A 57,671-nucleotide genomic window follows, 5' to 3' on the forward strand; every position below is an offset into this window, starting at 1 on the left:
TCTGCTGCATTAATTTGCGGTAGGTTAAGCCGTTCTCATCCAACTCTTTATCTGCCAGCGCCGGGAAAGAAGGCTTAAGTTGCGACAAGGTTTCAAATGTTGTGCCTGGACGTGGGAACTCTTCCTTGTCCAAAGCCAAAGTGCCATCTTCGTGATATACCGGCACAACACTTTTCTTGAAATAACCATTTTCAATTGCGTGGGCCGCGCGCTGCTGACTCAAGGCTGCCAGCTTATCCAGTGCTTCGCGGTCAATGCCCTCTAAGGTTGCAATGGTATCTGCACACACACCCTGATGGCTTTGCGGGTGACTCGCACGCAAACGCAAATTGCCACTGTCCATAATTTCCGGCAGGCCATTGTCATGGCCGTAACTAGACATCATCTCGGCACCGCCAGCGATTACCACATCTTCCATACCCGACATGATCGACGCCGCGGCAATGTTCACACTGGTAATACCTGAACCACAGAAGCGGTCTAAGGTGACGCCGCTAGAGCGAATATCAAACCCGGCATCTAATGCCGACATACGGCCCATATCACCTGCGTGACGACCACGCTGACAGCTCGTACCCCATACAACGTCATCAACTTCTGCGGTATTAATTTTATTGCGCTCAACTAACGCCTTTAGCACACAGGCGCCCAATTGCTGCGGATGAATTTCTGCCAGCGCACCCTTGCCTAATTTACCTATGCCACGGGGTGTACGGCAGGCATCAATAATCCATGCTTCACTCATTTTAAAATCCTCTGTTTTAGCGGCCTAGTATTTACATCAGCCAGTATTTTCGATTTACGGTAAAACACCTTGCTCGGCAAGTTGTGCTATTTGCTCATTGCTGTATCCCAAACCGCTTAGTACATCGCGAGTATTGCTTCCCGCAGCTGGCGGTGACGCCGGCACCGATGGCGCGGTGCGGCTGAACTTTGGCGCAGGCGCCGCCTGCAACACTCCATCGGTACGAAGATAGCTTTCACGGAATTTATTGTGGGGATGTTCCGGCGCTTCATTCATCGACAGGATGGGGGCAAAGCACACATCGCTCCCTTCCATAACGTCGCACCACTCATCACGGGTTTTACGCTTCATTACCGCAGTGAGTTTTGCCTTAAGCTCAGGCCACTTTGACTCATCGCTTTGGGTTGAAAACTCCGCAGGATCAAGCTCCGCTTTTTCTAATAATAATTCAAAAAATTGCGGCTCAAGGGAACCGATAGAAACATATTTGCCGTCGGCGGTTTCGTAGCTGTCATAAAAATATGAGGCGCCATCCAGCAGATTCACGCCGCGCTCATCACGCCAGCGATTACTAGCCATCCACGCATACATCATGTGCATTAAGGCGGCGGAACCCTCCACCATAGACACATCAATCACTTGCCCGTGACCCGAGCGCGACGATTCAAAAATCGCGCACATCAAACCAAAGGCTAAGAACATACCACCACCGCCGAAGTCACCCACTAAATTCAACGGAGGCACGGGGCGCGCTCCTTTACGACCAATGCCGTGCAGAGCGCCCGACAGCGAAATATAATTGATGTCGTGGCCTGCAGCTTGCGACAGAGGCCCAGTTTGACCCCAGCCGGTCATGCGCCCGTACACAAGCTTTGGGTTTCGCGCCATGCAGTCTTCTGGGCCAATACCCAAACGCTCGGCAACACCTGGGCGAAACCCTTCAATAAGCGCATCTGCTGTCGCACAGAGCTTTAACACAATCTCCACGCCCTCAGCCGACTTCAAGTTGACCGCGATGGATTTCTTACCGCGCTCACTGACCTCGGCAGGCCGCGCTTTAGAGGAGGATTTGCGGGTAATAGAAATCACTTCCGCGCCCATATCCGCCAGCATCATGCCGCAAAATGGCGCGGGGCCGAGGCCTTCAATTTCTATTACACGCAAGCCAGTCAAGGGGCCCATATTTACTCTCCTGCTAATCCATCAATTCGACAAGCAAAGACTTATTTAGGCTGCATACGCAGACCAGCGTCCATACGAATGCACTCGCCATTGATGTAATCGTTCTCGATGATACTGGTGACCATATGCGCAATTTCAGCCGCGCGGCCAAGACGCTTAGGAAATAATGGCGTGCTGCTAAGGGCTTGATAAACAGGCGCTGGCAATGACTCAAACATCGGGGTGTTGATCAGACCCGGGGCAATGGTGTTCACCCGAATACCCACGGTTGATAAGTCCCGTGCGATGGGCAGAGTCATACCCACAATACCGCCTTTACTAGCGCTGTATGCAGCTTGGCCAACCTGGCCTTCGAATGCGGCAACAGAGGCCGTATTCACGATGGCGCCACGAACACCATCTTCATTGTCTGGGATATTTTTGGCCATTTGCTCGGCACACAAACGCAGCACATTGAAGGTACCCGTCAAATTTACTGCCAAGGTTTTCTGCCACAAATCCAAGGGGAATGGGCCGTCTTTACCCAAAGTCTTGCTGCCTGTTGCGATACCCGCGCAGTTCACACAAATATGAATGGCGCCAAATGCGGCCATAGTGGCGTTCACACCGGCTTGAACCGACTCTTCGCTGGTCACGTTCACGTCGGCAAACATGACTGAGTCACCAAGCTCAGCAACAACCGCCTCGCCTGCCGCGGCATTCATATCAAATATGGCCGCTTTCGCGCCAAGGCTAACTAGACGCTTCACGATCTCTAAACCCATACCGGAAGCACCACCACTGACGACTGCGACCTTACCTTTGATATCCATGATGTTTCTCCTAGCCAATAAATGATGTGACTTGAGCACGCGGAATCCGCGCAATAAATCAAATTGGCGCAATGATCACGCCACAGCACAAACAAAACAATGATGGAAATAGAGATAAAAATAGACATTTTGTTATAATCTATTTTCGGTACCTTTCGAGGCTAGGACAGTGCGCACGCCAACTATATCTATTTATTTTATTCGGGCCTGCCTCAAGAACCTTAGTGAACAGCCTGAAAAGCAGCTTGATTTACTAGCAAAAAATCATATTTCGCCAATGATTCTGCGATCCACTACCGCCCGTGTACCCGCTGAGAATTACGCCAACCTCCTACGCGACACAATGCAAGAAATGGACGATGAGTTAATGGGCTATGGCAGTCTTCCGCAAAAATTAGGTTGCTGGAGCACCATGGTCGAGCTAGCCACCAACTCAATTAATTTGGGGGAGGCACTAAAAAAGCTAACTCGCTTTTACCGACTAGTGTCCTGGGGCTTAGAAACACGGTTGAGTAGCGACAGCGAAGGAAATGCCTATATATCGCTAAATCATAGCGATATACGGAGTCAGTTTGATCCCTACCTCTACGAGTCGTTTTTATTCTATATTCACCGAACCGCGAATTGGTTAATCGGCCGCCAAATACCCCTGCACTCCGTCGATTTCTGCTTCGCAAAAACAGCTCACCGCGAAGTCTACTGGGATATGTATTTCTGCAAAGATATTCATTTTGATCAGCCGGTTTCACAACTTCGATTTTCCGCAGCCATGCTTGATCATCCCGTTGCAAAATCTGAGCAAGCCATCACCTCCTTCTTAGATCACGTCAATCAAGCCATGATTACTCAGGTTTACGCGCAAAAAAGCTGGCACTACAGAGTTAGTACCCAGCTGGAAGCTCAGCTTACTCAAAATCCCTCATTCAACGACTTTTCTAAAGGCTTTAATATTCACCCACACACGCTGCGCAGCTATCTGCGGGACGAAGGTTTCCAGTATCAAGACATTAAAGATCGAGTGCGTCGTGACAGCGCCATTTTCTATTTGAGCTCAAGGGGTAAAAGCGTCGAAGACACGGCTGCGTTAACAGGTTTTTCGGAGGCCAGCGCGTTTATCCGCGCCTTTAAAAAATGGACGGGGAACACTCCCATTCACTACAAACGCAAGCCTTAAGCGACACTCTCGGGATTCCTGAGCTTGTCCTAAACGTGATCTCGACGAGAACATCTAATGACTGAATTTCTGCCGATAAGCACGCGGCGTCAATCCTGTTTTGCGCTGAAATAGTCGATTAAAGGAACTGATATCAACGTATCCGATACGCTGCATGACCATCTCAGCAGACAGCCCCGTACTCTCTAATAATTTTTTCGCCGCTTCGATACGCAGATTTTGCAGGTAGCTATTTGGCGTGTCACCGACCGCCTCTTTAAAACGCCGCATCAACGTTCTTGAACTAACATGATGTTCCTTTGCTAGCTTATCTAAGGAAAATGGCGCGCATAGGTTTTTTTCAAGACTGTCCTGAACGGACAGTACCAACGAGTCGTTATGTGTCTGCTGTCTAGGCAAAATCAAATAGGGCGCCTGCTGGGTTAAATTTGTATCTACCAATAAGGTCTTAGCACACAGCGACGCCACCGCCTTGCCCATATAACGCTCAACCAACAGCAGTGCGGTGAGCATTTCCGCTCCGTTGGCGCCGCCAGTTATCAGGCGCGGCTCCTCAACAACGAGCTTGCCAGCATTCAAACGAATATCGGGGTAGCGCTGCTGAAACTGCTCCGCCAACCACCAACTTGTGGTGGCACTTAGTCCCGCTAACAAGCCGGTTTCTGCCAGCACAAAGCTGCTGGTGCATTGCGTGCAAATAATACATCCGTTGTGATATTGCCGACCAAGCCAATCAATAATGCCGCGCATGGCGTCCAGCTTGTGGGTAAACGCTCTGCCACCGGGATAATTCATCGCCGGTACCACCACGATGCTGTCTGTCGGTAGCTCTGTCAGCGGTCCATCGACGGCAATGCGCAAGCCAGATGCGGTTGTAACCGCGCCGCCATCCTCAGACAGCACCTGCCACTCAAACATACCCTCCTGCCGCTTATATTGCTCGCGCCAATGGGAGTTTGCGACTAAATACAAATCCTGCGGATTTACCAAGCTGCCTGCATAGCAGCCTTCATAGGCAACGATATAAACCTTCGGCACAGTAGCTCTCCTAATATGAAGTGCAACAGTGTCTCTATCCGCATATTTAATGTCAATAAAGACACTGTAAGAGTTGGCGACAACACTCTACAGTAAGGCCTCCACACAGACCTTAATAAACAGAGTGTTTCGACTATGGCATTACCTGAGCTACTTAAAAATCGACTGCAACTGCCCGCCGTTGCCGCGCCTATGTTTTTGGCATCGGGACCAGAACTCGTTATTGAAACCTGTAAAGCGGGCATGATCGGTTCGTTTCCAGCATTGAATCAGCGCAGCAGTGAAGGCTTCGAAGAATGGCTCAACACCATCAATGCATCTCTAAATCAATTTGAAAAAGACACCGGCACCAAAGCCGCGCCATTTGCAGTAAATTTAATCGTTCACAAAACCAATCCGCGCCTAGAAGCCGATCTGGCGCTATGCGTAAAACATCAAGTTCCTATTATTATCACTTCGCTGGGCGCGGCTAAACCCGTCATTGATGCTATTCACAGCTACGGCGGCTTGGTATTTCACGACGTTATTAACGCGCGGCATGCACGAAAAGCAGCTGACGCCGGTGTAGACGGCATCATTGCGGTTAGCGCCGGAGCCGGTGGACACGCGGGCAATATCAATCCCTTTGCGCTGGTTGCCGAGATTCGCGAATTTTTCGACAAGACATTACTACTCGCAGGCGCTATATCAAAAGGCAGCGACATTGCCGCCGCGCAAATGATGGGAGCGGATCTAGCGTATTTGGGAACACGCTTCATTAATACGCAAGAAAGCCTAGTCCAAAAAGAATATAAACAGATGATTGTAGAGTCCAAAGCTACTGATATCGTCTACACACCGAATATCTCTGGTGTATTCGCCAACTTCCTTAAGCCAAGTATTGTGAATGCAGGGCTAGACCCAAGCAATTTGGAACCTAAAACAAACATCGATTTTGGCGAAGAATTAGAAGTTGATGCAGACCACAAGGACGGCGATAAAGCAGGCGGAGCGTGGAAACAAATCTGGTCCGCGGGTCAGGGCGTCGGCGCAATCCATGACATCCCAACTACGGCAGAACTTGTAGCAACACTGATAGCAGAACACAAAAGCGCCACCGCCATATTTAGCAAGTAAGACGACGCTATAAACGCTTATATGTTTTGCCAACAAGTGGCGCGCATACCTTAGGGGCCGCGCCACTTGTTTATCAAGATTCCAGGCGTCAGTTCAAACACTGCCGTCCAGAGAGTGCAGCTCCCTATGCCCGCGTTGCTATTTGAATCTCAAGTTTTTTTACAGCTGTTAAAGAATTACTGACAATACAGATCTTCTCCGCCTTCTCTAGCAAAGTCGTCGCCTTTGCTCTCGCGCTCTCGTCGGCAATGGTTAAGGAGACTCGTGTCAGAATTTCGGTGAACTGCATATTGCGGTCGACTTTATCCAAAGTGCCTTCAGTCGTACACTGAATCGCATCCCATTCTAAACGCGCAATCCCAGCTACCGTGCGAAACGACAATACATAGCAATTAGCCGCAGCCGCTAGCAGCAACTCTTCAGGTGACCACCTATCGCCAGGTCCATCAAATTGCGTCGGGGCTGCAATTTCCATGGCTGGCAAATGAGCCGCAGAGACCTGCAAATTATTATCCGGATTTGCATCGACCGTAACCGAATAGTGGTGAGGCAAGACGTCCATCGAAAACTCCTTATATTAATATTTAATATACCTGCAGATAACATCAGCTTATTAACAATTAAGCAAATTAAATAAATATCCAAAACCTGCCCCGGAATACCGAAATGACGGCTGAAAAGCAGACTCATAGTGTTGATTTTTATCATGAAGCTCGCGCAAACTGTTTATTGTTTTATGGTCTTTTTATTCCCCCTAGACAATGACATCTATACCACGGAATGACAGCAAATATATTAGCGCTCACCAATAAGATTTGAACTACCACAAGATAGACATAGCTGAACTACAACATTGAGTATTGACAAGGAATTCGTGCATGAAGCAATTATCCCAATTTGATTCCATTTTCGTTTACAACGAAACCACATCAACACCACTGCACATTAGCCCTATACTTATATACGACCCCAGCACTGCGCCCGACGGTATTGTTAGGTTTAAAGATATTATCGCCAAGTTTAAGGAACGCATTCACAAGTCTCCGGTATTTCGCAGAAAGCTTGTCCGCGTCCCATTTAATCTCGATAGTCCCTACTGGATTGAAGATAAAAGCTTCGATTTAGAGTTTCACATACGTCATATCGCCCTTCCCCAGCCCGGCGACTGGCGACAGTTTTGTATACTGCTTGCACGCTTACACAGTCGCCCACTAGATTTGAATCGGCCACCTTGGGAAGCGTACATCATTGAGGGCTTAGACAACATAAACGGCATGCCCTCAGGCTGCTTTGCCATGTATTTAAAAATTCACCACAGCGCAATTGATGGCGCTACAGGCAACCAAATTATAGAAGCACTTCACGACCTAGACCCAAATTCAGTAATCATTACTGCCCCAGACAATTGGGAAGGCGAAGACGAACCCAGCTCTTACACACTGCTTAAAAATGCGTATCTAGGCATGTTCAAGTCGCCCAAAAAAGTGACCCGCTTAGTAAAACAATTAATTAACTCACGTCGTGAGGAAAACAAGGGCTATGACGGAAAAGCGTTTGAAAACCATGACATTAAAGATCGTATACGATTCAACAATCCTGTAACGCCGCACCGAGTGTTTGGCGGTCTGCGCATGGAATTACAAGATTTAAAACACATTAAAAACACCGTTGGGGACTGCACATTAAATGACGTGCTATTAAGCATTGTTGGTGGAGCCATGCGTAATTACCTGCTAGCGAAAAATGAGTTACCCGAAAACTCACTGGTAGCGGGCGTACCCATCAGCACCCGATCCAAAGAAAACAGCAATGCAGACGGCGGCAATGAAGTTGCGGGAATGCGCCTGCACTTAAGAACTGATATTGAAGATCCCATAGAACGACTCAGGCTCATCCACGGTGACGCAACCACCACCAAAGCTTATGCCAACGCCGTTGGTGTCGAACTACTATCAACAATTGTAAATTCAATCCCTTCCGGCCTGGCATCGCTCGGCATGCGTGTGGCGGCGAACACTGGCTTGACTAGTAAAACACCGGCATTTCACACCATCGTCACCAACGTACCAGGCCCACAGTTTCCCATGTATATGTGTGGCGCTAAAGCCATGACATGGTTAGGTGCTGGTGCCCCACTAGACGGCACGGGACTATTTCATACGGTAAATAGCTATTTTGGCAGCGTATTTCTAACGTTTATTTGTTGTCGCGAAATGATTCCTGATCCTGACTTCTACCATCAGTGCATTAACAGTGCCTACCGCGACTTGTTCAATGCCGCCGAAAAATTGCGTCAAGCTATACCGGAAAACGCAACGTCAGCAAAGAAGATAACACCAAGAAAGAAACCGCAAGCCAAAAAAGTGACAACCACAACGGCAATCAGCTCAAGATAATTGCGCCACACGCTTCAATACAAGGATTAATAGCACCATGAACTACTTCAATTTAGACGGGAAAGTCAGCCTGATTACTGGCGCCTCAAGTGGATTAGGTGTGCACTTTGCCAATGTACTTGCCAATGAGGGAGCAACTGTTATTCTCGCCGCACGCCGTGCCGACAAACTAGCCTCGGCGGTGGAGACTATTCGTAATAACGGTGGCAAAGCCTTTGCTATCACCATGGACGTATCAAACGCAGAGAGTGTAGAGAAAGCATTCGCGGTCATCCAAAACGAACACGGCGGTGTGGATGTACTGGTGAATAACGCAGGTGTTGCCGATGACCCTAAGAAGTTTTTAGATACCACAGAAGACGATTGGAACTGGGTAATGGAAACTAACCTCACTGGCGCATGGCGGGTTGCGCGAGCAGCAGCCCTACAAATGAGTAATAACAATACTGCCGGCAGCATTATCAACATCGGCTCAATTTACGGACTACACACCGGCGTCATGAAAGTGGCTTACAACGTCTCCAAAGTTGCCGTGGTTCAACTTACCAAGTCTATGGCAATGGAGCTGTGCCGCAAAAATATTCGCGTCAACGCACTCTGCCCCGGCTGGTTTGTTACCGAAATCAATGACAGCTACTTTTCATCTGAGGGCGGTCAACGTTACATACAGGGCTTTCCATCAAAACGCCTAGGTAAAATGGAAGACTTAAGCGTGCCACTACTACTATTAGCCAGTAATTCTGCCGGTGCGTATATGAACGCTACGACACTGACCGTAGACGGTGGTTTGATTGAATCCCCCATCTAACTAGTAAACATCCACCCATCACACGCGACGAGCCCCCAATGACAAACGTTAGCCCAGTACGCAGTTTTAATGAACTTATTGCTAAGCACGCAGCGACTCAACCAAACAATAATGCGACCATATTTAATGGCCGCAAAACCAGCTATGGTGAGCTAGATAAAGTCAGTAACCGTTTCGCCAACGCCTTGCTCGGCGCAAATATTAGCAAGGGTTCACGGGTTGGCATACTGGCGAAAAATTCAGACACCTACCTACAACTTCTGTTCGCCTGTGCCAAGGTCGGCGCAGTGGCAGTTGGGCTGAATTGGCGACTCTCGCCCGCCGAGCTAAGCTACATAGCTAATGACAGCGACATGGAGTTGTTATTTGTTGGTACTGAGTTTTTTGACGGCGCGCAAACAGTAAGCACCGCTGCACCAAAACTAAAGCACATCATTAGCCTAAATAACTCGCATCCACATTGGCCGACCATACATGACTGGGCTAGCGACGTTGACACGCCACCAAGCATTTCTGTTTCTCCTGACGACGCTGCATTGCAGCTGTACACCAGCGGCACCACCGGCCACCCCAAAGGCGTGGTTCTGCCCCATAGAGCATTTTTTGATCCTTGGATTTACGATCCTGATCCGCTGATGGCGTGGAATGAAGTGAGCCAAGATGAAGTGTGCCTATTGGCAATGCCCTTCTTTCATGTCGGCGGCATCGGGCTCTGCTTTATGTCCCTTCGCGCAGGTTGCAGTGCTGTAATTGTGCCCGAATTCTCGCCCATGGAATTTCTCCGCCTAGTGCCAGAGCATAAGGTTACACGAACCTTTCTCGTTCCCGCTGCGATACGCTCTATATTGCTGCTACCCGAAGCATCCAGTGCTGACTGGTCATCATTAAAGCTCGTTATTTATGGCGCGGCCCCGATGCCAGAAGCCTTGTTACTTGACGCATTCAAGATACTAAAATGTGATTTCACCCAGTTATACGGTATGACCGAAGTGTGTGGCGCAGTTGTACATTTACCACCACAAGATCATATTGAAGGCAGCACCCGCTTACGGGCTGCAGGAATACCAATACCATCAACAGACATCAAAATTATCGACGGCGCGGGTCAGTTAGTAAAACAAGGGGCGGTAGGCGAAATACTACTGAGCAGCCCCGCAGTAATGCAAGGCTATTGGAAAAATGAAGACGCTACCGCTAAAACACTAGTTGATGGCTATATACATACCGGCGATGCAGGCTATCAAGATGAAGATGGTTATCTGTATATCTTCGACCGCGTCAAAGACATGATTATTAGCGGTGGCGAAAACATTTACCCCATTGAAGTCGAAAATGTGCTTTACAGCCACCCTGATATTAGCGATGTAGCGGTTATTGGTATTCCCGACGACAAATGGGGTGAACTAGTTGCCGCCGTTGTAGTGCTTAATAATGGCCGCTCACCTACAGAGAGCGAGCTTATAGATTATGTGAAAACACACATCGCGAGCTACAAATGTCCAAAGAAAATTATTTTCACAGATGAACTCCCCCGCAACGCGTCGGGAAAAATACTTAAACGCGAACTAAGAAAGCCCTATTGGGAATCACTAGAACGTAAAATTTAACTACGACAGCCACCTATACGACTTGCGCCACCATTACGATTCACGTAACAAGCTCAAAGGCAAAAAATTATCATTTTTTTGCCTTTGAGCTGACTTTCCCGTCCACATTCAGTCTATAGTTAGTATTAACTAGGCACACCATTCTTCGTGACTGGAACGCCCCAGCAGTAACATTATCTACAGATAATAAGCAGAAGTAACACATGCCAGTATTTTCAAAAAACCTAATGGCCGCAGCAATATTTAGTGCCTTGGTAGCTTGTAGCGGCATTGACGCACAAGATACCGAAAAGCTAAATATTCAAGCGCCAAGTGCATCGCAGGTAGCTGCCCTTTTAAATCCTGAGGACAGCGACAAAGTACTGGACGTTAGCATATTTCCGGAAGACAACATTCTGGCGATGAATGCCGAAATGCGCTATTTCGTAGAAGAGAATGTTCCCGCCGCATTATCACCCCGGGCACGGTTAACCTATCTGCTTGACAGCATGGTTAGGCCATCTCAGCTTGGCTTAAAATACGATCCAGGGATTACCCTAAACGCCACCGAAACATTTGAGCAGCGCACTGGGAACTGCCTTTCTCTCACGTCACTCTTCATCGCTCTCGCAAGAGAAGCCAAGCTCAATGTGTATTACAACGAAGTGACGATCCCGCCCAGCTGGGACATGGTCAGCGACAATAGTATGGTGTTTTATAAACACATCAATGCCATTGTCGATTTCGGAAAAGACGGCAAAGAAGTTGTCGATCTCAGCGTTGATAATTACGAATATCATTACCCACAACACCGGGTAACTGAACAAGAGGCTGCCGCACAGCACTACAATAATCGGGGCGCTGAATTTCTTAATCTAGGCGACAATGACAAGGCGCAACTGTATTTTAGACGCGCGCTTTACCTGGACCCCCAAGCAGGGCATATCTGGGGAAACCTAGGCACCCTACTACGCCGCCAACAACGAAATACGGACGCAGAGATCGCCTATCGCTACGCACTATCGCTTAACCCAAACGACCAAGTGGCCATTAGTAATCTAGGCCGCTTGTATCGGGAGCTAGGCAATAAAGAAGAGGCGCGTAAGCTTGAGAAAATAGCAGAGAACTTCCGCAAGAAAAATCCCTTTTGGCATTACAGTCGTGCGAAGGCTGAGTATGAGAAAGGTAATTTTGATGAGGCGCTAACATCTATTCAACAGGCAATACGTCTTCAGAAAAATGAATACCGTTTCTATCGATTTGCCTCACTAATCTATTTCCGTCAGGGAAAGCTAGTACTTGCACAGCAATTTTCTGACAAGGCGAGCAGACTTAAGCTTTCCGCCGAAAAGTAAATTAGCACCCACAAAAAAGGCGCCTTCCGGCGCCCAATTCAGCAGATCCTTTGCCTTTAACTATTCAAAACAGAATACTAGTATTTCCAGCTCAGGCTGAGGCCTACACTTGTACCAACATCTTGCTCAAGAATTTTAACGTTTTGGCCACTACTGTTCTTTTGCTCAAATTCTCGACTAGAGTCTAATAGATTAGAAACTTTAACTTTTAGCGACAGAGTTTCAGTCGGGTAGTAGTTGTAAATCAAATCCAAAGAACCGAATGGCTGTTCAAACGCGTCGTCATTGCCAGAGGTACCCGCAAAGAAAATACGCTCTCCAGAAATATTATATAGAAGCGAAGCACTGTGACGCTCATCTGGCGAGTCATAACCAAGCGAGGCATTTACCACGTAGGCAGAGTGGCCAGTCAAACGACGATTCGTGTTAGTCACTTCGTTATTACTGGTAATAGTAATTTCAGAATCACTTAACGTCACGTTACCCGACAGAAACAAACCAGCCGGTAAGGTTTTCAAACCTTCAAATTCAACGCCGTATACTTCGCCGGAATCACCATTGATATAACGCAGTACAGTATCGTCGTCAGATCCTGCGCCTTGCACTTGCTCTATTGGCAATGTTAGATCTTTGTAGAATAGTGACACTGTGAAATTATCTCCACCATCATAGTAAAACTCACCGCGCAAATCGTAATTGCGAACATCGGTCGACTTCAAGTTCGGATTACCAAAGACGCGCACACTCAACTCGGGATCGATATAAGCAACGTCTGCAAGCTCACGCAAGTCTGGTCGAACTACGGTATCGCTGACGCTAAAGCGAACTTGAAACTCATTCGCGCCGATCAAACTCATACCTGAGTATGTGAGTGCGAAACTTGAATAAATGTCGTCGTTCTGAATAGCAAACGTTTGATTCGGATCCTGCAATTGATTAATCAACTGCTGGTTGAATACACCGGTAAAGTCGAGCAAGTTAACCGGTAATACCGCCTGCTGGTACTCTTCGTAACGAGCGCCGACAGTTGCGCGCCACTCTTCGGTCATCCGGAAATCTAAGCCACCATATGCTGCGTTTACCTTCTGCGCAGCAACATAGCTTTCATTTCCGAAGCCCGACCCCATGGCGATGTCAAAGGCATTATTTAAATCGTTAATACGCGCATCAGTAAATACCGTTTGTGGCGTACCCACAGTTGCCGTTGTGCCTACGTTAGCGGTGTAGCCGTAGTATTCACGCGATTTTTCAGAATTCCACCAGCCCCCAGATACCGTAAGCTCACGACCATCAATATCGATGGGTAATTCTAGGCGTCCACCCCAGCTCTCAACATTATCTTCCAAAGACAGAAACTCAAACTGCCCTGCGGTCGATGACTGTGAAATGAATGGTGTTGCGGGCGACGTATTTCTGTCAATCGAGCCAGAAAAAGTCGTCGCATTGGGGACGTCTGTCGTGGCTTTCGCGTCGGAGTAAAACCAATCAAAACTCAACATTTCCAGTTCTGCTAGCGGCGCAAATTCACCGAAGCGATGACTACCCGACAACTGCGTTAATTCCAGCTCGCGCTCTTCTAAGCGTGTTGCATACTTCAAATTAGGGATATTATCGGCAGCCGGATTATTATTGCTAAAGCCCGTTGTTATACGTGCTTCATCTGCATTATTTTGAATAAGATAGTGGCTAAGCTGCAAAGTATTATCTTTCGCATACTCTGCTCCCAAAACAACCGCCAAGGTTGTGCGCTCTTCGTAGACACTTCTTTCCACATCGGAGAAGTTAACATTGGGATTACCGATACTGCGCTTGGTCTGATTTTTATTGCGATATTCTTCGTCGTAAGCACCGCTTATAGATGCACCTAAAACGAGGTCATCAGTCACATCCCACGCGTTGCCAAGATCCACTTTAATATCACGATCTGGATCAAGACTACCGCGTTTAATAGCAACATTGCGATTTAAAGAGGTAATTAAATCTCGCTGGATTTGCTCAGCGTCATCCCGCGTCATGGTGTTTCCCGCAGCATTTTCAATATCGAAAATATTGCTTTGCGACAAATCCCCTTTGTAACGACTAATCGCGTTGCTTAACGCCTGTGGCATAGAGCCAGATCCGCCCGGGTAGGTAAGACCTTTATCACTTTCAGTGTTCATTCCTGTACCGATACTAACCGCAGCAACTGGGCCAGAAGGCACGCTGCGAGTTCGGATATCGATAGCACCGCCGCCAAAGTTAGCAGGTAGCTCAGGACCCCAGGATTTCTGAACCTTTAATGATTCAACGATACTTGCCGGAAACAAATCCAAAGGGATAACACTTCGCGCTAAATCAGGCGATGGCACTGCAGCGCCGTTTACCGTCACGTTGCTGTAACGTTCACCCAAACCGCGAATATAAATAAATTTATTATCTACTAGCGTTACACCCGTCACTCGGCGCAACGCTGCACCGATGGTGCTATCACCCGCGCGAGCAATGGCTTCAAAACCAAGGAAATCTGCAGAGTAAGGTAATTCAAGACGTTCATCTGTAAGTGAGGCGGCTGCGCTTTGTAAGCGCCCAACCACAACCACTTCTTCTAGCGACGCTGGCGAAAATTGTTCGCTATCGTCTGCCGCGATATCTTGAGCTATCGCCGAGCTCATTAGCCCGCCGGTTGCCAGCGCTATGGCTATAGATAGCTGCTTTCGCGCAAATCGTTTAGTTAACATAATCAGAATCCTAAGTGCTCAGGAAAATGCCCTCTCGAGCGGAGGGCGTTCTAGCTTTGTACTAGCGGGCCGCTAGCCCGCCTTTCCTGTGTAACAGGGTATTGCCAATTACTTAGGGATTAAGAGGAGCGCTTAAACCTACCGTCCAGCCTGCCAACCAGTCGTCGCCCGCATTTGCGCCACCAAGGTACGTTGGCGCGTCAAAGAAGGGATTAATTGCAGATACATCCGTTAACTGAGTGGCTTGATCAAACGCTACGGTGCCGTCTGCTTTAGTTAACGCTGCTGCAGTTTTGTAGCCACGCGTACCTACACCACCAACAATCAAGCTTTGAGCGGGAATTTCACCAGCGGCAAGAACTTCGTTATTGATGTTGTCATTTTTGGGGGTGTCTGCGGATCCGTCAGTCCCTCCTTTCAACCAAACAGCTAGATCAAAGTTACCTTTAGTGGCACCGCTTACTTTCAGAGGCTCACTACAAGCAATCAAGTTACTGCTTGCTTTACTGACACCTGACTTAGCAGCAGCAATAGTTTGCGGACCTTCACTATCATCAAGCTCCAAACACTCTTGACTCGCCATGCCTACCGCGTTAGACGTTACGATAGAGTTGTACATTTGAAAGTAAACACCTTCACGGAATAGCGGACCTTCTGAATCACCTTTAGACGTCGCATTAATACCTGCATTTTGTTTAACGCCTGACGTAACACAGGTCATGTTAGAAATGATCATATTGGTGGTTGGGGTGATATCGTCTGCGCGATTTTCACCGGTGTTATCGCCTTCTACGCAGCGGTTAGAACCAGAAGTATGAACGACCACGGCGTACTGAATCATGCCGTTATAACCTTCCGAGTAGTCGATTGAATCGTCGCCCACGTTAACCGCAACTAAATGATCGGCATTGACTGCACCGCCAAAAAACTCGAAACCATCATCCTGTGAGGTGTAAGCTTGCAGGTGGCTTAAAGTAGTGCCACTACCAACGCCGTTGAAGGTAAATGCGTTAAGCTCGTTACCATCAACGACTTCAAAACCCGCGTGTTTAACAACAACATATTTCATTACACCAGAGCTCTCAGCGTTGTTGTTACCGCCGTATGTTGCTGGCTGGCCCTCTGCTTCTTGGTTACAGTTATGCGGGTTATTTGCAGTAGGAGCAAAGTCACTCACTGAGCCCGTGCCTGAACCAGTCGCCGTACCGTCATGACATTTATTAGTCATGCCGTTACCGTTAATTTGTAAACCGCCCCACAGACCGCGATCATCTTCAGTGGCAACGCCATCAATATCTTCGTCAGCCGTGAAGATGATTGGCGCAGTCGCTGTGCCTTCAGCAAAAATTTGTGAGCCACGGGTAATACGAACATAGCTAGTTGGCTGCTTGAACACCATAGTCACACCAGCTTCGATATTCAGCTTAGTGCCCTGACCTTCTTGTAAAATAGGCGTACCGGTTGCAGCCGCTTGTCCGTCCACGTCTTCACCAATAAACAAGCTATCGGCAAATTCATGCACACCGGCTATAGCAGAAAAGGTAACTTGATCTGCTGTAATAGGATTGTTGGAGCTAACAAATGCCGCTGGATAGAAGCAGTCGCCCGATGAAAATTGACCTTGGAAGGTGTTGCCGTTCTTAACGTAGGAAGCGCATGGGTTATTGCTAGTACTGCCACCGGTGTTAGTGCTGTTGTCTTGGCTATTATCGACAGTCGTCGGGCTTAAATTAATATCGCCACCACCACAAGCTGCTAGTAGCAAAGCGGATGACATTGCTGTCAGTGCAAAAAACTTTTTCATATTTACTATCTCCGAAACCAACTCTAAGGATTTTTTAGGTTTGAATTTATGTAGCGTATGGTAGGGAGACTTAGTGACAGATATGTGAATACTATGTTTCAGTTATGTGACACGTAGAAAAAAGTTCCTTGGAAATGCGGATAAGAAGCGGCTTAGCAAAATAGCTATTTAAGGCAACAAGAGACTTATAGATGAAACTGGGGTGGCAGAAACAAAAATGCCGCTGAATTCAGCGGCATTTTTATGTTTCAAATAAAAATTAATTATCCGAAGGGATGGCGCAACACAATCGTTTCGACACGATCTGGGCCGGTAGAAATAATATCAATGGGCACACCGACAATTTCCTCAATACGGCGTATATAAGCGCGTGCATTTTCAGGCAATTCACCCAGCGATTTTGCACCGACGGTAGACTCAGACCAGCCGGCCATATCTTCGTAGATGGGTGTGATAGTGTTGTAGTCTTCACAATCGAACGGCGCAGCAATAGATTCGCCAGCGGGATTCTTATAATCAACACAGATACGCACTGTTTCTAAACCATCAAGCACATCGAGCTTGGTTAGGCACAGACCGGTCACGCTATTGATTCTAACTGCTTGGCGCAAGCCAACGCCGTCAAACCAACCACAGCGACGCGGACGACCTGTTGTGGCGCCGAATTCGTGGCCTTTCTTAGCTAGGTAAGCGCCAACATCGTCAAAAAGCTCTGTTGGGAACGGGCCGCTGCCAACACGGGTGGTATAGGCTTTGGTAATACCTAGTACATAATCTAAGTAAAGTGGGCCGAAACCACTGCCGGTAGCTGTGCCGCCCGCCGTGGTATTAGATGAGGTAACAAAGGGATAGGTACCGTGATCGATATCTAATAGAGAACCCTGCGCACCTTCGAAAAGGATATTGGCACCCTCTTCACGGTATTTATGCAGCGCGCTAGTCACATCCGTCACCATCGAGCGCATTTCCTCGGCCATACGCAGTGCGTCGTCAAGGGTTTTTTGGTAATCAACCGCGTCAACTTTGTAGTATTCGGTCAGCATAAAGTTGTGATATTCCATCACTTCTTTGAGCTTACCAGCAAAACGTTCGGCATTATAAAGATCGCCCAAACGTAGCCCGCGACGCGCGACTTTGTCTTCATAGGCTGGCCCAATACCACGACCGGTCGTGCCGATCTTTGCCTCACCACGCGCAAGTTCGCGCGCTTGATCGAGTGCCACATGGTAGGGAAGAATTAGGGGACACGCTGGGCTCAAACGCAAACGCTCGCGAACAGGAACGCCTTTGGCTTCAAGTTGACCCATTTCTTTCAGCAAAGCATCCGGTGCCAACACCACACCGTTGCCAATCAAGCAGGTCACCCCTTCGCGCAAAATACCCGATGGAATAAGGTGCAATACGGTTTTTTCGCCGCCGATAACCAAGGTATGACCAGCATTGTGGCCACCTTGAAAGCGGGCAACTGCCGTCGCTTGATCGGTAAGTAAATCGACTATCTTACCTTTGCCTTCATCGCCCCACTGGGTGCCCAGCACTACTACATTCTTGCTCATATCCGCTTCTCTGGATAAAGGTTAATACACTGACCCGTAACTACCGAGCCCAATTAATTCAGCGGTTTAACACACCACTGCTCTTCCACTTTACTAATTACCCGGTCACATGCCGCATCGGTCTCCTGACCAGGTAAACCGCAAATCACTTTCTCTCCAGACTCACGCAAAGATTGTACAAACTGCCATTGCGAAGGGCTTGGATCATAAGGAGCAAATATTGCCGCCACGTCTGTTACTGGCGGCAACAGGCCCAGCAGGGCCTTTAAATCTATACTAAAACCGGTGGCGGGACGGGCACGGCCAAATAACACGCCGATATCGTCGTAGCGACCGCCTAAAGCGAGGGCTTGCCCGTGCTCGCGCACCAGCGCCGAAAACACCACCCCCGTGTGATAGTGCAAACCGCGTAATTCAGCCAAATCAAAATAGAACTGAATATCTGGAATACGCAGTGCCAAGGACTCAGTTAACTCTTCTAAACTAGCTATTGCTGCTACTGCGTCGGGAATATCGGCAAATAGTTCTCGTCCGCGTTGCAACACATCTTCACCACCGTGTAACTCGTTCAATTCCAATAATTGCTTGGCAACATTGGCGGCAACTGGCAGTCCGGCAACGAATAACTTTAATTCTGTTTTTGCTTTGCGCTGCAAGATATCGAAATAGCTCGCTTCTTGTTCCGCATTTAATGCTGCCGCCTTAACGACTGCACGGTAGATACCCACATGACCGGTATCTAGGGTAATGCCATTTAAACCAGCTACTCGCAGCGTTTCCAGCATCAAGCATATGATTTCTAAATCACTGGCTGGACTATTATCACCGTATAGTTCGGCGCCCAATTGTAAAGGTGAACGTGAAGCCAATGGCTGCTTCGGCTTGCTGTGCAATACACTACCGGCATAACACAAACGCACAGGACCTTCGCGCCCCAAGCTATGGGCGTCTATTCGCGCAGCTTGCGGGGTAATATCCGCCCGCAAACCCATCATTCTACCGGTGAGTTGATCTGTCACTCGAAAGGTCAGCAAATCAATATCACTACCCAAACCGACGAGTAAGGATTCTGTGTATTCCAGCATAGGCGGAATAATCAACTCGTAGCCCCAACGTTTATAGAGGTCTAAAAGTTGCCGACGCAATGCTTCAACCTGAGCCGCTTGCGCGGGCAACAGTTCTTCCACACCGTCCGGAAGTAGCCAACGATCTACCGAAGTCATACGCGATTTTTGCTCTCTTGATTAGCTATCTGACTTTACCGCAGCAAACTCAATAATATGAGGCCCGATATCATACTTATTAAACCGGCGATGCGGACGTTACGACTGTCCATATCTGCCATTCGGTATGCCAATAACCGCCAGCGTTCTGGACTCAGAAACGGAAGCACACCTTCAATAATAAGCACCAGACTGATAGCCACTGACAGTTCCTGCCACATGCGCTTTGCCTGCCACAAACATAAAAAATCCGCGCTGCCCAAAGACGTTAAGGTCTCGGATCAGCCCGGATGCGTGAATCATACCACACTCCCCGCCATAGCGAGGAGTGTCAGGTAATTTAACGCTTTTCCGACCCTTGTTTTAGGTAGCGGAAAAACTCGCTTTCGCTATCAACAACCAGCAGGTCACCCTTATTGCTAAAGGACGCCCGATATGCCTCTAAGCTGCGAACAAAAGCATAAAACTCGGGGTCGGCACTATAAGCCGCTGCGTAGGTGCGAGCTGCTAATGCATCGCCCTCACCGCGCAATACTTGCGCGTCTCGGTAGGCATTTGCACCGATAACAGTGCGCTGACGATCAGCCGTCGCACGAATTTTCTCAGCCAATTCGCGGCCAGTAGAACGATGCTCACGCGCTTCGCGCTCACGCTCAGACTTCATTCGATCAAACACCGACTGGCTAACCTGTGATGGCAGATCGATACGCTTAACTCGGACATCAACTAACTGGATACCAAATTCGCTAGTAGTGATCTCGTTAAGGTCGCGAGTTAAATCGGTCATCAACAGATCGCGCTCACCCGACACCACTTCGTGGAAGGTACGCTCGCCGAACTTATTTCGCAGACCAGTATTAATACGCTGAGCTAACAAACCCTCGGCGCGAACTTCCTCACCGTTGGTCGCGGTATAGTACTTTTGGGTATCGATAACACGCCATTTAGCATAGAAATCCACGTCTAGCGGCTTTTTCTCAATGGTTAGAAAACGCTGCGTCGGCGCATCCAAGGTCAAAATACGACGCTCGAATTTACGCACCATATGCACAAACGGTGTTTTAATATGCAGACCCACTGCGATATCGGGGTCGACGATTTCACCAAACTTGAGCAGTACGGCCCGTTCAGTCTCACGCACGATATACAAAGAATTGAACGCCAGCACCAACGCGCCCAACAATAAAATGACAACGGTAAAAGAACGATTACCCATGTTAGCGACCCTCTCTGCGAGTGGTTTGCGTATCGCGGCGTAACTGCTCAACCACCTTATCTGTCAACGCACGTATATCGACTTCTTCTTGAGAACCCTTGCGAACAGTCGCAGATTTATCCATTAATTTATCGATAGGCAGATACATCATATTGTTGCCGCCATCGACGTCGACCATCACTTTAGTCGCGTCACTATATAAGGTTTCTAAGGCATCAATATACAGACGCTCGCGAGTTACCTGAGGTGCCTTGCGATACTCAGTAAATAAGTTTGCGAATCGCTGCGCCTCACCCTCTGCCCTTGCCACAACCTGCTCTTTATAGGCCTGCGCTTCTTCTAGTTGGCGCTGAGCCGCACCGCGCGCCTCAGGAATGATGCCATTTGCATACGCTTCAGCTTCGTTCTTTAAACGCTCGCGATCCTCTTTGGCTCGCGTTACGTCATCAAAGGCATCCTGCACTTGCGACGGCGCTTGGGCATCTTCAATATTAACCTTGGCCACCAAAATACCGCTTTGGTAGGTATCCAAATACGCCTGCAGGCGCTGCTGAGTATCAACCGCAATCTGTTCGCGGCCTTCCGTAATAACCTGATCCATTTTTGAACTGCCCACCACATGACGCAGCGCACTTTCCAGCGCGTGCTCCAAGCTGAGCTCAGGACTTTTTACTTTGAGAAGAAAGTTGGCTGGGTCAGCGACGGTGTATTGAACCGACAAGGCGACATCAACAATATTTTCATCTTCAGTCAACATTTGACCGCGGCTGGCCACTCCGCGCACTTTGGTCACATTTATTTTGTTCACTTCATCAATCAGCGGCGGATTCCAACGCAGACCTGGCATCACGGTTTCGTGATACACACCGAGCCGCAAGACAACAGCCCGCTCCTGCTGGTCGACCTGATAAAATCCGAATAGGCCCCACACGACAACCGCCAACACAGCAATAATTACCAGCGTGCTCGCGCCTAATTTTATATCACCACCGCCATTGCTTCCGCCGGGTTTTTTCCCCCCACCGAAAATGCTATTGAGCTTTTCTTGAAGCTTTTTAAGCGCTTCATCTAAATCCGGCGGCCCTTGGTTTTTACCACCCCAAGGATCATTATCTTTGCCACCACCCGGCTCATTCCAAGCCATAGCCTTCTCCTGTGTTATCGTATTGTTTCGCTAATTAATCTTCTCGGTCATATTGACCACCACATAAAATCTGCGACTCAACGACTTTTGCCCGGCGGGCAGTCTAGCAGAATTCTTCCTGCGTGCTAACCGGACGAGTCGACTGTAAATCCGCTTCAGACACCCCTTCACCCGACAAAAAACGCTGCCAATCGGATTCCATTAGACGCAATGTCAAACGCTGAGAACCATCATCGTTTAATTGCTCATCCATCACCGCATCCAAGCCATACAGGCGCGCACGCAAACGACCCTGTGCTGCTGTTAATGTGATGGTGGTTTCGCAAATCTCATTGCCCAGAATTTCGGTCAAAGCTTGATGAAATAACGCAAGTCCTTGTGAATCTCGCGCAGACAACCACACGCGAACCGGAATGCCCATATCATTGCGCTCAATACGGGGCTCAACGTCGATCAAATCTGTTTTGTTGTACACCTCTAGCATCGGTATGTCTGCGGCACCGATTTCAGCCAACACTTTTACTACCTGCTTAATATTGTCTTGCCGCTCAGGGTCTGCACAATCCACTACGTGAATCAGCAAGTCGGCTATCGCCGCCTCCTCGAGCGTCGCCCGAAACGCCTCCACCAACTTATGGGGAAGATGACGGATAAACCCAACGGTATCTGCCAAAATAACGGGGCCAACATCACCCACTTGAATGCGTCTTACCGTGGGATCAAGGGTCGCAAATAACTGATCGGCGGCATACACATGGGACGCGGTCAGCACATTGAATAATGTCGACTTACCGGCATTGGTATAACCCACAATCGATAGCGCGGGAATTTCGGCTCGGCGCCTCGCTCTCCTCGCCTGATCGCGCTGCTTACGAACTTTCTGCAGTCGGCCTTGAATACTGGTAATACGGGCACGCAATAAGCGCCGATCAGTTTCAAGCTGACTTTCACCTGGGCCACGCAAACCAATACCGCCCTTTTGACGCTCAAGATGCGTCCACCCCCGCACTAAGCGGGTAGACATATGCTGAAGCTGGGCGAGCTCAACCTGCAATTTACCCTCATGGGTATTCGCACGCTGAGCAAATATATCGAGTATCAAACCGGTACGATCAAGCACGCGGCATTGCAGCTCGCGCTCGATATTGCGTTCTTGGCTCGGAGAAAGGGCGTGATTAAACAGCACTATCTCACCCTCATTGGCGATCAGCGCTTCACGAATTTCTTCAAGTTTGCCAGTACCGACGAATAGGCGGGCATCCGGCCGCTTTCGCGAGCCAGTAATGAAGGCAACCGGATCCCCCCCTGCGGAGGTCACCAGTTGCACAAATTCGTCGGAATCTTCGCGCTCGTCTTCACTGTGAAAATCCAGATGGACGAGAATTGCACGTTCACCGGAGTTAGGTCTTTCAAATAGCAAGAACGAACCTCAATTCAAAGAATTGTCGTAATTAAACGTCTTCTTGCTCTTCGTCGTCTTCTGGCGGATGCGCCATCGGCAGACGAACAACACGAGACGGTACGACAGTTGAAATCGCGTGCTTATATACCATTTGGCTAACGGTATTTTTCAGCAACACCACGAATTGGTCGAATGACTCGATTTGGCCCTGCAATTTAATGCCGTTGACCAAGTAGATAGATACCGGAATACGCTCCTTGCGAAGTATATTCAGATAAGGGTCTTGTAAGCTATGCCCTTTTGACATGGTGTAGCCTCCTGTATGCCCAAACCGGGCGTCGATAAAACGTATCAAGAAAAGTAGCAATATGGATCGCAAACCTGCGAATAAGTTCGCGATCAGACTGGGTAACTTGCAGTATACCGTAAGTTATTGATATACGGCAGCGCCAGAATGCATCAAGACCTTATTTAGCTGAGATTCTGTGGTTTCGCCAGTATCTAGCCAAATTAAGTCTGGCCAGCCACGCAACCACGTTAATTGACGCTTAGCTAACTGACGTGTGGCGATTAACGCGCGTTCAAAAGCCGCTTCCACCTCGTAATCGCCGCGCAAATACTCCCAAACCTGACGATAACCCACAGCTCGAATAGAGGGCAAATCCGGATGAAGATCACCGCGCGCCATCAGCCCCGCAACCTCGTCAATAAAACCACCGGCAAACATCTGCTGCAGACGCTGCTCTATACGGGCGTGCAAAACAGATCGATCAGACGGCGCAATCGCAAACTGGTGGACATTATAGGGTAGCGACTGTGCAGACTGCCTAGCCCGCCATTCACTCATGGTAATACCACTAATGCGATACACCTCCAACGCTCGGGACAATCGCTGTGAGTGATTCGGATGGATCCGCTCTGCGGACTCAGGATCAATCGCTGCCAATTCGGCGTGAATCGCAGGCCAACCAAGCTCAGTCGCCTTGGCGTTTATATCGGCACGGACTTGAGGATCTGCGCTGGGCATATCCGCCAACCCCTCAATCAAAGCTTTGAAATACAACATTGTGCCGCCGACTAAAACAGGGATACGCCCCGCCGCAGTACTTGCCGCCATCGCCGCCAGAGCATCCCGCCGAAATTGCGCAGCTGAATAGGGCTCCGAAGGATCACAGATATCAATTAATTGATGGGGGTAGCGAACCAGCGTCGCGGCATCCGGTTTTGCACTACCGATATTTAAGCCTCGGTAAACGAGCGCAGAATCTACACTAATCAAATCGCAGGGAAGATGGTCACTCAACGCCAAGGCCAAATCCGTCTTGCCCGCCGCCGTTGGGCCCATCAAGAAAATCGCAGAAGGCAAAAAATCAATATCAGCGGCCACGCAAGAACCATTTATCAAGCTCGGCCATACCGACCTGAACCCAGGTCGGGCGACCGTGATTACACTGACCGCTGCGTTCTGTGGCCTCCATGTCGCGCAGTAAACCGTTCATTTCCGGCAGGGTCAAACGGCGGTTTGCACGCACCGAACCATGACACGCCATCGTCGACAGGATCTCGTTAATATGTGCACGAATACGATCACTACTGCCGAATTCCAGCAAGTCTGACAATACATCCCGCACCAGTTGTTCAACCGATGTATCGGCCAAAATGGAAGGTAACTCCCGAACAATCACCGATTCCGACGCCGCGCGTTCAACCCGCATCCCCAGTTCAGCAAAAACATCGCTGTGTTGCTCCGCGCAATCAGCTTCGCGCTCACTCACCGCTAAATTCATTGGCACCAACAACGGCTGACTGCGAATGCCTTCACCGTCACGCGCATTCTTCATTCGCTCATAGGTAATGCGCTCATGGGCGGCGTGCATATCTACCAGCACCAAACCCTGCTGATTTTCAGCAAGAATGTAGACACCCTTCAACTGCGCCAGCGCGTAGCCTAGCGGCGGCGCAACACTCGCATCCCCTGTACTTAGGCCTTGAGGTGTCTGTAAGCGCTGATACCCCGCTCGCTGATCGGCCACTTCCGATGAAAACGAGGCAAGCTGAGGCCGATACTGGCTTTGATACGCCCCAGAAGAATTCGACAAGACCGCGTCACCAGCGCTTGGACCCGCCGCACTTTCCGTCAAGGCCATTGCCGACTGAGTTTCTGGCATTGCCAACATCGGCTCGCCCGTCATTTGCGGAACCGACGCATTCTGCGGCACTGTATCCGGACGCACATCCGCCAAGACTTTGTGTAGGGTGCGAAAAATGAAATCGTGCACTGTGCGGCCATCACGGAAACGCACCTCATGCTTAGTCGGGTGAACGTTGACATCCACTGACGCTGGGTCCAACTCTAAATAAAGAACAAAAGCCGGATGACGACCGTGAAATAGCACGTCCCGGTACGCCTGACGAACCGCGTGCACAACCAAACGATCACGCACATAGCGACCATTCACATAGAAATGCTGCAAATCGGCCTGACTGCGGGAAAAACTTGGCAAAGCCACCCAGCCCCACAATCGCAACCCCATTGCTTCGCGGTCGATAAATAGGGTCTGCTCCATAAACGCCGGCCCGCAGACTGCCGCTAGACGACGCTCTTGCTCTAACTGGTTATTTGCTGGTTTAAGGCTATGAACAGCGCGGCCATTGTGGCGCAGAGAAAAGCCAACATCGTAGCGGCTCAAGGCCTGACGTTTAACCACCTCTTCCAAATGGTTAAATTCGGTTTTCTCAGTGCGCAGGAATTTCCGGCGGGCGGGGGTATTAAAAAATAAATCACGCACCTCAACGGTGGTGCCACGCGGGTGAGCGATTGGCGCTAGCACCGCCTCCATATCACGACCTTCACTACGAGCAGACCAGCCGGAGTCACTGTCTTCACGGGCGGTACTCAAACTCAAGCGCGATACCGAACTAATACTGGCCAAAGCCTCGCCCCGAAAGCCCAAGCTCGCTACCGACTCTAAATCTTCAAGTACCGAAATTTTACTAGTGGCGTGACGGCTCAGGGCCAAGGGCAAGTCTTCGTGGGAAATACCTTCACCGTCATCGCGGACGCGAATTAACTTAACACCGCCATCTTCTATCTCTAATTCGATACGACGAGCGCCAGCATCTAAACTGTTTTCAAGTAATTCTTTAACAACCGAGGCGGGTCGCTCAACAACTTCACCCGCCGCAATTTGGTTTGCCAAGCGCGGGTCTAGTAAATGGATTTTTGTCATTAGGATGAGGGAATCTGTATTTTCTGACCGACGCGGATATCACTACCCGACATTTGATTGTGCCGCCGCAAATCATTCAGCGGTACGTTGTAGCGATGCGCGATACCAGAAAGCGTGTCGCCACGAGCGATAACATATTCACGCTCGCCTGCCACCGGCGCGTGGCCTTTACCGGGAGCAATATCGCCACGTTTTACCGCCGCAAAATAGGTATCTGGCGGCGGGCTCTCGCGGAAATAGCGATCAATACCTTCGTAAATCGCCTGTGACATTTGGCTTTGATAGGTCGAGCTTTTTAATTTACTGGCTTCATGGGGATTAGAAATAAAGCCCGTTTCAACTAGTAAAGAAGGAATATCAGGGGATTTCAATACCGCAAAGCCCGCCTGCTCAACCCGCTTACTATGCAAACGGGAAATTTTACCCATCTCGCCCAGCAACTGCCCACCCACACTGAGACTCGCATCCAACGTGGCGGTCATGGACAAGTCAGTAAGCACGCCGGCAAGCACTTGGTCTTTATCTGACAGGCTCACGCCGCCCACCAAATCCGCCTCGTTTTCGCGCTGAGCCAAAATACGTGCCGACGCACTGGTAGCGCCACGCTTGGAAAGGGCGTAAACCGAACTGCCATTGGCCTTGGGATTTGTAAACGCATCAGCGTGTATTGAAACAAAGAAATCCGCCTGCGCCTTTCTGGCGAGATCGCGACGCTTAGCCAAGCCCACGTAATAGTCGCCATCGCGGATCATCACCACGCGATAGCCTTTCTTCTGCTCAAACCGTTCTTTCAAACGTAAGGCAATCTTATAGACCACGTCTTTCTCTTTGACTCGCCCCGGCCCAATTGCACCGGGATCTTCACCACCGTGGCCCGCGTCAATCGCGATCACCACGTCGCGGTGGGAGCTATTCTCTACACTCATCACCACCTTGGGTGCATTCGGAACAGCTACACCACCAACCGTGGCTTTTTCTTCTTTGTCCAAAAAGTCTACGACCAAGCGATCATGCAATTCACCACTGGCCGCCAACAAAAAGCTTCGCACCTGCACTTCGTTACTCAGGTCAAAGACAATGCGTAACGCGCCACCGGGCTTCTCAGCGTGACGTATTTTAGAGATAGGACTATTGGCAAAATCAAGCTTGCTGGTGTCTGAGGTCAGCTTGGCACCCTGTATGTCGATAACAAGACGACTGGGATTCTCTAGGGTGATAAGCTCATGTTCTACCGGGCCACTGAGGTCAAACACCACCCGACTATGATCTGGCGCCCGCCAAAAGCGAACGTCGCGGACTTCTGCAGCCTCCGCAATGGCTGCAAAAAATAGTAAACCACACAAAAGTGCACTGCTAATCCGATTCATATTCGCTCAATTGGGCCAGAATTTGCTGCCCGCGCTGCGTAGTGCCGCGCGCGGCAAGTAGGCGGCCCACCCCCTGCTGCTCAATGCTAACCATTATGTCGGCAGATGGCAAAAATCCGCTACCACGCTGAGGCCACTCAACCAAACACACCGACGAATCATCAAAATAATCCCGAATCCCCATATATTCCAGCTCTTCCGGATCGCCGAGACGATATAAATCAAAATGATACACACTGACAGGCTTGGCCATCGGCGGTTCCGTCGTCACCACTAATTCTTCATAAGCCTCCACCAAGGTATAGGTAGGACTTTTAACCGGTCCCAGATGACCAAAGGCGCGGAGTACACCTCGGCAAAATGTCGTTTTACCCGCGCCCAATTGGCCATCAAGATACACCACGGCGCCACCAATCATCGCTCGACCTAAAACTTCACCCGCCGCGACTGTCGCGTCTTCACCATCAAGATACTGCTGCATACCCGTTGATCACGCCTCGTAAATTATCGATTACATCACTTGCCAACATCCCGCGCTCGCCGAACTTAGCAGCACAATCTGCAGCAGCGACATGAACCGCTGCCGCTAAACATGTGGCAAACACAGGATGGTGGTCCTGCGCTAAAAATGCAGCAATAATCCCAGACAACACATCGCCCATTCCGCCGCTGGCCATACCCGGATTTCCACCGCTGTTTAGGTAAATTGGCGAAGCTTCTTGTGCATCAGCAATCACCGTACCCGCCCCTTTGAGCAACACCGTCGCCTGATATTTATCACGCAAAGCCAACACGCTGGCAAAACGGTCAGCTTGAAGCTCCGCAGTACTGCAATCCAAAAGCCTTGCTGCCTCACCTGGATGCGGCGTGAGTATACGTGCCCCGCGGTGAAAATGCAGGAGCTTCGGCTCTACGGCAATTATATTCAGCGCATCAGCATCAAGCACCACGGGCTTGTCACTCGCTAAGGCCGCTTTTAACAAGGTATGACCCCAAGCATCCTGCCCCAAGCCCGGCCCTATTACCAATACACTCGCTTTCGCCAGCAAGGGCAGAATATCTTCTATGACGTTAACACCGTGCGCCATAATTTCTGGCCGAGCAGTATTAAACGCCGCGACATGTTCAGATCTAGTCGCGCAGGAAATCAAGCCCGCTCCACTGCGCGCCGCGGCTGTCGCCGCCAACAATGCAGCTCCCGCCATCCCCAAATCGCCACCAATGACCAAGACATGACCAAACATGCCTTTATGGCTATTTCGAGGTCGCGCCCCCCACTGCGCTAACATCGACGCGCAGTTCAATTGCTCAATCTTTTCAGCGCCCTGTTGCTTTAATTGCTGATATACCCCTCGAGGCACAGATAAGGAATCAAACACTGCCTCGCCGCTGCAATCGACTCCATCGAGAGTGTATAAGCCACGCTTTCGGCCAATAAAACTAATCGTAACGGAAGCGTGAACCGCTATACCAAGTCGCCTGCCGGTATCGCTGCACAAACCAGAAGGCACATCTATTGCCAATACCGGCGCGCCACAGCCGTTGATAACCGCAATCGCCTGTGCATATTTTTCACGTACCGCCCCGCGCAAGCCTGTACCGAGCATCGCATCGACCACAAGGCCTTTGGGGGCTGGGCATTCCCCCTCCCAATCCCTTACCAACACACCGGCATCTATCGCCGCCCGCATGGCGAGTGCCGCATCACCTTTTAATGACAACGGGTCTGCCAAAGCCCAAACATTAACCGGTAAACCATGTTCTGCAGCCAATGCCGCAATAATGTATCCGTCCCCACCGTTATTGCCACCGCCGCAAAATATTTCTATGGGCGAATGATCTGGCCAGCGCTGCTGCATTTCGCGAAATGCGGCCAGCCCCGCTCTACTCATCAACTCAAAACCGCTGAGACCACTGGCGATGGCGAGCCTGTCTAGTTCGCGCACCTGCGACGCGGTATATAAGCTTTGGTCAGCAGAAATCGACTCACCCCACATGGAAAATGGCATACGGTGTTTCTCTATTATGTCGAGCTCCAATCTATCATAGCGCCCGCACGGGTGCTGACAAGATTAGGAGCTTACTGTTATTTAGCGCTAAGCTGCATATAAGTTGCCGCATGGCATCAACGGACGTCTATATTGCCATACAACTCAGTCGCCGGAGGCGCTCATAACACTATCTAGCTCATCACGGATGAGCAACTCCCGAGCGGCCACTTTCTTGAACAACCCCTCGGCGGCCTGTTTCGCCACATATTGGGCTAACTGATCTGGCTGCACTGCGTGGCGAGTGCATCGTTTTTGCAATGTATCCGCATCCATTTTGGCAACAATGTTTTTCAGAATTGGGCCCGCCACCGGAATCGCATCCTCCGCAGCGCGGTTAATCAGCGTTTCCAGCAGTGCAGCTTGTGGGTTTACACTTAAATCCCGCGCCACACCAATTACCAAACCCAAAGGCGGTGGCAATAAAATCCGCACCAGCGGATCGTCCAGAAAACCACCTTTAAGCGCCAACTGCTCAACCACCAGATCAATACCGTACTTAAGCTTCTGGGCGAAGGTTTTAGCAAACATTTGTTGGAATTTGGCTTGAGCAGCCAATGACATCTCATCGAATATCGATGCACAGCCCGACGTCAACAGCGTCATTAACACGAAGGCAATAGCACGCAATTTTTAATACCGGCGAGAGAACACTCAGAGGGAAGTGCCGAAATGGCGGCGCATTCTAGCACGGCACCTACCCAACGGAAGCGGCCTGTCGACGAACAATGACAAAAATAATTACTAGGGAGTGAGCGACTCTCAAAACACTAGACGCGATTTTATATCAATGCCATTCAGGTCACAGACTAGATGGCCTTTAAAGTGAAATTCACAGAGACATACAGACGCCACCGGACGGTGTAAAATAATAAGCCTTCATAGGGCTCACGCAGGCACCGGCAACTTGACCACCTCCAGTTCAACTGACCTCGATACTCTGGCGCAGCAAATTAAAGTCTGGGGGCAAGAACTCGGTTTTGCCCACATTGGCATTAGCCCCGCAAGCAACGAAGTTCACGCCAAGCATCTACAAAACTGGTTGGCAAAAGAGTACCACGGTGAGATGAGCTATATGGCAGAGCGCGAAGGACTTCGCGCCGCACCGAATGAACTACACTCTGGCACCATCCGTGTGATCAGCGCCCGCCTAGACTACTTGCCCGACAGCGAACGCTGTGAGACTGTCCTAAATTCACCCAACAAAGCCTATATCTCACGATATGCACTGGGCCGCGACTACCATAAATTAATTCGCAAACGCCTGAGCCAACTGGCAGAAAAAATCAGTACCGTTGCAGGTGGCAGCCACCGCGCCTTTGTCGATAGCGCGCCCGTACTCGAACGCGGCTTTGCAGAACAAGCCGGACTGGGTTGGATTGGCAAAAACTCGATGCTGATCAACAGCAAAGCAGGATCATGGTTTTTCTTAGGTGAAATTTATACCGATGTGCCACTACCCATCGACCCGCCTCAAGAAACCGGCCATTGTGGAAGTTGTCGCGCATGCTTAGACGACTGCCCAACTGGCGCTATTGTGGCGCCCTATCAGGTTGACGCCCGCCGCTGCATTTCTTATTTAACCATCGAGCTGAAAGACAGCATCCCCGAAGAGTTGCGCCCACTCATGGGTAACCGTGTATTTGGCTGCGACGACTGCCAACTGGTCTGTCCTTGGAATAAGTTTGCACAAATCACCGATGAAACTGATTTTTCTCCACGACATCAACTCGACAATAGCGAGTTAATCACTCTGTTTTTGTGGACGGAACAAGCGTTTTTAGACAACACGGCTGGGTCAGCAATTCGTCGTATAGGCTACCAGCGTTGGTTGCGAAATTTAGCCGTCGGCATCGGCAATGCGCCAGCAAGTACTGAAGCAATAAAAGCCCTAGAAACACAGCGCCCCATTGCCGACAATATGGCCCGCGAACACATTGACTGGGCACTGGCAAAACATAAGAACGCGATCAATAAATAACAAAACTAGGCGGCCACAAAAAAGCCCCGATTCACGGGGCTTTTGACTAACACCAAAATGAAGAATTAGAAGGGCAGTGAATAGTTCAGCATCACACTTTCACGACCCTCGCCTTCGTCGCTGTAATTTATATTCAGCGCTAAACGCGACTTATCGATAGCCACAGACGCACCGATGCTGGCATCAACAAAGGTATCGCCGTCGGCACGATAGCTGGGCAGACGATAGCTGGCATACCCTAGATTAGTGTTTGTGACCTCTACCGTCTCGTCTGCATCTTCAAGCTCAGAAACAGAGAACACCTCGGCATACAAACTAACACCCTCACTCACCGCCATATTGGCCATTAACCCAGCACGAATTTGACGACTCTGACGACTTTGCTCTCCCCATTTATAATTAGACACTGCACCACCAGACTCAGTGTAACCGTCAACGTCGCCACTGAGTAAACGCGCACCCAGTGCCGGCGCTATACTTAACGTTTTTGACGACGACAACTCATAGGCAAGCTGACCGTCAAAATGCCAAGCATAACCATCGCTACCACCACTTGCTGTAAGGCCACGATCACCCAAACTAAAATGACGATCCAAGTCGCTATAATCAATCACGCTCAAACCTGCACTACCCTCTGCAAGCCAACGTTCGTCGCGATAACTCAGCAAACCACTCAAACCAACACTGCTGGCAGAAAAGTTTGTCTGCTCTGTGTCAGTCTCGTATTTGGACATACTTAGCGCGGCACCCACGCTCACGGTTGGCAGTACGGCCTTATTAAAACCAACGGTTAAATTTCTACCATCTTGATCGCCGCCACTGGGGGTATCTTCAGCTGAACCACTCGCATTAATAAAAAAGTGACTGGTATTCTCATACCAGCGATTTTCGCGCATAGTCTGCGCCAAACTCTCGTGTTGAGTGCGCGCAACGCCCAAAGCAATGCCTGGAAGTTGTCCAACGAGCTGCGGCGCAACCACCACATCAATCAGGTAATCACCGGTAATTTCGCCGACCTTTGCCGTTGGATGAACACCGTCGTTAAAAAGCAATTTACTGGGATCAGGATTCGTGCCGTCTATACCGAATACGGGATGCTCAATACAGTCGGCGTTGCTATCGTCAAAACACATATAGCGCTGATCAAAGGTACCTAAAGGACCGAAGGCAACATTTGCACCATTCGCGAAACCATAGGATTCCGCATTATCAGATACATAGGTAATAACCCCCGCTAAATCGACAGGAATGATATTCGCGCCACTAAAATTAGCAAAAGTCTGTAATGCCTGATTATACCCAGCGGCACCGGCAGATACCGCTGCGGCGGACCCAGGACTACTCAAGTTTTGTGCTTGCACCGCCGGCGTTTTACCTAGATCGGGCAAATTACTCAGCATAATATAGCGACCACCCGCAGCGCTGATCGCAGAAACCCCCGCAATTAATGTTTTCGCCGAGTTAACGATAGTCGCCTGATCCACAGCTGTACCGTTAAGAAAATCATTACCGCCGCCATCTATCAAAAATAGCGCATTGGGATTAATAGTATTATTTTCGGTGAGATATGCTGGCCGGGCCTCTGCGCCACCCGCTGGCACGGCCAAGCCCGTGCCGTTAATAGAGTTCAAAATGTCTGCGGTCTCATAACCACCCACCGCATAGTTTGTGCCGCCACCTGCCGCCGGATCTGTAGCTAAACCCAAAGCCATACCCAAGTACTGCGGTGCGATATTCGCGTAGGCACCCAGACTAAAATCACCGCTACCATCGCCAACTCGGTTGGTAAATCGTCGCCCAAGATTACCGCTATCCAGCAAACTATCACCAAAAATGACAAGTTCGCTAAAATAACTTTGCGCTGATAAGGGCGTACAAAACAAAGAAGCCATACATAGCGCCGTCAATTTTTTCATATCAATCCACCTTCTTATTGTTGTCTACCAATAGTCGATCTGAAACCGGAAACCTATTCAGCGAACCTAAATCAATCAATTCACAGCGAATATGCGACAAGTTTTCATCGACAACATAAGCTGCTACAAGACTCGTTTTTGCGCTTTATCACAATAGGTGTAAATACAGATAGCTAATGAACAATAGAAGATAGATTGCACTTACGCAAAGATAGGGGTGATTAAAATCAGGTAGGCCGACAATAATAAGCTACCGCTCACGTCGCCAGTAACGAACGCGAGCAACACAAAATGAATTTAAGAGAGGCGAAGAAAATGCTCGCGGTAATAACTCAGCTCGGCAATGGAATCATAAATATCATTAAGCGCCAGGTGCGATGCAGACTTTTTCAAACCGCCGCTTAAATCCGGGCGCCAACGTTTTGCCAATTCTTTCACACTACTCACATCTAAATTGCGGTAATGGAAATAAGCCTCTAATAGCGGCATTTCGCGGGCCATAAAGCGACGATCTTGGCAGATGCTGTTGCCACACATCGGCGATGCACCCTTATTTACGTGCTTATCTAAAAATGCCAAGGTCAGCCGCTCCGCTTCTTCGGCAGTAATGCAAGTGTCTTGCACCCGCTTAATCAAACCTGATTGACCATGCTGGCGGGTATTCCACTCATCCATCCCTGCTAAAATCTCGTCCGACTGGTGAATCGCCAGCACGGGCCCTTCGGCAAGCACATTTAAGTTTGAATCGGTCACCACAGTCGCGATTTCAATTATGTGGTCATTAATAGTGTCTAAACCGGTCATTTCCAGGTCAATCCAAATTAAATTCTGTGCTTTATCCATGGGTTTGCCTTCACCGTGAAATTAAAAAGATAGCCACATAAGCCCCACAGTTTAGTGAGAAATACTGCACGCGAGCTACGCACACACTTACGCAAAGTGTCGATTGTACCAGCACATAGGGTAAGATGGCTCTCCCTAGGCGAATGAACCTTCATGACAAAACGCAAACTGAGCCGCCAGCAACGCTGGCGCATCGAAAAAGTACAGGCCGAACGCAGTGAACGGGCGACCAAGCGAGACACTCAGCTTGACCAAGCGCTAAGCGAGGGCGAACTCGGCCCTGAGCAAAACGGACTTATCGTCAGCCATTTTGGTCAGCAAGTTGAAGTTGAAGCAAGCAGCGGCCTACGGCAACGCTGCCACGTCCGCGCCCACATTGACGCCTTGGTAACCGGTGATAGCGTTACTTGGAGAGAGGGCAAGCCGACGGGGGTTGTCGTGGCATGTAACAGCAGAAGCTCATTACTTTCTCGTCCAGACAATCACGGTAAATTAAAACCCGTTGCCGCCAATATCGACCATATTGTTATTGTCATTGCCCCGGAACCACGCGCCCACGCCAATCTCATTGACCGCTATTTAGTCGCCGCCGAAGCCATTGGTATACGGCCGATATTGCTGCTCAATAAAACCGATTTAATAAACGACGAAAACCGCGAATATCTAAACAATATGCTGGCTCGCTACCAGGAAATTGGCTATGAAGTTACCCGCGCGTCTACTGAAGCAGACCACGGCTTAGATGAATTAAAACAACGCCTATGTGGGCAGATTAGCGTTTTCGTCGGGCAATCAGGCGTGGGTAAATCATCGCTAGTGAACAGCCTGCTACCTGGCACCGACACCCGTATTGGCGCTTTATCGGAAAGCACCGCAAAAGGAAAGCACACCACGACCACCGCGCGACTTTTCCATTTCCCCGACGGCGGCAGCCTAATCGATTCACCGGGTATTCGTGAATTTGCGCTATGGAATATGGACAGAGAAAAAGTCCTGGCAGGATTTATCGAATTCCGCCCCTTTCTCGGTATGTGCCGTTTTCGCGACTGCAAACACGAGCACGAACCCCGCTGCGCTCTATTAGACGCCGAAGCGGAGAACAAAATTCGCCCCGAACGCATGGCGAGCTATCGACAAATTCTACAAAGTTTAAACGACGAATAGTTATAAGCATCGCTGTGATTTGCCAACCCTTCTTATATCACGCTATCGCCGTCGAATTTTTCACCGCGCATTATTTAGAAGACCAGGCAGCGAGACCTCCACTACCGCATTGTTAACATGTTAGTAGCCATGCAAATGCATTATGGCGTCGCCTTACAGAGGCCGCTACTGATACAATCAATCTACACGCTAACATAAGTTATTTATTATGAAAGACTGGCCACTATTAATTGAGACAGCGCAACTTGCTGACGCGCTGCACGACCCAAAATTACTCATCTTGGACACCAGCAGTGCCGAGAATTACGCCGAGCATCACATTCCCGGCGCCATACATATAGCGCCATCAGAATTACAATCAGGCATAAAACCCGCCGTTGGCAAACTACCTAGCATCGACGCGCTAAATACCCTGTTTTCAAAAGTAGGGCTAACGCCAGACAAACATGTCATCGCCTATGACGACGAAGGCGGCGGCTGGGCAGGTCGCTTAATCTGGACACTCGATGTCATTGGACATCGTAACTACTCTTACCTAAACGGTGGTCTACCTGCGTGGCTTGAAGAAGGTTATTTAACCGAAAAAGTCGCTAACCATCCTGCACCTACGCCGCAAGACATTAATATCGATAGCACCGCAATTGCAGAAATTGAAGATTTCGTCAGCATGCTAGACAACACGCAGCTCGCCATCTGGGATGCGCGCTCACCAGAGGAATATCGCGGAGAAAAGGTCTTGGCGCAACGCGGTGGCCATATTCCTGGGGCGATCAACCTCGACTGGCTTGAGTTGATAGATCGAAACAACCATCTGCGGCTCAAAGATTTAAGCAGCTTGCAGGCTCGCTTAAATGAGTTAGGTATCACCGCCGATAAAACCGTGATTACCCACTGCCAAACCCACCATCGTTCTGGCTTAAGTTATTTACTGATGAAAATACTCGGCTACCCTCATATCAAGGGCTATCACGGCTCGTGGGGTGAATGGGGTAACACTGAAACAACGCCAATTGAAACCGGTGATCGCGCGCAACCCAGCGCCCACCAGCCTTAGCGTCAGATGTATATTGTTATAAAAACCTGAATCAGTGAATCTCGCTCAAGAGGACAGTGTGTGAAAATCGCGTTTATTATTATTCAGTATCTGCTACCCCAGCACCTGTTATCGAGGCTGGTAGGCAAGCTTGCAGAAACCGACATACCATGGCTAAAAGACCTGTTAATTAGTCGATTTATCAAGCAGTACCAGGTAGACATGAGCGAAGCGGCGGACTCCGATCCGCGGAGCTACGCTAATTTTAATGCTTTTTTTACCCGTGCTTTAAAAGACGACGCAAGACCAATATGCGACGACGAAAGCGGCATCGCTTGTCCTGCAGATGGCGCCATCAGCCAAATTGGTAAGATCACCGGCGGTCGAATTTTTCAAGCCAAGGGTCAAGACTACAGTCTTTTGAGCCTGCTTGGCGGTAACCGTGAGGCCGCCGCACTGTTCGATGAAGGCAGCTTCGCGACCATTTACCTGTCACCACGTGATTATCACCGCGTGCACATGCCCCTCACCGGCACGCTACAATCGATGAGCTATATTCCAGGCGCCTTATTTTCGGTGAACACTACCACTGCGGAAAACGTCCCCGGCCTGTTTGCAAGAAACGAGCGCGCCGTGTGCTTATTTGACACAGACGCAGGCCCGATGGCCGTCATTTTGGTTGGTGCGATGATTGTCGCCGGTATTGAAACTGTGTGGGATGGCCAAATTGCGCCTCCACCAAAGGGTATAAAAACCACTGACTATCGTCAGGGTGCTAGGAAAATCACTTTAGAGAAAGGCGAAGAAATGGGCCGTTTTAAACTCGGCTCAACCGCCATTGTTCTCTTTGCTAAAGGTCGCAACGAATGGCTAGATCGCTTTGAAGCGACCACCCCAACGCGACTGGGTGAAACCTTGGGACAGGTAAATAAAATTGCAGAATAAAGTGTGTCGGGCGAAAACCTCTTAGCAATGGTCACGCCCGCTCTAAAGGAAATGCTATCACCTCATCGATGCGTGCCGCTCCACACGCCAGCATAGTCAGCCGATCAAAACCCATCGCAACACCGACACACTCTGGCAGCGCCGCCATTGCTTTAAGCAGGTTGCGATCTATCGGCGGCAGCACCTGACCACTCTCGGCGCGGCGAAGATGATCATCGCGAATACGCCTCACTAACTCACCGCTGTCACGTAATTCATCATAGCCATTTGCCAACTCCATACCGGCATAAAAAGCCTCAAACCGAGACGCAAGCTGAGGGCCTTGTGCGCTCGTTCGCGTTTTGGCTAAGGCCGCCTGCGATGCGGGAAAATCGTAAACAAAACTGAGTATCGTTCCGTCTAGGGCAGGCTCAACAACGGATGACATTAGCAATTGTAGCCAGAGGTCGCGATCGTCCGAGTCAAAGCTGAGGTCTAGATGGGATCGCGCGCAGGCCTTTAATTCGGCCAAAGAAGCGCGATGGGGATTCAAATTGCAATACTGAACAAAGACCTGCTCATAACTGAAATGCGCGGACTCAATAGTCCCAACAGCCAAGGAAACGACCGCCGCCACTTCATCCATTAAATCCTGCAAGCTCAAACCGGGACGATACCACTCCAGCATCGTAAACTCTGGATTGTGTCGCCGCCCCCGCTCACCGCGACGAAAGGCCTTACAAATTTGATAGATTGCCCCACTGCCCGAGGCCAGCAAACGCTTCATTGCAAATTCGGGAGAGGTCTGCAAATACATAACGGCATCACCCTCTGGGGCGATGGTTGTAATTGCTTCAATATTAGGGTCGCTTACCGGTGCCGAGGCAAGCAACGGTGTATCCACTTCCAACACACCGCGCTCAGCAAATAGCGCGCGCACCGCAGCCAACAACTGCGCGCGACGACTCAAAGCCGAAAAATCAGCCGTGGGCCGCCAGTCAGACATTTACGCTTTAACTCGGTTTTGGTATTCGCCGGTGCGCGTATCGACTTTTATCACTTCGCCAATACTTAAAAACAAGGGGACTTTTACCACCGCGCCAGTGCTCAAGTACGCAGGTTTAGTGCCGCCCTGCGCTGTATCACCTTTAACACCCGGATCAGTTTCAACAATTTCCAGCTCAACAAAATTAGGTGGCGTCACTGACAATGGCGCGCCGTTGTATAATGTAACGGTGCAAATATCCTGTTCTTTCAGCCAATTCGAGGCATCACCTACGGCTTTAAGATCGGCCTGAAACTGCTCAAACGATTCAGGGTCCATAAAGTGATAGAATTCACCGTCGTTATACAAATATTCCATACTTTGATCGATAACATCAGCGCCTTCCAGCGACTCACCGGATTTGAAAGTACGCTCCCAAACCCGACCTGAGTTAAGATTGCGCAAACGCACACGGTTAAAGGCTTGGCCTTTGCCGGGCTTAACAAATTCATTATCTAAAATAGAACAAGGCTCGCCGTCGAGCATAACCTTTAGTCCGTTGCGAAATTCATTGGTAGAGTAATTAGCCATGATTTTCCTCAGCGACGGTGTGAAACCGTAGTTTAAAAAGGCTGCAATGATACCCTTAAAAGACACATTTTGGCAGGCTGAAAGCTGGCAGCAACAAATGAGCGGTATGATCCGCGATCCCGAGCGTCTATTAGCCCGCCTGCAATTAGATGAAGAAGCGCAACCCGAAACCGCTGCCGCATTGAAGCAATTCCCGCTTAGAGTACCTGAAGCCTTTGTCGCGAAAATGGCCATAGGCGACTGGAAAGACCCACTACTACTTCAGATTTTACCTTTGGGTGAAGAGATGGCGGAGCACGTCGACTACGTTAACGATCCACTTGAAGAGGCCGCTGCCAACCCCGTGCCAGGCTTAATTCATAAATATCACGGCCGGGTTTTACTCATCGCCAGCCCGACATGCGCTGTTCATTGCCGCTACTGTTTCCGCCGCAACTTTCCTTACGACACCAACAATCCGAGCCAACGAGACTGGCAACACGCACTTGAATACATTGCTGAGCGCCCAGAAATTAGCGAAGTCATTCTCAGTGGCGGCGATCCACTTTCCCCGCCAGACGAATATTTGCAGAAACTAATCTCCAAAATTGCTGCAATTCCTCATGTCGACACCCTGCGAATTCATACTCGCTTGCCCTTAGTCTTGCCGGCACGAATTACACAAAACTTGGTTCATGTACTTAGTCATCACCGCCTGCATACCGTAATGGTCATACATTGCAACCACGCCAATGAAATAGATTCAGCTACTGCCGAGGCTCTGGGTAGGCTTAAAAATGCGAACATCACGCTACTAAATCAAAGCGTACTGCTTAAAGATATTAACAATGAGGCCGATACATTAATCAACTTAAGTCGTCGCCTATTCGATGTAAATGTCATGCCTTATTATTTGCACCTTCTCGACAAGGTAAGAGGGGCAGCACATTTTAGGGTGAATGAAGAGGAGGCGCTGCAGCTTATGCGCGCTATAATGGCGGAGCTACCCGGATACTTGGTACCGAAATTGGTTAAAGAAGAACCCGGCGCAAGCAGCAAGTCACCACTTGCGCTATTATGAATTAACGCGTAAAAACATAGACTTAAAACACAAACTGTGGAAACTACGCATTAAGACTGTCAAATCGCAGGACTTTATGAAAAATAGCTCAAGCCTCGCTGTGGCGACGCCGGAAATAAGCCGCGAAACGCACAGCCAGTTCGCATTAAACGCAAATGCCGTCAATTCATGGCTAAGCAGCTTACCGCTAGCAAACCTAGGCGAAGCCACTCGCCTGCTGTTCCAAGCGCTATCCGAGTTAAGCCACACCGCGTGCAAGCCCAAAGATCGCTATGAAATTCTAGAAAAAATACGTCCGCAGGTTCACTACATTGTCAAAGGCTTATCACAACACTATTTGAACAAACCCGTAGTCTTACCAGAGAAAACACAAAAAATAGTCCTGCTTGCCAACACATTAAATACCCAACTTGCGACCGGCTATTGCCAAGCGTTTAAGGGACTAGAAGGTGAAAATAGGCTACTTCGCTCGAAAGATGCTATGGCGACCTGCCTTCATCGCGCGCTAACTGAGCACGCCAGAATTCTGTTACGCACCTACCAACTGTACCGATCTAGCCATAAAGACTTTTGGCTTACCGCGCATAAAATTTACCTATGTGCGAATGCGCAAAAACTCCGCAAGCCGAAAATCATTGACAGCGTCTATGGCGATGGCACCGTCCAACAAGCCTATTTGCGCATTCTGATGTTGAGCTGCAGCAATACGCATCAGCTTCCACAACGCCATATTGAAGAGATATTCAATGAACTGAATAGCTGGACGGCGTTTATCGAGCTCTGCGAAGACAAGCTCGAGCGCTGCGTCTTCTTGTTTAACCCATCAGAAGACGCGCCGCCGGCTTATCGCGAGTTGATTAAACGGGCACCATCCCCCGGCTGGCTGGGCATAGACACCAAACTGCTACTATCACAGAGTGGCGGTTTAGCGGGCGCCCTGTCGCCGCGCAAGAGCAGCAATGCCGGTACGCTTAACAAATCTATTCTAGACCACCTGAATATTTCGTGGAGCTCTGCAACGTCTCGCGCCGCAGAGCGCAGACCTTGCAGCGAACCCGTTCTAATTTCCGTCGGCATGAATACCACTCACTTCTACGTGGCCAATCAACAAGACTTTAGCCACTTCCAATTTGAAGACGACATTCACAATCACGCTGCGCTATTCACAGAGCGGACCTCAAAAACTAACGATGTATGGGGACAGAACGGTAGCGCAGATACACGAGGCCGCGACCCATTCGAAAAACAAAGTTTAAACGGCAATCCCTCAAGTGGCCCGATTGAGACGATTAACTACGGCCTGCCACAAGACAATACTGCAGCCGTCACAACAGAGGGCAAATATGAATATGTTCGCTCACGCATGCTTGATACCAGTAGTTCCGGTTGCAGAATAGAATGGCCCGACAGCGCCAACGTCCGCGTTCGTACTGGCGAACTTGTTGGTTTAAAAACTGATGATTATGAGGAATGGCGAGTTGGCGTTGTGCGCTGGATACGCAGCGATGGCTCCCATCAAATTGGAATTGAAACACTCGCCTCAGGCGCAACGCCGTATAGCGCTCGGCTCGTTCAATCTGGCTTGGCGGTCAATGACTATCAGCGCGCGATGCTACTGCCAAGTGGCCAAGTAGCTGAGGGCCCCCTACTATTGCTATCTGGCATTGTTGGTATCTCAGAGGGGCAGACCATAGAACTTTTGCGCCCAGGCCATTCTATGCGTATTAAATTAGGCAAAATCGTGGAACAATCAAATGCCTTCAAACTGTTTCTTTTCCAAGATATAGCCCGTAACCAAACTAAAGTCGATGTCGCTGACCCAGACGCAGTGAACAAAAACGACTTTAACCAACTATGGGATATTCTGTAGTCAAACGTTTGAATGACACACCTGCGATTTAACAAAACGAAGACTATGATTGAGCCTTTATGATCAGCAGTACGGCCATTAATATACTTTTATTTTCACTCTCAGATAGTGACGCCGAGCAGCTGGCCACTCACTGTCGTAAGGGGGGACGCATTGCACATACACTCGGCATTGATACCGGCGAAAAGCTATCTACGGCGATAAATGAATCCGATTGGGACGCGCTGATTTTTGATGCCGAACACGCTCAGTTAGATATTCAACGCTGCTGCCATATTTTGCGTAAGTACCAAAAAGATATCCCGGTGATTTACATGGGTGAAGGCGATACGCTATTACCTCCGGACCCCTGCGTGGTCGATATTGTGACCAAATACAATATGTCACAGGTTGTCAGCGCCGCGTTCAAAGCACAAACTGCCTTAGATCTTCGTCGTCAACTAGCGGACATGAAAATTGCCCTTGCCGAGGCTGAAGAACGGAATCAGCTACTGCTAGACGATCACCAAGACCCGATTGCGTACATTACTGACGGTATGGTGATTTACGCCAATACACCATTTTGCGAGCAAATGGGTTACGACGATTTAGATGGCTTCCCGATCGTCGATTTAATTACCAACAAAGATCAGGAACGTTTTAAAAACGTCCTTAAAAAGCAACAACTGCACAATGAACATCAGCAATTAGAAATTAGCTTCTTTCTGGCTAATCAAACTGAGTTCAAAACCCATATACTTTGCGACAGCGCCCACTATGAGGGTGAAGACTGCATACAAATATCTATTCACAAGAACAATAACGGCAACGCGGTAAGCGGTGTAGATAACACCACAAGAATGAGTAGCAAATATCAATTTTTAACACTGCTACAAGACTTTATAGAGAATGAGCGCAATAGCAATTCATCGCTACTGCTTATCTCCCTTGACCGCTACAGCAGGTTGCGCAATAGCACCAGCCTCGTCGACATCGAGTCCCTTATTGAAACCCTTAGCAACAAAGTCCGTAGCGACATACCAGCACAGTATTACGGACGGGTTGCGGACGACATGATTGCCGCGATAGCCCATCACGTATCAAGCGACAGCGCACTTGAAATGGCATTGGAATTAGTCAAGTCTACAGAGTCTTCAATATTTGAAGTGCGCAAACAATCCTTACAATGCACTGTCAGTATTGCCATCTTACCGATCAACCACCTCACCCCACCTAAAGCTTCTCTATTACTAGATACGGCCTTCGAAAATGTCGAGAAAATCTATCACGACGGTGGCAATAAAGCCGAAATTTGCCGGCGCGACCGCCAACAGTTAAGTCGCAACGATTCACCCGATGATGTTATTTCCGACGCGATGGCCAATGACCGCTTGAACCTCATGTTCCAACCGCTGGTCAATTTAGGTACCGCTAGCGGGGATCACTACGAGGCCAGTCTTAATATTAAAAATTGGGTCGAGGGAGAAATGTCAGCGGGGGAAATGCTACGCACCATTGAGCGAGAACCAGAGAACACCCAGCTAGATCACTGGATTGTGGTCGAGGCAACCAAGCAACTCGCTAAAGAGCGCCTCGCTGGACAAGACCTTAAACTCATTATCAATCTCAGCGGTAACGTATTCCACGACCCTGAGTTTTGTGCATGGTTGAGCGTTGCATTTAAAGCAGCAGGGCTGCCGCCGTCATCAGTGATTTTACAATTCAGCGAAGAGAGTATTGCCAACGCGCTAAAGCCCGCTCTGGACTTCACTAGGCAACTACAGAGACTAGGTTCTTCCTTAGCAGTAAGAAACTTCGGCCGCGCCCAAAAAGGCAACAAATTCTTAAGTCACATTCGGCCGGCACTAGTGAAACCGGGTTATCGCACAACCGACACGCCAACAGACGAACAAATTAGAGACGTGGTTCAACAAGCTCGATTACTCAACAGCCAAATAATCATACCTAACGTAGGTAGCGCTGCGACCCTTGCCATGCTGTGGCAGCTGGGACCAGACTTCATCCAAGGCAGTTATGTGAACGAACCCATGCCCAGTATGAACTATGAATTTGCCGCTTTTGGCTAAAGGTGGTCTGCCCGAATATATTTAAGCGCTACCGGGGCTATTTCCCCGTTAAGCGATCGCTAATTCCCAGCAAATATAAAATACCGTCCAAGCCTAGGGTCGAAATAGACTGCTTGGCATTTTCACGAACAATGGGCTTCGCCCTGAAAGCAATACCTAAACCGGCGATACTTAACATCGGTAAATCATTCGCGCCATCGCCAACCGCGATGACCTGTTCCAAATCTAAACCTTCTCGCTGAGCGATCTCGCGCAACAATTCTGCCTTGCGCTTGCCGTCTACGACGATACCTTCTACCTCGCCAGTGACATGGCCATCGCGAATAACCAGCTCATTAGCGTAGACATAATCAATACCCAACTTGCGTTGCAAGTAGTGACCAAAATAGGTGAAACCGCCAGATAGAATTGCCGTTTTATAGCCCAGCAACTTCAAGGTAGAGACCAAGTTTTCAGCGCCTTCCGTAATTTTCAAACCTTCCGCAATACCGGCTAACACCGATTCATCGAGCCCTTTGAGTAACGCCACCCGCGCCTTAAAACTCTCGGTAAAATCGATCTCACCACGCATCGCGCGCTCGGTAATTTCTGCAACTTGCTCACCAACACCCGCAGCAATCGCAAGCTCATCAATGACCTCCGCTTCAATCAGCGTAGAATCCATATCAAAGGCGACTAAACGGCGCGTACGACGGAACATATTGTCTTCTTGGTAGGCAATATCGATATCCATCTCGCTGGCTAAGTGCAGCAGCTCCTTACGGAAGTCAGTAGCGTCGGGCAAATTCCCCCGAACAGACAACTCCACAGATGCTTTCGATTGTTGCGCCACACCTTCTAAAGGCACCCGTCCAGACAAACGATCTATACGGTCGATATTTAATGAATAGCGAGATACCACATCGGTAACACCGGCAATATGCCGCGCGGTAATTTTGCGCGCTAATAAGGTGACAATGTGACGTTGCTTACCTTGACCCGACACCCACTGGTTATAACTCTCAGGGCTGACTGGCAGAAAGCGCACCTGCATGCCCATTTCATGGGTGCGAAATAAAATATCCTTAAGGATGCTGGCCGCTTCAACGCCTGCTGGCACTTCTACCAATAAGCCCAAAGACAAATTGTCATGAATAACCGCTTGGCCGATATCTAAGATATTCACCTGATGGTCTGCCAAAATACTGGTGATCGTGCTCGTCACCCCGGGCCGATCATCCCCCGCTATATTGATCAATATGATTTCGTTCACACCACCCCCTGCAGCAATCGGCGTATTGTAGCGGTAGACGTGACTCCACCCAAGCTCTGCAACCTTGAAAAACGCTGTTTAATATAGAGAGCAAATACTATGTGGTCGGCGGCCACGCTAAAAAAGCGGAGTTTACACGGAGTAAATGCGCATTTTGTATACTCCCGATACCCAAGATGCCGAGCACAGTAATTAATCAGAGCGTTCCTTGATATACTCTTAAAATAACAACAGCCTCGCTTTCCAGATGGAATGTTCACAATGCTCAAGCAGCTCCTCAAATTACCTTTGTCCGCAAAATGCGGGCTCATTACCGCACTGATATGCGCTATTGCAGGTATGACATTATTACTGACCAGCATGACCGCCAGTAAGCAGATACTACTTGAAACCACCCGTTTAATAGGCCAGCAATGGACTAATCAACTGGCATCACAAAGCCAACAGGCGCTGCTGCGGAACGACAAAGTAAGCCTTCAGGCTATTTTACAAGACTATATCAATAGCCCACTCATTGTTTATGGCAGTATCGCCAATTCCCGTGACGAAACTGTTGCGGAGACGGGACACTGGCGCGCTGAAAATCTGAATTACGAATCGCCGGTTGCCGCCGACGGGCGGTTGGGTCTGGTAAAACTATCACTAAGTCGGGAGCTCATTGGCGACGAGATACGCGACTTAGGTAAAACGCTGCTAATTCTTACCGGCTTATTAGCCTGCTTTAGTTACGCCATTATTGCGGTGCCCATGCGCCGTATAGAAGGGTTTTTAGAGCTAGCCCGCGCCCGTATGGCGCAACCCTTAAGAAATGATCACAGCAGTTATCCTGGTATCGACAGCTTAGGACTATTGTTAGAGGAAATACATAATCCGCAGATTAGGCTTAGCAAACTCGGCAAAAACCGCTTCAAAGATTACTATGTTTTGCACTGCCACTGGCAGGCCTATGACGCCCTTAAAACGCAAATGGCGCCCGATAGTTTTAAGGAGCACCTGCGCACTAGCTACGCCCGCGGCGAGGCAATTGCCAAACTTTACCACGCCGATATTGTCGTTCACCGGCACAACGCCATTACCCTGCGTTTCTTTGAGGTCGCAGGCACTGACTACCCGTTATTTCGCGCGCTGTGCTGCGCAGACTTATTTCAAAGCCTAGACAAAGTATTGCGCAGCCGCGCGGGCATCGCACACATCTACGGCGAAGGTGATCACTGGGAATGCGCCGCCAAAGAGTGTGCAGCAATCGATCAACTGCACACCGTCACATCCGAAGGCAAAGGCACTTGGTTAGACGACGGCAGTCGAAACAATGAACGCTTAGATGCATGGGTGGATATTCGTGGCAATCACGTCAGCGCGATGAAATCGCCTTACAGTGATTTATTAGAGAGACAGCAAACCCAGCTTAAAAAATTAACCCTGGACTCGTATAAGCAAGACGCGCTCAGATCATCAACTAGCTAATCTTCTACTCAAAAAGGCGCAGAGCTAAATGGCTCTCCGCCTTTTTGAGCAACAGCCAAAAATCTTAGCCAGCTGCCACCGTTTGCAAAGCATCCACTTTTTGGAAGCCACGCGGCAATTTATGTCCACGTCGTCCGCGTTCACCTAAATAGTGCTCCAGTTCAGAGAACTTCAAGGACAAGTGTCGCTTACCTGAGATCACTTTTAAGATATCGCGCTCAGAGAAAATAGCCACCGCTGACACATACTCTTCTCGATTGGCGACTCTAGCTGACGGAATGCCGATCATTTTATTACCTTTGCCACGGGGCATCAGCGGCAAATCTTTAATTGGGAAGATTAGCATGCGCCCTTCTGTTGTGACGGCAACAACATGGCTAGTTTCCATGTCTGCAATCGCTACTGGCGGCAGTACCAAGGCACCTTTAGGCAAGGTCAGCGCAGCTTTACCCGCCTTATTCTTGCTCTGCAGGTCAGACAATTTAGCGATGAAGCCATAGCCAGCGTCAGACGCCAATAAATAGTGGCCGTCATCGCTCCCCATCATCATGCCAGTGAAATTCACTCCTGACGGCGGATTGATCCTACCCGTTAGTGGTTCACCTTGGCCGCGCGCAGATGGCAGGCCGTGGGCCGCAACTGTGTAGGTTCGTCCCGTGCTATCAAGAATAATCACGGGTTGATTGCTCTTGCCCTTCACCGACAATTTATAGCGATCACCCGCTTTATAGCTCAGACTAAGTGGATCAATTTCGTGACCTTTACCGGATCGAATCCAACCCATATCTGACAGCACAACAGTTACCGGCTCAGCGGAGACAATATCTTCTTCTAAAAATGCACGCGCTTCGGAGCGTGTTACCAATGGGGAACGGCGGTCATCGCCAAACTCCTCAGCAGCTGCCAGCAATTCTTTGCGCACCAAACTCTTCATACGACGCACAGAACCGAGAGTTAACTCTAAACCATCGCGCTCTTTGGCAAGCTCATCTTGCTCACCGCGAATCTTCATTTCTTCAAGCTTCGCCAAATGCCGTAATTTTAATTCGAGCACCGCTTCAGCTTGCGTATCAGTAATGCCAAAGCGTTCCATCAATACCGGCTTGGGCTGATCTTCTTCACGAATAATCGCAATGACTTCATCAATATTTAAAAATGCGATCAACAAGGCATCTAAAATATGAAGACGCTTAAGTACTTTATCTAAGCGGTATTCTAAGCGACGACGCGTTGTCGTTGTGCGAATTTCCAGCCATTCAGATAAAATTTTATCGAGGCCTTTTACCTGCGGACGACCATCGATACCGATCACATTCATATTCACGCGGTAGCTGCGCTCTAGATCAGTGGTGGCGAACAAATGATTCATCACCGCCTGCTTATCGATACGATTAGAGCGGGGAATAATCACCAACCGAGTTGGGTTTTCGTGATCTGATTCGTCCCGCAAATCCACCACCATCGGTAGCTTCTTGGCCTGCATTTGCTGGGCAATTTGCTCCAGCACTTTGGAACCCGAGGTTTGATGAGGCAAAGCCGTGATGACGATGTCTTCGCCCTCATCCTGCCAAAGCGCGCGCATGCGCAGAGAACCGCGGCCACTTTCATACATCTTCCGCAGATCTTCCGCAGGGGTAATAATTTCTGCGTCAGTAGGAAAATCAGGACCTTTTACGTGTTCACATAGCTCAGCAACACTGGCATTGGGCGCATCCAGTAAATGAATACAGGCGCTGACCACCTCACGCAAATTGTGAGGTGGAATATCCGTGGCCATGCCCACCGCTATACCGGTTGTACCGTTGAGTAGAATATTTGGCACCCGCGCTGGTAAGGTAGCGGGCTCATCCATTTGGCCATCGAAGTTGGGTACCCAATCAACCGTGCCTTGGCCTAATTCGCTGAGCAGCACCTCGGCGTATTTGGTTAATTTAGACTCGGTGTAACGCATCGCCGCAAAGGATTTCGGATCGTCTGGCGACCCCCAGTTCCCCTGACCGTCGATAAGCGGATAGCGGTAAGAGAAGTTCTGCGACATCAACACCATGGCTTCATACACAGCACTGTCACCATGGGGGTGGAATTTACCGATAACATCACCCACAGTACGCGCAGACTTCTTATGCTTAGCATTAGACTTAAGGCCAAGCTCACTCATTGCGTAAACAATGCGGCGCTGCACCGGCTTAAGGCCATCGGCAATATTTGGCAGGGCGCGATCGAGAATAACGTACATGGAATAATCCAAATACGCCTTCTCGGTGTAGCTTTTCAGTGGCATTTGCTCGACGCCGTCGGCGCCAATCACAATAGTTTCTGACATATTCTGTTATTCAATCCTTATCAAAAATTCACGGCGCACCACTAGGTACAACCCACTACTGAACACTTTGCGCTCTAAGGGTAATTACGAAGATTCACTTAGCGCAAGTCTCCGTATACTGAATCCACGTTGATCAGAGGAGATCCAACATGACTGCGCAAAAAGTAGTAAGCCTATCAGAATATCGTCAAGATACGCAGCAGATGCATATAGACGACGTTAGCGCACAAGCCTTCTTGTTTCTACAAGAACAGGCCCAGGAACTCGATCTCCCCATGCGCAAATTACTAAAAGAGCATTTACTAGGCATCGCCTGTGTCGTCAAAGCCGTCGAAGGCCTAGATGAAGCGCAAAACTGGCTGGCAATCATCAGTGACGAAATTAGTGCCACTGGTCATCACTAAGCCCCTGCAATTCTATTCTAATGTGCGGTGATTTTCTTTTCACCGCAACGCTCGCAAACATACACGGTAATCAACTTCCCCAGCTTCACATCAAACTGCTTAGCCTTATCAACCCGCCATTTGTGAAAGCCTTCACGACACAAGGTATTTGGCGTTTTGCCCAGCGGTGACTTTCGCTTAAAGGGCAGCACATCGCCCATAGTAACTCTCCTATCAGATTCACTAAAACGCCCTACCACTACGTGGATTTCGCGATTACTATACGCGCCTTGAGATAGCTGCGCGATAACAGAACGCAACGAGGAGAAATCATGGAAATCAGTCGCAATAAAGTCGTGTCATTTCACTATGAGTTACGCGATGGCCAAGGCGCCGTGTTGGAAGACAATTTCAACGACACGCCATCTTTATACATGCACGGTGCAGATAACATTATAAGCGGCTTAGAAAAAGCCATGTCTGGCCACACTGTAGGCGATGAATTTGAGGTCACTCTTCCCCCGGAAGATGCCTACGGGAATATCGAGCCCAATAAATCAGAGCGTATTCCCGCCAAATACCTCAAACACGAAGGCAAAATAAAGGTCGGCCAAGCGGTGCGTTTTAATACCGACAAAGGCATGCGCAACGCCACAGTGATCAAAGTGGGTAAATTTTCAGTCGATGTAGACCTAAATCACCCGCTGGCCGGACAAACCCTTACCTTTAAAATACTCATCAAAGATATTCGGGACGCCACCGACGAAGAAATTCGTCATCGCCATGCCCATGGTGAAGGCGGTCATCAGCACTAATAGGAATGCTGTCTTAAATGCAGCTTATTGCGATGCGCGCCACACCTTGGCCGCATCGCGAATAAACGCGTCGACAGCATCTCGGTTTTTTAATATCGAAAATGTCTCTATATGACCACCTTGGTAGCTTAGTCGCTGCTTTGCTTGTTTGGCAGCAGCAAACAGAGTTTCGGAGTGAGAATAGGGCACCACCAAATCTTGTCTACCGTGAATTAACATCAAGGGAAGCGGCGAAATATTCGCGATCTCATCAACTAGATCATCACCCTGAGGCATCGCCCAGTTAGCGGGATACTGAAACAGCCAAGTGAGCCAACTTCCTGCCGCCACTTTTTTCGCGATATCGCCATAGCCCGTAAAACCAGCATCTAAAATTACGCCCGCCAAATTGGGGTAATTCTCATGAGTCCGCGCGACAGCGACACCCGCTAAGCTTGCTCCAATGCTTTGCCCCAAGACTACTAAAGGCAAATCTGCCTGATCGGACTTAATAGACAACCAATCCAATGCACCCACGATATCTGCCTGAGCACCTTTAACACTCGGATACCCAGGTGACTCACCATAGCCACGATAATCGATTAAAAGTACATTAATATGGCGCTCTGGCAACCAATACACACTGGCCAAATGGGTACTTATATTTTCAGCATTGCCGTGAGCAAACAACACCGTAGCAAGTGCTTTATCTTTAGCGGGCAACCACCAGCCATGTACTTCGCCGCCATCTGCGGTCGAGAATCTGACATCACGATAATTCAAGCCAACATCAGCGGGCGTTCGAATGAGCTGCTGCTGAGGAAAAAACAATAGACTCTCACAGCCACTCACCAGCACCGCCAAAAACAGCAGTAGTACGCGGGTACGCCAAGTTTTGCAGCTTATTTTATCCATCAGAAATACTGTCGCCATGACAATTCTAAAGCCGCAGATTCAGCTCCATAATCCTTATGGTAATCCACGCTGGCGCGAATAGCCTGATTCTTCGCAATTGTCACATTTGAGCTAAGTGACAGGCGTTGCTTTACCCCTTCGCCCACATCATTTCCACCACCAAAATCAATATAACTTGCGCTCAACTCTGTTGCCCAGCGGCTGCCCTGCCATAGCTGGCCAACGCTTATTTGCGGCCCTATGCGCAAGCGATTATCGGCATCGTCATTGTGTTCTAATCGCGCCCCCGGAATAATATAGGCAACTCCGCCAACAAATTCTGTAGATACACCTGCGCCACCACTTACTCTGGCAACTAAGCTTTGATCTGGCGATGTATCCAAGCGCTCAAGTCCTGCATTTACCTGCCAGCTCAAGGGAGAGAAAAAGGCGTTACGGGGCGCCAAGGATCGAATCGCTACTGGATCAAATCGCTGCAGGCGAAGCGACTCATTATCTTGCCAGCGGAGTTTAAGCTGCCCCATCATCAGGGTCGCGCCTTCAGGATAGCCAGCCACCGAATCTAAGGCATCGTGGTAACTAATACGCCACTCTAAATCTGCATACTGCCTGCTTTTTCGAACACCGCCAGTCACACCGAGTAATGACGTCGCATGCCCCTGATCTGGCCGACCCGGCACTGGAGGTAAGGGCAATGACTGTGAGCCGTAAGACTGAATCTCGCGGAGCAGTGTCAGGCTACGTGTCGCCTGCCCAGGGCTTCGTTGCTCACGGTTACTGGTGTAACGCAAATACCGATAAGCAGCCATTACTATCTGCTGACGCTCCGACGTGGTGTATCGTAAATAACGCGGATCAGTGAGCTCTTTCTCATCTGCTGCCAAGCGCAACACCAACTCTTTTTGCGCAGCATCTAAGCCCATCAGCACCGTTTCAAGCTCTACGCGCCTAGACGCCCGATAGCTCGGCTCTTCAGTTAAGCCACTTTCAACCACCTGTCGCACTGTATCTACGGGCATCGCTGCCCGCGCAAACATAGACGTTAAGTCCAAGTCAGGCATCGCAACTTCAAGTAACTCTAATAGCCGAAAGGAACAATTCTCATCAAAAAAATAATAATCAAAATTAATATCACGCAACTCCCAAGTATGCGCCATGAGCATATCAATTTGATCAGCTGTTAGTGTTAGCGGGTATTCCCAAATATCACGATTTTCAAGACGGCTATATTCTTGAATTTTTTCATAATAAGGTTGCATGCTAAATAAACCGGGATAGCCACCTAATATTCCTCGGTAGGCATACAACATACCGTTTTCGCCCGGAGGAATACTCGCCGCAAAATTTAGAGCATAGGATAAAAACGCACTTTCGCTGCGCTCACCTGCGGGGTCTAAGCGCAAAAATGTATGCCCGTACATCGAGGAAGGACTATTCAAATAGCTCGCGGCCAGCACTAGCACCACGCGTTCAATATCTATTTTTTCGCGCCACTCCGTGTACTCCTGGCAATGATCTAGCAAGCCTGACACTACGATATGTTGACGGGATAACCACAGATATCGTGCGGGGTATCGGCATGCCGTTTCAACAGGGTTCTCAGCGAATGCTGTTAGAGTCTCTGTTAACTCCGCTTCTTGATCCATTGCGCCGTTAGCAGCAAGAAAAAACCGAGTATCGTCTATATAGCTAGCCGCCACGCCATCGAAAAAAGTAGTACCGCGCGGAATATGTAATAAAGCCCGCCAAGCCGCACTATTCAACAGCTGTAAGCGGTCGACCTCTTGAACTGGCTGCATTTGTGAATATACAGGTAACGACACAGTAAATAGCAGTATCAGCACTGCCACACGGCTTTCAAACATTATTGTTCTCAATAGCAAAACGGCCCCGAAGGGCCGCCAACAATCTCAATATTGAATAAAACTATGAGACGTATTTTGACAAGCGTTGGTCTTCTTTCATGATGGCAAAAATCGATGCCATAACCGCATCAGCTTGCACATCCGCAGAGGGGAATAAGCTGTCAAAATTATTGTGAAGACTTTCTTTAAACACAGCACGATCTTCTGCACTAATACCTAGTGACACAGCAACAGCGGTTAATGCTTCGCCATCGCCACGGGCTACATCTTCAGAAAATTCATCCATGATAGCGCCAACGTTGACCACCTTCTTGCCGCCATACGTCAACTGGCCATCAGCTGAACAACCATTTGTACCAGAGGTCATTCCGAAAGTGTTATTACCAGACGTGCCGTTAGTAATAGAGGCAACGAGATGTGATGGCAAGCCAGATTGGCCAGCAAACAACATATTGCCCCAACCACAATTTGGACCACCGGGCGCAACAGCAAATGATGCGCTTGAACATGCTATTAAAGCCGATGCGATAAATAGTTTCTTCATAGTCAATCCCTCGTAAATTTTATATTTAAAAACCGCAGGCAGAGATTAGCACAGCCAACGAGCTTGTCTACGTTTCAAATATAAAATTCTATGAATAAGCTTTTTACAGGCAAAAAAAACCCCGCATAGCGGGGCTTCTCGAGAAAGGATTAACGCTTATTCAGCGCTTTACTCACTCGTTTCTGCTACTGCTGCAGCGCTATCAGCTATCGCTTCTTTAATAGACAACTTGATACGACCACGAGCATCAACATCCAGTACTTTAACCTGAACATCTTGACCTTCGGTGAGGTAGTCGCTGACATTTTCTACACGCTCATCAGAGATCTGAGAGATATGCACAAGGCCATCTTTACCTGGCAGAATAGTCACGAACGCACCAAAGTCTACGATACGAGCTACTTTACCAGTGTAAGTTGCACCAACTTCAGCTTCTGCAGTAATTGCCAGAATACGGTTTACCGCATCATCGCGTGATGCTGAGTCAGAACCGTATACACGGACGGTACCGTCGTCTTCGATATCGATTTGCGCGCCAGTTTCTTCGCACATAGCGCGAATAGTTGCGCCGCCTTTACCGATGATGTCACGGATTTTATCGGAATCCACTTTCATCACGTGCATGCTTGGTGCGTTATCAGAAACACCGCTACGCGAGGTCGCAAGAACCTGATTCATCTGACCAAGAATATGCAAACGAGCTTGCTGAGCTTGCTCAAGCGCCACTTCCATAATCTTTTGAGTAATACCTTCGATCTTGATGTCCATCTGCAATGCAGTAACACCGTCGGCAGTACCGGCAACTTTAAAGTCCATGTCACCCAAGTGGTCTTCGTCACCGAGGATATCGGTCAAGACTGCGAAGCGCTCGCCTTCTTTAACCAGACCCATTGCGATACCGGCAACGGGTGCTTTAAGCGGCACACCTGCATCCATTAATGACAAGCTGCCAACACAGACAGATGCCATGGAGCTAGAACCGTTTGATTCGGTAATTTCAGACACCACACGAATAGTGTACGGAAAATCTTCTACGCTTGGCAAAACTGCTTCCAAGCTCCGACGCGCCAAGCGGCCGTGACCGATTTCGCGACGGCCAGTACTACCCATACGACCACACTCACCTACTGAATAGGGAGGGAAGTTGTAGTGAAGCATGAAGTTATCTTTAAACTCACCAGCCAACGCATCAACAAACTGCGCATCGCGGCTAGTGCCTAAGGTAGCAACACCGATAGCCTGAGTTTCACCACGGGTGAACAAAGCTGAACCGTGCGCCTTACCAAGTACACCAACTTCAACATTGATTGGACGCACGGTGCGTCCATCACGGCCATCAATACGCGGCTCACCGTTCAAAATACGTTGACGAACGATTTGCTTTTCTAGCTTCGCAAATACACCTCGAACGTCGTCGGCGCTGTATTGTGCTTCGTCGCCAGTCGCCAATTCAGCAATAGCTTGGTTACGCAATTCGCCAACTTTAGCATAGCGTTCCATTTTATCAGTAATGCGGTAAGCATCACCCAAGCCAGCTTTGTAACCGCCAGCTACCGCGCCCAACAATGCGGTGTTTTCTTCTTGAGGCGCCCAAGTCCAAACTGCTTTGCCAGCTTCGCTCGCAAGCTCTTTGATTGCTTGAACCGCAGCTTGCATTTCTTGGTGTGCGTATAACACTGCACCCAACATTTGATCTTCGGTTAACTGCTGCGCTTCAGACTCAACCATCAATACAGCGTCTTGCGTACCGGCAACAACCATATCTAACAGGCTTGTTTCTAGCTGTGCAAAGCTGGGGTTAAGGATGTAGCCATCTTCTGCAGTAAAACCAACGCGTGCTGCGCCAACAGGACCTGCAAATGGAACACCAGACACAGCCAACGCTGCTGAGGTGCCAATTAACGCGGCGATATCCGGATCGTTCTCTTTGTCTGCAGACATTACAGTACAGATAACCTGCACTTCATTCTGGAAACCTTTAGGAAACAATGGACGAATCGGGCGATCGATCAGACGTGACGTTAATGTCTCTTTCTCTGAAGGACGCGCTTCGCGCTTGAAGAAACCGCCTGGAATTTTACCAACGGCGTAAGTACGCTCTTGGTAATGTACAGACAGAGGGAAAAAGTCCTGACCAGGCTTGGCAGATTTTGCCGCCACAACGGTACACAGAACTTGCGTATTATCGATAGTAACCAATACCGCGCCAGTCGCTTGTCTAGCGATACGGCCGGTTTCCAAGGTAACAGTCTGGCTGCCCCACTGGAATGTTTTAGTAACGGGATTCACGGAGTAATTCCTCCCAAAATAAGGGTTATATAAAGTAATAAGGGGGCCACTAAGGCCCCCTCACTTATTCTTGTTTTAGCGACGCAGACCTAGACGTTTGATCAATTTGCTGTAACGCTCTTGGTCTTTGCGTTTTAAGTAATCCAGCAATTTACGACGCTGGTTTACCATGCGAATCAAACCACGACGTGAGTGGTGATCCTTTTTGTGGCCTTCAAAGTGACCCTGTAGTTTGTTGATGTTAACTGTTAATAAAGCTACCTGCACTTCTGGAGAACCCGTATCGCCTTCAGCAGTTTGGTAATCCTTAACAACATCAGCCTTCTCAATAGCAGATAATGCCATCTTCTCTTTCCTCATTACGAATATGCGTTTATAAATCGAGCCAGACCGCGCATATTTACAGTCAGGTTCGGAAGAAATGGCCTTTTGCCACTAACTTCATTTCCTTTTACCGGTGTCCCGGCACAAATTCAGCCGCGCATTATCCCACAGTTGAAAGCAAACGACGAGGTGTAACGCGCCCATCGTCTAAAATTTCACCAATTCCGAGGAATTTTCCGCCCTCGGCGAGTAAAACAACCTCGCCCGATGTCGGCGCACCGGATACCTGCACCGGCTGCCCTTGCAGTAAATAGTAGGCCGCAGTGTCGCCTAGGGTAAGTTGAGGGATATGACCCAACGCATCGGTGATTGGCAACAATAACGCATCTAACCCGTCAAAATCTTCGCGGTCGCGAAGGGCTTGTAATTGCTCTGTCGATACCGACTGAGCCTCAACAAACGGGCCAGCCTGTAAGCGACGCAAACTCGACACATGCGCGCCACAACCGATAGCCGCGCCCAAATCCTCAGCCAGCGAGCGAATATACGTTCCCTTGGTGCACCGAACGCGCACCACAGCCACCGCTAGCGCACCCGGCGTAAAGGATTCCAATACAAACTCTCGAATCGTGACCGGCCGTGCAGGACGCTCAACCGTTATGCCTTTACGTGCCAATTCATACAGCGGCTTACCGTCACGCTTAAGCGCCGAATACATGGGTGGCACTTGCAAAATATCACCACGCAATTTGGCTATTTGCGATTCAAGTTCGGCTGCAGTGAGATGTGACGCGTCAACTTCCGCCAATACGCTGCCTTCGGCATCGCCAGTATCGGTTTGCTGACCAAAAATGAAGTGGCTGCGATATTCTTTATCTGCATCCAATAAAAATTGCGAAAACTTGGTCGCCTCACCAAAGCACACAGGCAATACACCTGTCGCCAAAGGATCTAAGGCGCCGGTGTGCCCCGCTTTACTGGCATTATAAATTGCCCGAGCGGTGACCATTGCACCATTAGAAGAACGACCGGGGGGTTTATCCAATACCAAAATACCGTCAACAGACCGGCCTTTACGACGTCTCGCCAATGCAGCTATTCCCCGTCGCTATCCGTATAACGGCTGCGATCAGCGTCAACTGCATCTTGAATAAGCTTACTGATAT

General features: G+C 49.3%; 51 protein-coding genes (2 of these 51 cut by a window edge). 16 read left to right on the forward strand and 35 right to left on the reverse strand.

All coding sequences use genetic code 11. The annotated features are described in order from the left end of the window. The 3 genes in view from O9X78_RS11650 to O9X78_RS11660 are tightly spaced (at most 54 nt apart) and all read right to left on the reverse strand, a layout consistent with a single transcriptional unit that may run on beyond the window. On the reverse strand, positions 1-745 hold the 5' portion of the coding sequence (locus O9X78_RS11650) for an acetyl-CoA C-acetyltransferase (RefSeq protein ID WP_269619863.1). The gene continues 488 nt to the left of window position 1, outside the view; 745 of the gene's 1,233 nt are visible here — the first part of the coding sequence; its start codon is at positions 743-745; its stop codon lies beyond the left edge, outside the window. A 54-nt stretch (positions 746-799) separates the two neighbouring features. Then, entirely contained in the window at positions 800-1,927 is a 1,128-nt protein-coding gene (locus O9X78_RS11655; RefSeq protein WP_269619864.1) for a CaiB/BaiF CoA transferase family protein, read from the reverse strand. 41 nt (positions 1,928-1,968) lie between these two features. Then, positions 1,969-2,739 (reverse strand): SDR family NAD(P)-dependent oxidoreductase, encoded by a 771-nt coding sequence (locus tag O9X78_RS11660; protein ID WP_269619865.1) that lies wholly within the window; start codon positions 2,737-2,739, stop codon positions 1,969-1,971. A gap of 169 nt (positions 2,740-2,908) precedes the next feature. On the opposite strand from O9X78_RS11660, the gene O9X78_RS11665 reads away from it, so the two are divergent. Continuing rightward, a complete protein-coding gene (locus tag O9X78_RS11665) occupies positions 2,909-3,913 on the forward strand; it encodes an AraC family transcriptional regulator (RefSeq protein WP_269619866.1) in 1,005 nt (334 codons plus the stop codon). 54 nt (positions 3,914-3,967) lie between these two features. Here O9X78_RS11665 and O9X78_RS11670 read toward each other — a convergent pair whose 3' ends face one another. Continuing rightward, positions 3,968-4,951 (reverse strand): GlxA family transcriptional regulator, encoded by a 984-nt coding sequence (locus O9X78_RS11670; RefSeq protein ID WP_269619867.1) that lies wholly within the window; start codon positions 4,949-4,951, stop codon positions 3,968-3,970. Positions 4,952-5,086: 135 nt separating this feature from the next. Here O9X78_RS11670 and O9X78_RS11675 point away from each other — a divergent pair, with 135 nt between their 5' ends. After that, positions 5,087-6,067, forward strand: coding sequence for an NAD(P)H-dependent flavin oxidoreductase (locus tag O9X78_RS11675; protein WP_269619868.1), 981 nt, complete (start codon positions 5,087-5,089; stop codon positions 6,065-6,067). 124 nt (positions 6,068-6,191) lie between these two features. On the opposite strand, the gene O9X78_RS11680 is transcribed toward O9X78_RS11675, so the two are convergent. Further along, positions 6,192-6,629: an OsmC family protein gene (locus O9X78_RS11680; protein WP_269619869.1), complete on the reverse strand. Its 438-nt coding sequence runs from the start codon at positions 6,627-6,629 to the stop codon at positions 6,192-6,194. A gap of 316 nt (positions 6,630-6,945) precedes the next feature. On the opposite strand from O9X78_RS11680, the gene O9X78_RS11685 reads away from it, so the two are divergent. The 4 genes from O9X78_RS11685 (at position 6,946) to O9X78_RS11700 (ending at position 12,212) form a co-directional block, all read left to right on the forward strand. Further along, a complete protein-coding gene (locus O9X78_RS11685) occupies positions 6,946-8,463 on the forward strand; it encodes a WS/DGAT/MGAT family O-acyltransferase (protein WP_269619870.1) in 1,518 nt (505 codons plus the stop codon). Between the two features lie 37 nt (positions 8,464-8,500). Beyond that, entirely contained in the window at positions 8,501-9,271 is a 771-nt protein-coding gene (locus O9X78_RS11690) for an SDR family NAD(P)-dependent oxidoreductase (protein WP_269619871.1), read from the forward strand. Between the two features lie 38 nt (positions 9,272-9,309). Next, the gene (locus tag O9X78_RS11695; protein ID WP_269619872.1) at positions 9,310-10,878 is read left to right on the forward strand and encodes a long-chain-fatty-acid--CoA ligase; all 1,569 of its coding nucleotides are present in this window, start codon (positions 9,310-9,312) and stop codon (positions 10,876-10,878) included. Positions 10,879-11,081: 203 nt separating this feature from the next. Beyond that, positions 11,082-12,212, forward strand: coding sequence for a tetratricopeptide repeat protein (locus tag O9X78_RS11700; RefSeq protein ID WP_269619873.1), 1,131 nt, complete (start codon positions 11,082-11,084; stop codon positions 12,210-12,212). Positions 12,213-12,289: 77 nt separating this feature from the next. Here O9X78_RS11700 and O9X78_RS11705 read toward each other — a convergent pair whose 3' ends face one another. The 16 genes from O9X78_RS11705 to O9X78_RS11780 all read right to left on the reverse strand — a co-directional run bounded on the left by O9X78_RS11705 (position 12,290) and on the right by O9X78_RS11780 (position 30,549). Further along, a complete protein-coding gene (locus O9X78_RS11705; protein ID WP_269619874.1) occupies positions 12,290-14,929 on the reverse strand; it encodes a TonB-dependent receptor domain-containing protein in 2,640 nt (879 codons plus the stop codon). Positions 14,930-15,041: 112 nt separating this feature from the next. Then, on the reverse strand, positions 15,042-16,733 hold the full coding sequence (locus O9X78_RS11710; RefSeq protein WP_269619875.1) for a beta-helix domain-containing protein: 1,692 nt from the start codon (positions 16,731-16,733) through the stop codon (positions 15,042-15,044). A gap of 263 nt (positions 16,734-16,996) precedes the next feature. Next, the gene (locus tag O9X78_RS11715; RefSeq protein WP_269619876.1) at positions 16,997-18,289 is read right to left on the reverse strand and encodes an adenylosuccinate synthase; all 1,293 of its coding nucleotides are present in this window, start codon (positions 18,287-18,289) and stop codon (positions 16,997-16,999) included. A gap of 53 nt (positions 18,290-18,342) precedes the next feature. After that, entirely contained in the window at positions 18,343-19,512 is a 1,170-nt protein-coding gene (locus O9X78_RS11720; protein ID WP_269619877.1) for an ATP phosphoribosyltransferase regulatory subunit, read from the reverse strand. A gap of 35 nt (positions 19,513-19,547) precedes the next feature. Next, positions 19,548-19,733 carry a DUF2065 domain-containing protein gene (locus O9X78_RS11725; protein ID WP_269619878.1) on the reverse strand — a complete coding sequence of 62 codons (186 nt, stop codon included), beginning with the start codon at positions 19,731-19,733 and terminating at the stop codon, positions 19,548-19,550. Continuing rightward, positions 19,687-19,815 (reverse strand): hypothetical protein, encoded by a 129-nt coding sequence (locus O9X78_RS11730; protein WP_269619972.1) that lies wholly within the window; start codon positions 19,813-19,815, stop codon positions 19,687-19,689. Before O9X78_RS11730 ends, O9X78_RS11725 begins: the two co-directional genes overlap by 47 nt. Positions 19,816-19,852: 37 nt before the next feature. Continuing rightward, positions 19,853-20,728 (reverse strand): protease modulator HflC, encoded by an 876-nt coding sequence (gene hflC, locus O9X78_RS11735; protein ID WP_269619879.1) that lies wholly within the window; start codon positions 20,726-20,728, stop codon positions 19,853-19,855. A 1-nt stretch (position 20,729) separates the two neighbouring features. Further along, positions 20,730-21,872 carry an FtsH protease activity modulator HflK gene (hflK, locus tag O9X78_RS11740; protein ID WP_269619880.1) on the reverse strand — a complete coding sequence of 381 codons (1,143 nt, stop codon included), beginning with the start codon at positions 21,870-21,872 and terminating at the stop codon, positions 20,730-20,732. A 103-nt stretch (positions 21,873-21,975) separates the two neighbouring features. Then, entirely contained in the window at positions 21,976-23,292 is a 1,317-nt protein-coding gene (gene hflX, locus O9X78_RS11745; protein WP_269619881.1) for a ribosome rescue GTPase HflX, read from the reverse strand. A 31-nt stretch (positions 23,293-23,323) separates the two neighbouring features. Beyond that, positions 23,324-23,581: an RNA chaperone Hfq gene (gene hfq, locus O9X78_RS11750; protein ID WP_269619882.1), complete on the reverse strand. Its 258-nt coding sequence runs from the start codon at positions 23,579-23,581 to the stop codon at positions 23,324-23,326. Between the two features lie 123 nt (positions 23,582-23,704). Next, complete coding sequence (gene miaA / locus O9X78_RS11755; RefSeq protein ID WP_269619968.1) at positions 23,705-24,619, reverse strand: tRNA (adenosine(37)-N6)-dimethylallyltransferase MiaA; 915 nt, start codon at positions 24,617-24,619, stop codon at positions 23,705-23,707. A gap of 31 nt (positions 24,620-24,650) precedes the next feature. After that, the gene (gene mutL, locus O9X78_RS11760; protein ID WP_269619883.1) at positions 24,651-26,504 is read right to left on the reverse strand and encodes a DNA mismatch repair endonuclease MutL; all 1,854 of its coding nucleotides are present in this window, start codon (positions 26,502-26,504) and stop codon (positions 24,651-24,653) included. Next, positions 26,504-27,871: an N-acetylmuramoyl-L-alanine amidase gene (locus O9X78_RS11765; protein WP_269619884.1), complete on the reverse strand. Its 1,368-nt coding sequence runs from the start codon at positions 27,869-27,871 to the stop codon at positions 26,504-26,506. Before O9X78_RS11765 ends, mutL begins: the two co-directional genes overlap by 1 nt. Further along, positions 27,858-28,352, reverse strand: coding sequence for a tRNA (adenosine(37)-N6)-threonylcarbamoyltransferase complex ATPase subunit type 1 TsaE (gene tsaE / locus O9X78_RS11770; protein ID WP_269619885.1), 495 nt, complete (start codon positions 28,350-28,352; stop codon positions 27,858-27,860). Before tsaE ends, O9X78_RS11765 begins: the two co-directional genes overlap by 14 nt. Then, on the reverse strand, positions 28,336-29,880 hold the full coding sequence (locus O9X78_RS11775) for an NAD(P)H-hydrate dehydratase (RefSeq protein WP_269619886.1): 1,545 nt from the start codon (positions 29,878-29,880) through the stop codon (positions 28,336-28,338). Before O9X78_RS11775 ends, tsaE begins: the two co-directional genes overlap by 17 nt. A 144-nt stretch (positions 29,881-30,024) precedes the next feature. After that, entirely contained in the window at positions 30,025-30,549 is a 525-nt protein-coding gene (locus O9X78_RS11780) for a DUF4197 family protein (RefSeq protein WP_269619887.1), read from the reverse strand. A gap of 277 nt (positions 30,550-30,826) precedes the next feature. On the opposite strand from O9X78_RS11780, the gene queG reads away from it, so the two are divergent. Then, complete coding sequence (queG, locus tag O9X78_RS11785) at positions 30,827-31,900, forward strand: tRNA epoxyqueuosine(34) reductase QueG (RefSeq protein ID WP_269619888.1); 1,074 nt, start codon at positions 30,827-30,829, stop codon at positions 31,898-31,900. A 65-nt stretch (positions 31,901-31,965) separates the two neighbouring features. Here the strand turns inward: queG and O9X78_RS11790 are convergent, their stop codons facing one another. Then, entirely contained in the window at positions 31,966-33,816 is a 1,851-nt protein-coding gene (locus O9X78_RS11790) for an autotransporter domain-containing protein (RefSeq protein WP_269619889.1), read from the reverse strand. Positions 33,817-34,113: 297 nt separating this feature from the next. Continuing rightward, positions 34,114-34,659, reverse strand: a complete 546-nt coding sequence (gene orn / locus O9X78_RS11795) for an oligoribonuclease (protein WP_269619890.1) — start codon at positions 34,657-34,659, stop codon at positions 34,114-34,116. 153 nt (positions 34,660-34,812) lie between these two features. Here orn and rsgA point away from each other — a divergent pair, with 153 nt between their 5' ends. The 3 genes from rsgA to asd all read left to right on the forward strand — a co-directional run bounded on the left by rsgA (position 34,813) and on the right by asd (position 37,801). Further along, positions 34,813-35,823 carry a small ribosomal subunit biogenesis GTPase RsgA gene (gene rsgA, locus O9X78_RS11800; protein ID WP_269619891.1) on the forward strand — a complete coding sequence of 337 codons (1,011 nt, stop codon included), beginning with the start codon at positions 34,813-34,815 and terminating at the stop codon, positions 35,821-35,823. 208 nt (positions 35,824-36,031) lie between these two features. Continuing rightward, a complete protein-coding gene (locus O9X78_RS11805; protein ID WP_269619892.1) occupies positions 36,032-36,877 on the forward strand; it encodes a sulfurtransferase in 846 nt (281 codons plus the stop codon). Positions 36,878-36,937: 60 nt separating this feature from the next. Then, positions 36,938-37,801, forward strand: a complete 864-nt coding sequence (gene asd / locus O9X78_RS11810; protein ID WP_269619893.1) for an archaetidylserine decarboxylase — start codon at positions 36,938-36,940, stop codon at positions 37,799-37,801. Between the two features lie 31 nt (positions 37,802-37,832). On the opposite strand, the gene epmA is transcribed toward asd, so the two are convergent. Both epmA and efp read right to left on the reverse strand, forming a co-directional pair. After that, complete coding sequence (gene epmA / locus O9X78_RS11815; protein ID WP_269619894.1) at positions 37,833-38,786, reverse strand: EF-P lysine aminoacylase EpmA; 954 nt, start codon at positions 38,784-38,786, stop codon at positions 37,833-37,835. Then, positions 38,787-39,356 (reverse strand): elongation factor P, encoded by a 570-nt coding sequence (gene efp / locus O9X78_RS11820; protein WP_269619895.1) that lies wholly within the window; start codon positions 39,354-39,356, stop codon positions 38,787-38,789. A 46-nt stretch (positions 39,357-39,402) separates the two neighbouring features. Between efp and epmB the strand changes: the two genes are divergently transcribed. From epmB to O9X78_RS11835, 3 genes are all read left to right on the forward strand, one after another. Beyond that, positions 39,403-40,416, forward strand: coding sequence for an EF-P beta-lysylation protein EpmB (epmB, locus tag O9X78_RS11825; protein ID WP_269619896.1), 1,014 nt, complete (start codon positions 39,403-39,405; stop codon positions 40,414-40,416). A gap of 76 nt (positions 40,417-40,492) precedes the next feature. After that, positions 40,493-42,286 carry a cyclic-di-GMP receptor FimW-related protein gene (locus O9X78_RS11830; protein WP_269619897.1) on the forward strand — a complete coding sequence of 598 codons (1,794 nt, stop codon included), beginning with the start codon at positions 40,493-40,495 and terminating at the stop codon, positions 42,284-42,286. A gap of 59 nt (positions 42,287-42,345) precedes the next feature. Next, a complete protein-coding gene (locus O9X78_RS11835) occupies positions 42,346-44,352 on the forward strand; it encodes a sensor domain-containing phosphodiesterase (protein WP_269619898.1) in 2,007 nt (668 codons plus the stop codon). 37 nt (positions 44,353-44,389) lie between these two features. Here O9X78_RS11835 and serB read toward each other — a convergent pair whose 3' ends face one another. Further along, on the reverse strand, positions 44,390-45,604 hold the full coding sequence (gene serB / locus O9X78_RS11840; RefSeq protein ID WP_269619899.1) for a phosphoserine phosphatase SerB: 1,215 nt from the start codon (positions 45,602-45,604) through the stop codon (positions 44,390-44,392). A 261-nt stretch (positions 45,605-45,865) separates the two neighbouring features. Between serB and O9X78_RS11845 the strand changes: the two genes are divergently transcribed. Then, positions 45,866-47,068 (forward strand): hypothetical protein, encoded by a 1,203-nt coding sequence (locus tag O9X78_RS11845; RefSeq protein ID WP_269619900.1) that lies wholly within the window; start codon positions 45,866-45,868, stop codon positions 47,066-47,068. Between the two features lie 64 nt (positions 47,069-47,132). Here the strand turns inward: O9X78_RS11845 and parC are convergent, their stop codons facing one another. Beyond that, a complete protein-coding gene (parC, locus tag O9X78_RS11850; RefSeq protein WP_269619901.1) occupies positions 47,133-49,391 on the reverse strand; it encodes a DNA topoisomerase IV subunit A in 2,259 nt (752 codons plus the stop codon). Positions 49,392-49,540: 149 nt separating this feature from the next. Here parC and O9X78_RS11855 point away from each other — a divergent pair, with 149 nt between their 5' ends. Then, positions 49,541-49,795 carry a hypothetical protein gene (locus tag O9X78_RS11855; protein ID WP_269619902.1) on the forward strand — a complete coding sequence of 85 codons (255 nt, stop codon included), beginning with the start codon at positions 49,541-49,543 and terminating at the stop codon, positions 49,793-49,795. A gap of 17 nt (positions 49,796-49,812) precedes the next feature. On the opposite strand, the gene O9X78_RS11860 is transcribed toward O9X78_RS11855, so the two are convergent. After that, complete coding sequence (locus O9X78_RS11860; protein WP_269619903.1) at positions 49,813-49,995, reverse strand: hypothetical protein; 183 nt, start codon at positions 49,993-49,995, stop codon at positions 49,813-49,815. Positions 49,996-50,106: 111 nt separating this feature from the next. Between O9X78_RS11860 and O9X78_RS11865 the strand changes: the two genes are divergently transcribed. Then, positions 50,107-50,589 carry an FKBP-type peptidyl-prolyl cis-trans isomerase gene (locus tag O9X78_RS11865; protein WP_269619904.1) on the forward strand — a complete coding sequence of 161 codons (483 nt, stop codon included), beginning with the start codon at positions 50,107-50,109 and terminating at the stop codon, positions 50,587-50,589. A 24-nt stretch (positions 50,590-50,613) separates the two neighbouring features. On the opposite strand, the gene O9X78_RS11870 is transcribed toward O9X78_RS11865, so the two are convergent. From O9X78_RS11870 to rbfA, 7 genes are all read right to left on the reverse strand, one after another. Further along, a complete protein-coding gene (locus O9X78_RS11870; protein WP_269619905.1) occupies positions 50,614-51,501 on the reverse strand; it encodes an alpha/beta hydrolase in 888 nt (295 codons plus the stop codon). Then, the gene (locus tag O9X78_RS11875; protein ID WP_269619906.1) at positions 51,483-53,348 is read right to left on the reverse strand and encodes an Lnb N-terminal periplasmic domain-containing protein; all 1,866 of its coding nucleotides are present in this window, start codon (positions 53,346-53,348) and stop codon (positions 51,483-51,485) included. Before O9X78_RS11875 ends, O9X78_RS11870 begins: the two co-directional genes overlap by 19 nt. 61 nt (positions 53,349-53,409) lie before the next feature. After that, complete coding sequence (locus O9X78_RS11880) at positions 53,410-53,892, reverse strand: DUF3015 domain-containing protein (protein ID WP_269619907.1); 483 nt, start codon at positions 53,890-53,892, stop codon at positions 53,410-53,412. 168 nt (positions 53,893-54,060) lie between these two features. Continuing rightward, positions 54,061-56,181, reverse strand: a complete 2,121-nt coding sequence (gene pnp / locus O9X78_RS11885; RefSeq protein ID WP_269619908.1) for a polyribonucleotide nucleotidyltransferase — start codon at positions 56,179-56,181, stop codon at positions 54,061-54,063. A gap of 75 nt (positions 56,182-56,256) precedes the next feature. Then, positions 56,257-56,526, reverse strand: coding sequence for a 30S ribosomal protein S15 (gene rpsO, locus O9X78_RS11890; RefSeq protein ID WP_103682983.1), 270 nt, complete (start codon positions 56,524-56,526; stop codon positions 56,257-56,259). A 139-nt stretch (positions 56,527-56,665) separates the two neighbouring features. Next, complete coding sequence (gene truB, locus O9X78_RS11895) at positions 56,666-57,595, reverse strand: tRNA pseudouridine(55) synthase TruB (protein WP_269619909.1); 930 nt, start codon at positions 57,593-57,595, stop codon at positions 56,666-56,668. Positions 57,596-57,600: 5 nt separating this feature from the next. After that, positions 57,601-57,671: the end of a 30S ribosome-binding factor RbfA gene (rbfA, locus tag O9X78_RS11900; RefSeq protein ID WP_269619910.1), read on the reverse strand. Its footprint extends 316 nt past the window's final position; only the last 71 of its 387 coding nucleotides appear in the window; the start codon falls outside the window, past its right edge — the gene reads right to left on this strand; the stop codon is at positions 57,601-57,603.

The sequence above is a fragment of the Zhongshania aquatica genome (genome assembly GCF_027257955.1).
Lineage (GTDB): Bacteria > Pseudomonadota > Gammaproteobacteria > Pseudomonadales > Spongiibacteraceae > Spongiibacter > Spongiibacter aquatica.

Coding starts and splice junctions, on each gene's coding strand:
- tsaE (WP_269619885.1), bottom strand. CDS start 28,352: ATGCAGCAGTATCTTGATGGTGAAGACGCGACAGTCGCGGCGGGTGAA.
- O9X78_RS11655 (WP_269619864.1), bottom strand. CDS start 1,927: ATGGGCCCCTTGACTGGCTTGCGTGTAATAGAAATTGAAGGCCTCGGC.
- O9X78_RS11720 (WP_269619877.1), bottom strand. CDS start 19,512: ATGACTTCGGTAGATCGTTGGCTACTTCCGGACGGTGTGGAAGAACTG.
- hflC (WP_269619879.1), bottom strand. CDS start 20,728: ATGGGTAATCGTTCTTTTACCGTTGTCATTTTATTGTTGGGCGCGTTG.
- O9X78_RS11680 (WP_269619869.1), bottom strand. CDS start 6,629: ATGGACGTCTTGCCTCACCACTATTCGGTTACGGTCGATGCAAATCCG.
- O9X78_RS11875 (WP_269619906.1), bottom strand. CDS start 53,348: ATGTTTGAAAGCCGTGTGGCAGTGCTGATACTGCTATTTACTGTGTCG.
- rpsO (WP_103682983.1), bottom strand. CDS start 56,526: ATGGCATTATCTGCTATTGAGAAGGCTGATGTTGTTAAGGATTACCAA.
- parC (WP_269619901.1), bottom strand. CDS start 49,391: ATGTCAGAAACTATTGTGATTGGCGCCGACGGCGTCGAGCAAATGCCA.
- O9X78_RS11775 (WP_269619886.1), bottom strand. CDS start 29,880: ATGCCATTTTCCATGTGGGGTGAGTCGATTTCTGCTGACCAAAGCTTA.
- O9X78_RS11715 (WP_269619876.1), bottom strand. CDS start 18,289: ATGAGCAAGAATGTAGTAGTGCTGGGCACCCAGTGGGGCGATGAAGGC.
- O9X78_RS11845 (WP_269619900.1), top strand. CDS start 45,866: ATGCTCAAGCAGCTCCTCAAATTACCTTTGTCCGCAAAATGCGGGCTC.
- epmA (WP_269619894.1), bottom strand. CDS start 38,786: ATGTCTGACTGGCGGCCCACGGCTGATTTTTCGGCTTTGAGTCGTCGC.
- O9X78_RS11860 (WP_269619903.1), bottom strand. CDS start 49,995: ATGGGCGATGTGCTGCCCTTTAAGCGAAAGTCACCGCTGGGCAAAACG.
- O9X78_RS11835 (WP_269619898.1), top strand. CDS start 42,346: ATGATCAGCAGTACGGCCATTAATATACTTTTATTTTCACTCTCAGAT.
- O9X78_RS11705 (WP_269619874.1), bottom strand. CDS start 14,929: ATGTTAACTAAACGATTTGCGCGAAAGCAGCTATCTATAGCCATAGCG.
- hflK (WP_269619880.1), bottom strand. CDS start 21,872: ATGGCTTGGAATGAGCCGGGTGGTGGCAAAGATAATGATCCTTGGGGT.
- O9X78_RS11855 (WP_269619902.1), top strand. CDS start 49,541: ATGACTGCGCAAAAAGTAGTAAGCCTATCAGAATATCGTCAAGATACG.
- hfq (WP_269619882.1), bottom strand. CDS start 23,581: ATGTCAAAAGGGCATAGCTTACAAGACCCTTATCTGAATATACTTCGC.
- O9X78_RS11730 (WP_269619972.1), bottom strand. CDS start 19,815: ATGATTCACGCATCCGGGCTGATCCGAGACCTTAACGTCTTTGGGCAG.
- O9X78_RS11700 (WP_269619873.1), top strand. CDS start 11,082: ATGCCAGTATTTTCAAAAAACCTAATGGCCGCAGCAATATTTAGTGCC.
- O9X78_RS11870 (WP_269619905.1), bottom strand. CDS start 51,501: ATGGCGACAGTATTTCTGATGGATAAAATAAGCTGCAAAACTTGGCGT.
- mutL (WP_269619883.1), bottom strand. CDS start 26,504: ATGACAAAAATCCATTTACTAGACCCGCGCTTGGCAAACCAAATTGCG.
- orn (WP_269619890.1), bottom strand. CDS start 34,659: ATGGATAAAGCACAGAATTTAATTTGGATTGACCTGGAAATGACCGGT.
- rsgA (WP_269619891.1), top strand. CDS start 34,813: ATGACAAAACGCAAACTGAGCCGCCAGCAACGCTGGCGCATCGAAAAA.
- O9X78_RS11675 (WP_269619868.1), top strand. CDS start 5,087: ATGGCATTACCTGAGCTACTTAAAAATCGACTGCAACTGCCCGCCGTT.
- O9X78_RS11790 (WP_269619889.1), bottom strand. CDS start 33,816: ATGAAAAAATTGACGGCGCTATGTATGGCTTCTTTGTTTTGTACGCCC.
- O9X78_RS11725 (WP_269619878.1), bottom strand. CDS start 19,733: ATGTGGCAGGAACTGTCAGTGGCTATCAGTCTGGTGCTTATTATTGAA.
- O9X78_RS11710 (WP_269619875.1), bottom strand. CDS start 16,733: ATGAAAAAGTTTTTTGCACTGACAGCAATGTCATCCGCTTTGCTACTA.
- miaA (WP_269619968.1), bottom strand. CDS start 24,619: ATGGGCCCAACGGCGGCGGGCAAGACGGATTTGGCCTTGGCGTTGAGT.
- epmB (WP_269619896.1), top strand. CDS start 39,403: ATGATACCCTTAAAAGACACATTTTGGCAGGCTGAAAGCTGGCAGCAA.
- efp (WP_269619895.1), bottom strand. CDS start 39,356: ATGGCTAATTACTCTACCAATGAATTTCGCAACGGACTAAAGGTTATG.
- O9X78_RS11685 (WP_269619870.1), top strand. CDS start 6,946: ATGAAGCAATTATCCCAATTTGATTCCATTTTCGTTTACAACGAAACC.
- O9X78_RS11690 (WP_269619871.1), top strand. CDS start 8,501: ATGAACTACTTCAATTTAGACGGGAAAGTCAGCCTGATTACTGGCGCC.
- O9X78_RS11805 (WP_269619892.1), top strand. CDS start 36,032: ATGAAAGACTGGCCACTATTAATTGAGACAGCGCAACTTGCTGACGCG.
- O9X78_RS11695 (WP_269619872.1), top strand. CDS start 9,310: ATGACAAACGTTAGCCCAGTACGCAGTTTTAATGAACTTATTGCTAAG.
- O9X78_RS11865 (WP_269619904.1), top strand. CDS start 50,107: ATGGAAATCAGTCGCAATAAAGTCGTGTCATTTCACTATGAGTTACGC.
- O9X78_RS11830 (WP_269619897.1), top strand. CDS start 40,493: ATGAAAAATAGCTCAAGCCTCGCTGTGGCGACGCCGGAAATAAGCCGC.
- O9X78_RS11765 (WP_269619884.1), bottom strand. CDS start 27,871: ATGAATCGGATTAGCAGTGCACTTTTGTGTGGTTTACTATTTTTTGCA.
- O9X78_RS11880 (WP_269619907.1), bottom strand. CDS start 53,892: ATGAAGAAACTATTTATCGCATCGGCTTTAATAGCATGTTCAAGCGCA.
- O9X78_RS11660 (WP_269619865.1), bottom strand. CDS start 2,739: ATGGATATCAAAGGTAAGGTCGCAGTCGTCAGTGGTGGTGCTTCCGGT.